This is a genomic window from Rhodococcus sp. NCIMB 12038 (assembly GCF_002165735.1).
GTDB lineage: Bacteria > Actinomycetota > Actinomycetes > Mycobacteriales > Mycobacteriaceae > Rhodococcus_F.
In genome coordinates this window covers 1-57671 of record NZ_NHML01000015.1, presented here as the reverse complement: position 1 = coordinate 57671, position 57671 = coordinate 1, and the positions used below count along the sequence as shown (strand labels likewise).

The 57671-nt window shown below is 68.4% G+C and carries 46 protein-coding genes, 1 pseudogene and 2 riboswitches (1 of these 49 running past the window's edge); of the genes and pseudogenes, 42 read left to right on the top strand and 5 right to left on the bottom strand.

Annotated elements, in window-relative coordinates; genetic code table 11:
* Both CA951_RS23095 and CA951_RS23090 read right to left on the bottom strand, forming a co-directional pair.
* Window positions 1-9 carry the 5' portion of a cupin domain-containing protein gene (locus CA951_RS23095; RefSeq protein ID WP_256974043.1) on the bottom strand. The gene continues 669 nt to the left of window position 1, outside the view, so only the first 9 of its 678 coding nucleotides appear in the window; its start codon is at window positions 7-9; its stop codon lies off the left edge, out of view.
* Between the two features lie 154 nt (window positions 10-163).
* Entirely contained in the window at window positions 164-583 is a 420-nt protein-coding gene (locus CA951_RS23090; RefSeq protein WP_179220285.1) for a cupin domain-containing protein, read from the bottom strand.
* A 465-nt stretch (window positions 584-1048) separates the two neighbouring features.
* On the opposite strand from CA951_RS23090, the gene CA951_RS23085 reads away from it, so the two are divergent.
* The 13 genes from CA951_RS23085 (at window position 1049) to CA951_RS23025 (ending at window position 14461) form a co-directional block, all read left to right on the top strand.
* A complete protein-coding gene (locus tag CA951_RS23085) occupies window positions 1049-1924 on the top strand; it encodes an intradiol ring-cleavage dioxygenase (RefSeq protein ID WP_087559038.1) in 876 nt (291 codons plus the stop codon).
* Window positions 1925-1941: 17 nt separating this feature from the next.
* The gene (locus CA951_RS23080; protein WP_087559037.1) at window positions 1942-3042 is read left to right on the top strand and encodes a maleylacetate reductase; all 1101 of its coding nucleotides are present in this window, start codon (window positions 1942-1944) and stop codon (window positions 3040-3042) included.
* A 26-nt stretch (window positions 3043-3068) separates the two neighbouring features.
* Window positions 3069-3533, top strand: coding sequence for a nuclear transport factor 2 family protein (locus CA951_RS23075; RefSeq protein ID WP_087559036.1), 465 nt, complete (start codon window positions 3069-3071; stop codon window positions 3531-3533).
* A gap of 3 nt (window positions 3534-3536) precedes the next feature.
* Entirely contained in the window at window positions 3537-4334 is a 798-nt protein-coding gene (locus tag CA951_RS23070) for an SDR family NAD(P)-dependent oxidoreductase (RefSeq protein ID WP_087559035.1), read from the top strand.
* Between the two features lie 109 nt (window positions 4335-4443).
* Entirely contained in the window at window positions 4444-5271 is an 828-nt protein-coding gene (locus tag CA951_RS23065; RefSeq protein ID WP_179220284.1) for an SDR family NAD(P)-dependent oxidoreductase, read from the top strand.
* A 25-nt stretch (window positions 5272-5296) separates the two neighbouring features.
* Complete coding sequence (locus CA951_RS23060; protein ID WP_087559033.1) at window positions 5297-6181, top strand: alpha/beta fold hydrolase; 885 nt, start codon at window positions 5297-5299, stop codon at window positions 6179-6181.
* Between the two features lie 62 nt (window positions 6182-6243).
* Window positions 6244-7041 (top strand): oxidoreductase, encoded by a 798-nt coding sequence (locus CA951_RS23055; RefSeq protein WP_087559032.1) that lies wholly within the window; start codon window positions 6244-6246, stop codon window positions 7039-7041.
* A gap of 231 nt (window positions 7042-7272) precedes the next feature.
* Window positions 7273-7875 carry a TetR/AcrR family transcriptional regulator gene (locus CA951_RS23050; RefSeq protein ID WP_218780511.1) on the top strand — a complete coding sequence of 201 codons (603 nt, stop codon included), beginning with the start codon at window positions 7273-7275 and terminating at the stop codon, window positions 7873-7875.
* A 347-nt stretch (window positions 7876-8222) separates the two neighbouring features.
* Complete coding sequence (locus CA951_RS23045; protein ID WP_218780510.1) at window positions 8223-9479, top strand: agarase; 1257 nt, start codon at window positions 8223-8225, stop codon at window positions 9477-9479.
* A complete protein-coding gene (locus CA951_RS23040; protein ID WP_179220283.1) occupies window positions 9472-10779 on the top strand; it encodes a sugar ABC transporter substrate-binding protein in 1308 nt (435 codons plus the stop codon). Before CA951_RS23045 ends, CA951_RS23040 begins: the two co-directional genes overlap by 8 nt.
* Before the next feature lie 9 nt (window positions 10780-10788).
* Window positions 10789-12357: a sugar ABC transporter ATP-binding protein gene (locus CA951_RS23035; RefSeq protein ID WP_087559030.1), complete on the top strand. Its 1569-nt coding sequence runs from the start codon at window positions 10789-10791 to the stop codon at window positions 12355-12357.
* 2 nt (window positions 12358-12359) lie between these two features.
* Window positions 12360-13343, top strand: a complete 984-nt coding sequence (locus CA951_RS23030) for an ABC transporter permease (RefSeq protein ID WP_087559029.1) — start codon at window positions 12360-12362, stop codon at window positions 13341-13343.
* An 80-nt stretch (window positions 13344-13423) separates the two neighbouring features.
* Entirely contained in the window at window positions 13424-14461 is a 1038-nt protein-coding gene (locus tag CA951_RS23025; protein WP_087559028.1) for an alpha/beta fold hydrolase, read from the top strand.
* Here the strand turns inward: CA951_RS23025 and CA951_RS23020 are convergent.
* Window positions 14458-14778, bottom strand: coding sequence for a type VII secretion target (locus CA951_RS23020; protein WP_087559027.1), 321 nt, complete (start codon window positions 14776-14778; stop codon window positions 14458-14460). The genes CA951_RS23025 and CA951_RS23020 overlap by 4 nt on opposite strands.
* Window positions 14779-14871: 93 nt before the next feature.
* Between CA951_RS23020 and CA951_RS23015 the strand changes: the two genes are divergently transcribed.
* Together CA951_RS23015 and CA951_RS23010 are read left to right on the top strand one after the other, a co-directional pair.
* Window positions 14872-16542, top strand: a complete 1671-nt coding sequence (locus CA951_RS23015; protein ID WP_087559026.1) for an alpha/beta hydrolase — start codon at window positions 14872-14874, stop codon at window positions 16540-16542.
* Between the two features lie 20 nt (window positions 16543-16562).
* Complete coding sequence (locus tag CA951_RS23010; RefSeq protein ID WP_256974049.1) at window positions 16563-17072, top strand: LppA family lipoprotein; 510 nt, start codon at window positions 16563-16565, stop codon at window positions 17070-17072.
* A 21-nt stretch (window positions 17073-17093) separates the two neighbouring features.
* Here the strand turns inward: CA951_RS23010 and CA951_RS23005 are convergent, their stop codons facing one another.
* Together CA951_RS23005 and CA951_RS23000 are read right to left on the bottom strand one after the other, a co-directional pair.
* Complete coding sequence (locus tag CA951_RS23005; protein ID WP_087559024.1) at window positions 17094-17885, bottom strand: HAD-IIA family hydrolase; 792 nt, start codon at window positions 17883-17885, stop codon at window positions 17094-17096.
* Window positions 17886-17961: 76 nt separating this feature from the next.
* On the bottom strand, window positions 17962-18729 hold the full coding sequence (locus CA951_RS23000; RefSeq protein ID WP_087559023.1) for a sulfite exporter TauE/SafE family protein: 768 nt from the start codon (window positions 18727-18729) through the stop codon (window positions 17962-17964).
* Between the two features lie 212 nt (window positions 18730-18941).
* A riboswitch (SAM riboswitch) is annotated at window positions 18942-19038 on the top strand.
* A gap of 7 nt (window positions 19039-19045) precedes the next feature.
* Between CA951_RS23000 and CA951_RS45165 the strand changes: the two genes are divergently transcribed.
* From CA951_RS45165 to CA951_RS22875, 27 genes and pseudogenes are all read left to right on the top strand, one after another.
* Complete coding sequence (locus CA951_RS45165) at window positions 19046-19120, top strand: putative leader peptide (protein WP_369426197.1); 75 nt, start codon at window positions 19046-19048, stop codon at window positions 19118-19120.
* Between the two features lie 146 nt (window positions 19121-19266).
* Window positions 19267-20259, top strand: coding sequence for an amino acid ABC transporter permease (locus tag CA951_RS22995; RefSeq protein ID WP_087559022.1), 993 nt, complete (start codon window positions 19267-19269; stop codon window positions 20257-20259).
* A complete protein-coding gene (locus CA951_RS22990; protein WP_087559021.1) occupies window positions 20256-21038 on the top strand; it encodes an amino acid ABC transporter ATP-binding protein in 783 nt (260 codons plus the stop codon). Before CA951_RS22995 ends, CA951_RS22990 begins: the two co-directional genes overlap by 4 nt.
* A 36-nt stretch (window positions 21039-21074) precedes the next feature.
* Window positions 21075-22046 carry an ABC transporter substrate-binding protein gene (locus tag CA951_RS22985; protein ID WP_087559020.1) on the top strand — a complete coding sequence of 324 codons (972 nt, stop codon included), beginning with the start codon at window positions 21075-21077 and terminating at the stop codon, window positions 22044-22046.
* A 12-nt stretch (window positions 22047-22058) separates the two neighbouring features.
* Complete coding sequence (locus CA951_RS22980) at window positions 22059-22595, top strand: GNAT family N-acetyltransferase (protein WP_087559019.1); 537 nt, start codon at window positions 22059-22061, stop codon at window positions 22593-22595.
* Complete coding sequence (locus tag CA951_RS22975; protein WP_087559018.1) at window positions 22592-23653, top strand: LLM class flavin-dependent oxidoreductase; 1062 nt, start codon at window positions 22592-22594, stop codon at window positions 23651-23653. Before CA951_RS22980 ends, CA951_RS22975 begins: the two co-directional genes overlap by 4 nt.
* Window positions 23650-24708, top strand: a complete 1059-nt coding sequence (locus CA951_RS22970; protein WP_087559017.1) for an LLM class flavin-dependent oxidoreductase — start codon at window positions 23650-23652, stop codon at window positions 24706-24708. Before CA951_RS22975 ends, CA951_RS22970 begins: the two co-directional genes overlap by 4 nt.
* A gap of 15 nt (window positions 24709-24723) precedes the next feature.
* Window positions 24724-26118 carry an NtaA/DmoA family FMN-dependent monooxygenase gene (locus tag CA951_RS22965; RefSeq protein WP_087559196.1) on the top strand — a complete coding sequence of 465 codons (1395 nt, stop codon included), beginning with the start codon at window positions 24724-24726 and terminating at the stop codon, window positions 26116-26118.
* Window positions 26119-26164: 46 nt separating this feature from the next.
* A riboswitch (SAM riboswitch) is annotated at window positions 26165-26258 on the top strand.
* 4 nt (window positions 26259-26262) lie between these two features.
* Window positions 26263-26346 carry a putative leader peptide gene (locus CA951_RS45160; protein ID WP_310794466.1) on the top strand — a complete coding sequence of 28 codons (84 nt, stop codon included), beginning with the start codon at window positions 26263-26265 and terminating at the stop codon, window positions 26344-26346.
* A 155-nt stretch (window positions 26347-26501) separates the two neighbouring features.
* Entirely contained in the window at window positions 26502-28133 is a 1632-nt protein-coding gene (locus CA951_RS22960) for an ABC transporter substrate-binding protein (protein WP_087559016.1), read from the top strand.
* 3 nt (window positions 28134-28136) lie between these two features.
* Window positions 28137-29129, top strand: coding sequence for an ABC transporter permease (locus CA951_RS22955; protein WP_087559015.1), 993 nt, complete (start codon window positions 28137-28139; stop codon window positions 29127-29129).
* On the top strand, window positions 29122-30042 hold the full coding sequence (locus tag CA951_RS22950) for an ABC transporter permease (protein WP_087559014.1): 921 nt from the start codon (window positions 29122-29124) through the stop codon (window positions 30040-30042). Before CA951_RS22955 ends, CA951_RS22950 begins: the two co-directional genes overlap by 8 nt.
* A pseudogene (locus tag CA951_RS22945) lies at window positions 30039-31678 on the top strand (dipeptide ABC transporter ATP-binding protein). The gene CA951_RS22950 and the pseudogene CA951_RS22945 overlap by 4 nt, the downstream one beginning before the upstream one ends.
* Entirely contained in the window at window positions 31671-32807 is a 1137-nt protein-coding gene (locus tag CA951_RS22940) for an LLM class flavin-dependent oxidoreductase (RefSeq protein WP_087559013.1), read from the top strand. The pseudogene CA951_RS22945 and the gene CA951_RS22940 overlap by 8 nt, the downstream one beginning before the upstream one ends.
* 4 nt (window positions 32808-32811) lie before the next feature.
* Complete coding sequence (locus tag CA951_RS22935; protein ID WP_087559012.1) at window positions 32812-34176, top strand: NtaA/DmoA family FMN-dependent monooxygenase; 1365 nt, start codon at window positions 32812-32814, stop codon at window positions 34174-34176.
* On the top strand, window positions 34173-34970 hold the full coding sequence (locus CA951_RS22930) for a DUF1684 domain-containing protein (RefSeq protein WP_087559011.1): 798 nt from the start codon (window positions 34173-34175) through the stop codon (window positions 34968-34970). The genes CA951_RS22935 and CA951_RS22930 overlap by 4 nt, the downstream gene beginning before the upstream one ends.
* A 2-nt stretch (window positions 34971-34972) precedes the next feature.
* A complete protein-coding gene (locus CA951_RS22925; RefSeq protein WP_087559010.1) occupies window positions 34973-35887 on the top strand; it encodes an LLM class flavin-dependent oxidoreductase in 915 nt (304 codons plus the stop codon).
* Complete coding sequence (locus tag CA951_RS22920; protein ID WP_087559009.1) at window positions 35884-37026, top strand: LLM class flavin-dependent oxidoreductase; 1143 nt, start codon at window positions 35884-35886, stop codon at window positions 37024-37026. Before CA951_RS22925 ends, CA951_RS22920 begins: the two co-directional genes overlap by 4 nt.
* 44 nt (window positions 37027-37070) lie before the next feature.
* A complete protein-coding gene (locus tag CA951_RS22915; protein WP_087559008.1) occupies window positions 37071-37370 on the top strand; it encodes an acyl carrier protein in 300 nt (99 codons plus the stop codon).
* Window positions 37367-38464 carry an acyl-CoA dehydrogenase family protein gene (locus CA951_RS22910; RefSeq protein WP_087559007.1) on the top strand — a complete coding sequence of 366 codons (1098 nt, stop codon included), beginning with the start codon at window positions 37367-37369 and terminating at the stop codon, window positions 38462-38464. The genes CA951_RS22915 and CA951_RS22910 overlap by 4 nt, the downstream gene beginning before the upstream one ends.
* Entirely contained in the window at window positions 38461-39471 is a 1011-nt protein-coding gene (locus CA951_RS22905) for a 3-oxoacyl-ACP synthase (protein WP_087559006.1), read from the top strand. The genes CA951_RS22910 and CA951_RS22905 overlap by 4 nt, the downstream gene beginning before the upstream one ends.
* Entirely contained in the window at window positions 39468-40520 is a 1053-nt protein-coding gene (locus CA951_RS22900) for an HAD family hydrolase (RefSeq protein WP_087559195.1), read from the top strand. The genes CA951_RS22905 and CA951_RS22900 overlap by 4 nt, the downstream gene beginning before the upstream one ends.
* Window positions 40517-42091: an amino acid adenylation domain-containing protein gene (locus CA951_RS22895; RefSeq protein ID WP_087559005.1), complete on the top strand. Its 1575-nt coding sequence runs from the start codon at window positions 40517-40519 to the stop codon at window positions 42089-42091. The genes CA951_RS22900 and CA951_RS22895 overlap by 4 nt, the downstream gene beginning before the upstream one ends.
* On the top strand, window positions 42084-51209 hold the full coding sequence (locus CA951_RS22890) for an amino acid adenylation domain-containing protein (RefSeq protein WP_373414184.1): 9126 nt from the start codon (window positions 42084-42086) through the stop codon (window positions 51207-51209). Before CA951_RS22895 ends, CA951_RS22890 begins: the two co-directional genes overlap by 8 nt.
* 20 nt (window positions 51210-51229) lie before the next feature.
* Entirely contained in the window at window positions 51230-55648 is a 4419-nt protein-coding gene (locus tag CA951_RS22885; RefSeq protein WP_087559004.1) for a condensation domain-containing protein, read from the top strand.
* Entirely contained in the window at window positions 55645-56487 is an 843-nt protein-coding gene (locus tag CA951_RS22880; RefSeq protein WP_087559003.1) for a 3-hydroxyacyl-CoA dehydrogenase family protein, read from the top strand. The genes CA951_RS22885 and CA951_RS22880 overlap by 4 nt, the downstream gene beginning before the upstream one ends.
* On the top strand, window positions 56474-57671 hold a 1198-nt coding region (locus CA951_RS22875; RefSeq protein ID WP_256974040.1), incomplete at its 3' end, for a condensation domain-containing protein. The genes CA951_RS22880 and CA951_RS22875, both read left to right, overlap by 14 nt.

The following is a 57671-nucleotide window of genomic DNA, read 5'->3' as shown; positions in this document are numbered from 1 at the left end:
TTCGTCCACTCCCGGCTCCTCACTGACGCCTTGTCCACCATTACTTCACGTCCCCGCGAAGAGAGGCTCCCGAAGGCCGAATCTCGACAATGAGACTACATGAATCATGCGCGGGTGGGTTGATGCTTCAGTGTCGATGAATCTCAGCCCTGTGGGGTCACTGTCAGGGCCGGGTGGGTTCGGCGGCGGGTTCGACCCGCGGCAATTCGCACGGGACGAATCGCTCACCGGGGGCCTGGAATGACGTCGAGAAGCAGAGTGCACGGATCTCTTCGTCGCCGGTCGGCCAGATGGTGTGCCGGGCATTCCGCGGGATCTTGACGAGGTCTCCCCGCTGAACATGGCTGGCCTCGTCCTCGATCTGCATGACCGCCCGGCCCGAAAGGATGTAGTAGAACTCGAAAGTGTCGTGGTAGTGCGGCTGCAGCTGGGCGCCGGGTTGCACGGTGAATTCGGAGACGAAGTCGAAGAACGAGGACCCTTCGGTCTCCTCGCGCATGGATCCCTCGGGGACGATCCAGTAGACAGCGCCGGTGTCGTGGACGATTTCCGGCTCGAGTTGGTCGGCACGCTTGATGAACATGATTCTCCTGTTGTGCGGGTCGTTGTGAAGCGGCTGTCGAAGTCCTGTGACGCCCGCGGCGGCGGGGCCGGCATGGATTTCACTCTGGCTTAATATTCTGAATCCGATCATGCACTCGGGCCGGCGAGGTTGTCAATCATCGGCCTGCTGCGCCGTCCCCGCGTCTCAGTAGAGTCGACGCAGTTCAACCACGTTTTCTTCGGCATTGTTCCTGGGTGTCCCCTGAGCGTCACTCTCGATCGGGATTCGTGCAGCGCGTGACTCCGGTGATTTCAGTGCAGTTGACAATCCCTTTTCAAATAGGCATGCTCCATGTCACAATATTTAGTGTGAGTGAAATTGATGCTCACCCCGTTCCCGTCGAAGGCAACGGACGGCGTGCGGTACCCCACGAGAGGTCGCCCGCACTGAACGGCATAGGAGCCGGTTGAAGTGTCGAGAACGTTGACGGAAGGACGGCCGAACATGAGCCGTAGAGGATTGTTCAGTGAGGAACGCTCCGCCGAAGTAGTCGTGGACAGCTTCGGCGACGGCACCGGTCCGCGGTTGCGCGAAATCCTGAGTTCGCTGGTGACGCACCTCCACGCATTCGTGAAGGAGGTCCAGCTCACTGACGAGGAGTGGAGAGTAGGGATCGACTTTCTGACCGCAACCGGGCAGAGCTGCAACGACGTGCGGCAGGAGTTCATTCTGCTGTCGGATGTGCTGGGTGTGTCGATGCTGGTGGAGACCATCAACCACCGGGCGCTCGACGACACGACCGAGCAGACGGTGCTGGGACCGTTTCACATGGTTGAATCTCCGGATCGCGAACTCGGCGCGAACATCGCGCTCGACGGCGGCGGGGAACAATGCCTCGTGACGGGACGGGTCACGGGGCCGGAGGGCACACCCGTCGCCGGTGCGACCGTCGACGTGTGGCAGGCCAATGCCGACGGCTTCTACGACGTCCAGCAGCCGGACATTCAACCGCATCGCAACCTCAGGGGATTGTTCCGGACCGACGAGGACGGACGATTCTGGTTCCGGACGATCGTCCCGCGGTTCTACCCGATTCCCGACGACGGGCCCGTGGGTGTGCTTCTCGAACGGACCGGCCGTCATCCGAACAGGCCCGCGCACATGCACTTCATCGCCGCCGCCGAGGGGTATCAGCCCGTCACCACTCATCTCTTCGTCGACGACAGCCCCTACCTGGACTCCGACGTCGTGTTCGGTGTAAAGGAAAGCCTCATCCGGCAGTTCGCCGTCGTCGACGATCCGGACCGGGCCGCGAAATTGGAGTTCGACAGTCCCTTCCGCGCAGTGCATTTCGATGTGACTCTGAGTGAAGACGGCTAACGGATGGTGGATTTGTCATGAGTTTCCAGTCCGAATTCGGATACACCGCCCTCCCGATGAGGGTTCGCTTCGGCACCGATGTACTCGGCCAACTTCGATCGCACATCGCAGAACTCGGAATCGAGCGGGCGATCGTCGTCTGCACCCCGGAGCAACGAACGGTGGCGGAATCGGTGCTCGCCCGTCTCGACGACCGTGGCGCCGGCATCTTCGACAGAGCCGAGATGCACGTACCGGTAGAAGTGGCCGACGATGCCGTCCGGTTCGCCCTCGACCGGGGTGCGGACGGGTGCGTCGTGGTCGGCGGCGGCTCATCGGTCGGACTGGGCAAGGCAATTGCGCTCCAGCACCGAATGCCCATCATTGCGATTCCGACCACGTACGCCGGATCGGAGATGACGCCGGTCTGGGGTTCGACCCGCGACGGTCACAAGCAGACCGGCTCGAGCCCGTCCGTGCTCCCCGCACTCGTCCTGTACGACCCGGGACTCACCACCACACTTCCTGCCGAATTGTCGGCGGCAAGTGGGATGAATGCAATGGCCCACGCGGTCGAAGCCCTGTATGCGCCGGATGCGTCGCCAATCATCTCACTGATGGCAGAGGAGGGAATTCGCGCCTTCGCCGAGGCACTCCCACGAGTGGTCACGGATCCACGGAACATCGACCACCGCACTAGGGCCCTGTACGGCGCGTGGCTGTGCGGCGCCAGTCTCGGTGCCACCACGATGTCCCTCCACCACAAGCTCTGCCACGCGATCGGCGGGACGCTGAACTTGCCTCACGCGCAAACACACGCAATCGTCCTGCCCTATTCGATGGCATACAACGAGTCGAGCGCTCCGGCGGCGCGGGCCGCAGTTCGGCGCGCCCTCCACGCCGACACTTCCGCGGCAGTAGCTCTGTGGGAACTCACGCAGGGCCTCCCCATTCCGCACGCTCTGACACAGATCGGCATGACCGGGAGCGACATCGACACCGTCGTCGAGCAGGCGCTGAGAAACCCGTACGCGAATCCGCGTGAGGTGACCGAGGAAGGCCTTCGGGGCCTCCTGCAGGATGCGCTCGCCGGCAGGCGGCCCACCGTTTCCGACCTTCGAACCGAATCGGCACGATAGTTCTGCCGTCGAGCCAGGAGCTTCACATGGCAAACGCCACAGACACACTCACGATCCGCGAACTCGAGGATGCACGATACGACGCGGTAGTCGGTCAGGATTTCGACACGTTCGCGAGATTGTGTCATCCCGATCTCGCCTATTCGCACTCCTCGGGCGACACCGACACCCTCGCGACGTATCTCGACAAGGTGCGCAGCGGATTCTACGTCTACCACAAGATCGAGCATCCCATCGATTTCGTCCGAATCGTGGGCGATGTCGCACTCGTCGTCGGAGAGATGAACGCCCACATCACAGCAGGCGGCAGACCGAAGCGGCTGCGCAACCGCTGCCTTGCCGTATGGAAGTACTCGGGCTCGGGATGGAAGTTGCTGGCGTACCAGCCGACTCCGCTCCGTGGAAGTGCTGCGGACGCGGAAGATCTTCACACCCCCGACGACCCGAACACAGCACTGCCCCCGTCACGCAGGACTCGAGAGAGGCGATAGACAATGGATACTGGCCTCAGCGGCAAGATCGTTCTGATCACCGGCGCCGCATCAGGTATCGGAGCGGCGGCCGCAAGAGCCTTTGCCGCCGAGGGGGCGCACCTGGCGCTGGTCGACCGCGACGAAGCCGGGTTGACGGCACTGTCGGATGAACTCGACCGGACCGTCACGCATTACGCCGTCGCCGACCTCGCGAGCGAGAGCGGCGTGGGGAGTGGCTTCGCCCAGGTGCTGCACCCGTTCGCAGACCGGGTCGACGTGCTGTTCAACAACGTGGGAGCCGGCAGCCTCGGCGTCTTCGACACCCTCTCCGACGCCGACTGGATGAACAGCATGGAACTGAACTTCATGAGCCAGGTACGTGCGATCTCCTATGTGCTTCCGCTGATGCGTGCCGCCGGGCGCGGAGCAATCGTCAACAACGCATCCGATCTCGGCAGGCAGCCCATCATCGGCGGTCCCGACTACGCGGCATCGAAAGCAGCGATCCTGTCGCTCACGACGTCGTTGGCGAAGGCCGAAGGCCCCGATATCAGGGTCAACGCGGTGGCGCCGGGCGCGATCATGTCACCGATGTGGGAGCGCGCAGGCGGCCTCGCAGACACCTTCGCCGCAGTGCACGGTGTCGACCGAACGGAATCGATCGAGGCGGAGATGAAGTCACGGCATCTCCCGTTGGCCAGGATCGGGACGCCCGCCGAGGTGGCCAACGTCGTGGTGTTCCTCGCCTCGGACCTGGCGTCCTACGTGACCTCGAGTGTGTACGGCGTCGACGGTGGCTCGATCGGCAGCATCCTCTGATGTGCCGATCGCGAGACCGCGCCGATCCGCCCACTCACCTCCACGCGCTCATCGAAAGATGCGCGAGAACACCTTCGAATACGCACATTCACAGCAGAGGAGTTCAACAATGTCGCTCGAAGCGGCTGCACACGAGTTGAAGCCGTCCGTCACGGCGCGCTTCAACGGTCACACTTCCATCGTCGTCGGTGGATCGAAAGGAATCGGGAAGTCCACCGCGGAGCGTCTCGCACAGGAGGGGTCGAACGTCGTCATAGCCGACATCGATCCGGCCGTCACCGAAACGGCGGCCAGACTGGCGGCCGAGTATCCGGCCGTCACCGTGGTCGGCACCGTTGCCGACATCACCTCGCTCGCGGACTGCGAACGTGTGGTATCCGAGACCACCGCCCAGTTCGGAGCATTCGACAACGTCGTCATCGCCGCAGGCGTCGTGAACAACCCCGCAGACGTCGTCGCCTTGCCGGAAGCCGAATGGAATCGCGTCTTCGCCATCAACGTGACAGGACCGTTCCTGTTCGCCAAGGCCGCGGTGCCGGTACTGAAGGGGCAGGGGCGCGGGCGAATCGTGCTGATCGCCTCGTTCTGGGGACGCGTCGGCCAGGCACTGTTCTCTGCTTACTGCGCGTCGAAGGCGGCAATCATCGTCCTGGCGCAATCCCTTGCTGCGGAGGTGGCAGGCGACGGCATCACCGTGAACACCGTAGCGCCGGGGATGACCAACACCGACCTGCACCGCCAGGCCCTGGTCGAGGAGGCCGCCAAGAGATCGATCACGTTCGAAGAGTTCCGCGATCAGGAGTACGCCCACATCCCGCTGGGGCGTTCGGCGGATCCCGTCGACATCGCCAACGCTGTTCTCTTCCTCACTTCGGACGAAGCACGTTATGTCACCGGGGCGTCCATCGACGTCAACGGTGGCGTCTTGTTCCGTTGACACACTCTCTCCCAAAGGAATCACCATGACATACGAACTGGACCCACGGTTCTCACATCACATGATCGACCTCGACGAGGTCCGGTTGCACTACGTTCGCGGAGGCGACGGGCCGCCGCTGGTGCTTCTGCACGGCTGGGGCTCGACCTGGTACATGTGGCGGAAGGTCATTTCCCAGCTGGCCGACCACTTCACGGTCATCGTGCCCGATCTTCGTGGCCTGGGCGACTCCGGCGTCCCGGAAAAGCCGCTGACGGGATACGACAAGAAGACGGTGGCTCAGGACATCCACCAGCTGGTGGAAAAGCTCGAGTTGGGGCCCGTGCACGTCGCAGGCCATGACCACGGCGCCGCTGTCGCATATGCATACGCGGCGACTCACCGCGACGAGGTCCGCAGCCTCGTCTTCTGCGAGATGGCACTCAAGGGCGTCGCGGGGGACAAGGGCATCGAGTACTTCATGGATCAGCGCGACGAGCTTCGTCTGTGGCACTTGTCGTTCCACGCAGCGAGTCATGTGGCCGAAATGCTGATCAGTGGTAAAGAGCGCGAGTACCTCCGGTGGTTCTACCGCATGCAGATGTACAACCTCGACGGCATCACGGACGAGGACATCGACGTCTATGTGCGGAGTTACTCGGGCCCGGGTGGTCTGCGACTCGAGCTGTACCGGGCCTTCTACCAGGACGGTATCGACAATGCCGAACTGTCGAAGACCAAGCTGACCATTCCCGTCCTCGCACTCGGGGGCGCCAACAGCATCCGGGATCTGTGTGTCAGCTCCATGGAGGCGGTGGCCGAGAACGTGCGCGGCGTCGTGGTACCGAATTGCGGTCACTGGCTCCCGGAAGAGCGCCCCGCCGAGTTCCTCGAGTCAGTCCAGGCATTCCTCAAAGAAGTTCCGGCGTAACCAGTACGGCCCGTGGTGCGCACGATCGCGCACCACAAGGCACAAAGTGAAATGGAGCAAACATGTCCGTATCGGACAACGGAGTTCGGGACACCGCGCCCGAGTCGAATCCGCACGGCGAATTCGACGGGAAGCGGGTCCTGGTTACCGGGGGCTCACGCGGTATCGGGGCCGCGATCTCCCACCATCTGCGCGAACGCGGTGCCCGAGTAGCGACCGTGGCCCGTTCGCGGCCCGCACAGAACCCATCGCTTCCGGACCTGATCACCGGTGACCTCACGCAGCCCGACGAGGCCCAGCGCGTGGCACACGCAGTGCTGGACCGGCTGGGTGGTATCGACATCGTCGTCCACTCGGCGGGCGCGGCGACCTTGTCGGACGACGGAGTTCTCTCGATGGGGGAGCACGACTGGGACGTCGCGCTGGAGACGAACCTCATGGCGGCGGTCCGTGTGGATCGAGAGCTCATTCCCGCGATGAAGAGCCAGGGGTCCGGTGCTGTCGTTCACATCAGCTCCATCCAACGTAGATTCGCCCTCGGTTCCTCCGTTCCCTACGCGACGAGCAAAGCGGCGCTGACCGCGTACAGCAAGGCGCTCGCCGTCGAGGTGGCACCATTCGGAGTTCGGGTCAACAGCATCGCCCCGGGAATCGTCGAGACGGAGATGTCGCAGGATTTCGCGGACTCTCTGGACGAGGGGAAGGCGGAGTTGATGGGCCTCTTCGGCGGAGTTCCCCTGGGTGACGTGGCCACGACCGCTGAAGTAGCGGAGCTGGTCGGCTTTCTGGTGTCCGACCGGTGCCGGTCCGTCATCGGCGCCGAATACGCAATCGACGGTGGAACGATGCGCAGCGTGTGACGGTGTGGAGTGACGTGCCGGTTGTTCCGGCGTCGGGGGCGTAGACCGCGTCGGCGGCGGATCAACTGACTGACCGTTGATCCGCCGCCGAACTCGGTTCTCCGGATCGAAATCGGCGTGACCTTGACCGAGCCCCGACGAGGAATCTAGTCTTTGCTACTAGAACGTACTAGTGTCGTTGTGGCGTACTTCGTGGGAGATGCCGATGTTCCTGCTGGGCAGTGAAACTGCATGTGTGGCGACGACCGGGTGTGGGTTCTGATGGGCGCTCCGCGCGGATACGACGAGGACCGTGCACTCGAGGGGGCTCTTCGTCTGTTCTGGCTTCGTGGATACGAAGGGGCGTCCCTGGCCGGGCTCCTCTGCGCGACCGGATTGAACCGGGCCAGCTTCTATCGCGTGTTCGACAGCAAGGAAGATCTGTTCGCGCGCGCGGTCGAACGCTACCGGCAGAAGTATCTGTCTTTTCGTGACGATGCGCTGGCCGAACACACTCCACGGAGAATCGTCGAGAAGCTGCTCCACGGCTTGGCCGACCTGCATACGGATCTGAACACACCTCCAGGGTGCCTCGAAACCAATGCCACACTCTCGTGTTCGGAGTCGGACGATGTTCGGCTCGAACTGATTCGAAGCCGCGACCGGACCCAGGCTGCGCTCGAAGCGCGATTCGCCGCGACGATGCGTCGTGAGCCACTACCGCCCGGGATGACGCCGGCCAAGGCTGCCTTCTTCGTGTCGACCGTCGTTCAGGGAATGGCGGTGCAGGTGAAGCATGGCACGAGCAGGCGTGAGTTGCGCGACCTGGTCGACTCGATTGTCGCCTCGTGGTGACCTGCGGATCATCCGTCCGTAGGTGAAATCGGCTGTTGCCGAGCATATTTCGGCCTTAAGGCTGCAAGTATTCGTGCGGCCGAATGAAATGTGGAATTCACGTGTGTTCAGACGTAGAACGGCAATTCTGATCACCGATTCTGAACAGGCCTTCTGAATGCGAATTCTGAATATCTCGTCTGATCGGCGAATTATTCTATTTATGCAGGTAGGGCTCCATATCGGTTGGTCGCGATCCTGGCTTTCGGGAAATTCTTCGCGCATTCCCGTTCGGCCGTTGACAATTCAGGTGTGACGTAGCACTCTTGCACGCATCGCAATGTGTTGGGGATCACCCAGCTTTCCCAGTGCGGGCCTCACCGAGAGTAATTGTCTCGGGTAATTCTGCGCCTCGTCGAGGGCGGACATCGGATCAGCAGAAAAGGAACAACATGAGTGCATGTGCGCCCAGGCGTCTCAACCCGTGGGGCGGGACCCCCGACGTCACCTCCAGGGCTACCGGCTTCTTCAGAGTCGAGAGGATCGACGGCCGATGGTGGTTCATCGACCCGGCAGGGAACGGATTCCTCTCGGCAGGTGTCAATCACGCGGAAGACACAGACCTCAAGCACCATTACAACGCGCATATCTGGCGGGAGAAGTACGGCAATCGCGAGACCTGGATCCGAGAAGGCGTCGTACGCGACCTGAGGGATTGGGGCTTCAACACTCTCGGCTGGACACAGCAGTGGGTCAGTGGTGGTGGGGAGCTGATCACCGACTGGAACAAGACCTTCGACTTGCAGCACTCACAGGGTTTCAGCAGCGCGGACTACGAGATCGCGGGCATGCCCTTCGTTCAGAACCTGCGCGTGGCGCAGATCGAGGACTGGAACGGCAACCCGATCCATCCGGACCTCTTCTCGTCCGACTGGGAAGACTTCGTCGAATATCAAGCGCGCCAAATCTGTTTCGACCAGGCCGACAACGAGAAGTTGCTCGGATACTTCCTCGTGGACATTCCGGCGTGGCTGCCGCATGCGTCCGGCGCCGACTTCCCCTCGTTGCAGGGGCTGAGTCCACAGGAGCGTGACGAACGGCTGTACGAGGTCGCGCACAAGTACTACGAGACGGTGACCCGGCACATCAAAGCGCAGGATCCGAATCACCTGATCCTGGGCGACAGATACAACGGAAACAAGGGTATTCCGCAGCCGGTCCTCGACGCCGCGCGGCCGTTCATCGACGTTCTGTCGATCCAGTACTTCACGGATGAGCGCCAGGACCGCGAAGTCATGCGCAACGATCTCGCGAAGTGGTCCGCCGGCATCGACAAGCCTGTCCTCATCGCCGACATCGGCAACTGCGCCCCCACCGTGCTGAACCCGGACCGCACTGCACTGCAGGATCACGCGGCCCGTGGTAACGACTACGTCCAGAGCATCGGCCGCGTCCTCGGCGAGCCGTGGCTGGTTGGTTGGCACTGGTGCGGCTACATCGAGAACGACGCCCGCGGTTGGGGACTGAAGGATCACGAGGACGAGCCTTACGGCGATCTCGTCGACCAGGTCCGCGCGTTCAACGGCGCAATCTATGACGACGCGGCAAGGATGTCCGATGCGTAGGGTTTCCGACGAACAGAAGCTCATCAACGCGGCGAACAGTCTCAGGGATCCTCTTGCGCGCCGATCGTTTCTGAAGCTCGCGACGTTGGCAGGCGCCGGCATAGCGGCTGCTCCGCTTGTCGCCGCCTGCAATCGAGAGTCGGCCGCCGCGAGCGGCACGGTCCGGTCGGCGACCGGTGTCGACCTTCAGACCGGGCGCATCTCGCAACAAATTTACGGCCTCACGAACGACTACTGGAACAGCTGGAACGCCGGATACGAGGCGGCCACGAAGGCGTTGGAATGCAGCGCCCGCCAGTTCTACCACGACAACGATCCGGCGAAGCAGGTCGGACAGTTGCAGACCGTGAAGGCGACCGGAAGCCGGATGCTGATCGGGGCACCCGCGACTGCCGGGATCGTTCCCGCGATGGCCCGGACCATTCAGGAGAATCAAACCTATTGGGTGCCGTCGTGGGAACTCCAGCCGTGGTTGACTCCGATCGACGTGGGGGACTACTTGGTCGCCCACGTCACGCCGCCCTCGGAGAAGATCGCGTACGAGGTGGCGACCGAGCTCTTTCGGCAGATCGGCAACACGGGCAAGGTCGTTCACATCGCTGGTCTGAGAGGTTCGACACCCGATCTCTACCGGAGCGCGGGGCTGGCTCGCGCCCTCGCGGAAAACCCTGGAATCGAACTCGTCGGCGGCCTGTTCGGAGAGTGGGATCGCGAGAAGTCGCGATCGGTGATGCTGAACATGGTCACTGCGTATCCGGACATGGTCGCGGTGTTCGCGCAGAGTGACGCGCAGGCCAACGGCGTCCTCAGCGTGCTCGAGGAACGAAACATGCGGCACGTCAAAGTCTCCGGCATCGACGGAAACAAGGAGAACCTGCAGAAGATCATGACCGGGCCCAACATGGCGGTCACGCACATGTCGGTGCCACCGCACCTGGCTGCCTACTCGGCGGTGGCGGCCTTCGATGCGCTCAACGGATGGAAGCCCACCCTGCCGGAGCGGATGATGTACCAGGAGTCCACGCTGATCACCCGCGAGAACGCGGAAGACGCGTACAACAAGGTCTACCGAAACGGACTGCCCTATGACGTCGCAAAAATGAGTCGCACCCTGAATCCGGGCGACTGGGATCCCCAGAACTTGATGATTCCCATCGACCCCGAACTGCACTGGCGCGGTCTCGACAAGTCCGGTCGTTCCCTCAACGGAGCGTACTCGGAGCCCGGTTTCACGGCCGAGTTCAGCCGAGTGACAGCGGACTACGCGGATCGTTACCGGTCCGGCCCCTTCAAGTCCTGAGGAGGAATCGTGGAAACCAATCTCAATCAGACCCTTTCCGACTCGCTCGATTCGGCTGTCGAGGCTCTCGCTCTCGAGATGACCGGAATCACCAAGAGGTACGGCTCGTTCACGGCTGTCGACGGTGTCGACCTCAGCGTCCGTCCCAACACGGTGCTGGGGCTCGTCGGCGAGAACGGCGCCGGAAAGTCGACGATTCTGTCGATCATCAACGGAACGAACCGACCCGACAGCGGCACGATGGAGATCGCAGGCTCGGTTGTCGGCTACGGGAATCCCCTCGAGGCCGCCGAGCACGGCGTGGCGACAGTCTTCCAAGAGCAAGGTCTCATCCCGTCGCTACCGGTGTACGAAAACATGTTCCTGGGCCGGGAGAAGCGATTTACCCATCGCGGGATTCTGCGTCGCCGTTCGATGATCGACGAGGCCGCGAAGGTGCTTCACGATCTCGGCGTGGAGATAGATCCCACCCGGGTAACCCAGAACCTGTCCTTCGGGCAAAGACAACTGGTGGAGATCGGCAAGGCCTTCGCGACGACGGCTGGGCACGATGCACATCCGATCATCCTCCTTGACGAGCCGACGAGCGCTCTGTCGGCCGTGGAAACGGAGCTCCTCTTCGACAACGTGCGGCGATGGCGAGAGCGTGCCACCTTCGTGCTCGTTTCGCATCGGCTCTCGGACCTTCAGGCACTCTGCGATGACGTCGCGGTACTCCGGGACGGTTCCCTGATCGCTCAACTGCCGATCGCAGACACCACGGACGATCAGTTGCACGAGTTGATGGTCGGGCGCAAACGAGATGTCGAGTACTACAAGGAGGCCGATCAACGCGACACCCTCGGTCCCGCGGTTCTCGACGTCGCCGGCTTGTCCAGTGCGGGACGATTCCGGGAGGTGAACTTCCAGCTTCACGAGGGGGAGATCGTCGGATTGGCCGGTGTGCTGGGCTCCGGGAAATCCGATCTCGCACGTGCCGTGGCGGGTATCCAGAAAACAGACCAGGGGTCCATCGAGATCGCCGGCGCGCCCCTACCCAACGGCTCGATCTCCCACGCGATCAGGCAGGGAATCCAGTACGTTCCGGCGGAGCGAACAGCCGAAGGCGTCATTCTCTCGCACAGCGTCGAAAAGAATCTCACACTTACGTTGCTCGACAAGCTCACCTACCGCAGCACCTCGATCCTGAACCTGCGGAGAGGTCGCGCGATGACACAGAGCTGGATCGCAAGGCTGCGAATCAAGGCACCGGGCCCGGATGCGCCGATCGGGCGGCTGTCCGGGGGTAACCAGCAAAAGGTGGTGTTCGCTCGCTGCCTCGAACGTGAGCCCTCCATCCTCGTGCTCGACGACCCCTGTCGCGGGCTGGATGTCGGAGCCAAAGAAGAGCTGTACGAACTGATCCGCTCGTTCACGGAATCAGGTGGAAGCGTAATCCTCGTGTCGGACAACCTGCCCGAGATCATCGGGTTGTCGAACACGATTCTGGTAATGCGATCGGGTGCAATCACTGCGTCGCTGAAGAGCCCGTCGAGCGCAAAGCCCGACGAGCGAGATATCGTCAAGGAGATGGTCTGATCATGACAAGCTCGACTCTCGAACGAACCACCCTCGACATATCGGAAACACTGCGAAAGAACAGTACGCTCGTATACCCGTTCGTCTCGGTGTTTGCGATCATCGCGTACTTCACGATCACCAGCCCTCAGTTCCTGACATTCGACAACGCGACGAACATCGGAAGGCAGGCAGCGGTCCTCCTTCTCGTCGCGTTGGCTGGAACGGTTGTCATCCTGATCGGATCGATCGATCTCTCGGTCGGTGCGAACGTCACCCTGTCGGGGCTCGTGACCGCGGCAGCGGTCGATCGGGTCGGGCTCCTCGGCGCCATCGTCGTGGGTGTCCTGGCAGGTGCCGCAATCGGGTTCACCAACGGCGTCATCTACACGGGACTGAAGGTGCCCTCGTTCCTCGTCACGCTCGGAACGATGTCGGTATGCGCCGGCGTTGCCGGCCACCTGTCCGGGGGCAGTGCGATCGTCTACTCCAGCACGACCCTTCCCGGATTCGTCAACTCGAAGTCGGTCTTCGGGATACCCAATGTCATCTTCATCGTGCTTGCCGTTGCGGCCCTCCTGACCGCTGTGTCGTTCCGAACCAAGTTCGGGCGGTATCTCTACGCGATCGGGGGCGGCGAACCGGTCGCCGTCCTGTCCGGAATCAACTTGCGCAGGTACAAGATCCTGGCCTTCGTGCTGGGCGGCGCACTGTGCGGATTGGGTGGGGTCATCCTCACCGGACAAGTCCAAGCCGGCTCGCCCAGCGCCGGTGACGCGCTCCTGCTCGATTCCATCGCCGCGGTCGTCATGGGCGGAACAGCCCTCTCCGGAGGACTGGGAGGAGCGCACCGGACAGTGCTGGGCGTCGTCGTCATCGCCCTGTTGTCGAACGGCATGGACCTCACCGGCGTGAACAACTTCACCCAGGAGATCGTGAAAGGGCTGGTAGTGGTCGCGTCGGTCGCATTGACGATAGACAGAAGCCGCTACAGCTTCATCAAATAGCGGGATCCCCGACTGCCGCATGCCCGACCCCTACATCCTCGACCCCTACATCCTCGACACAATGGAGGTAACACGCTGTCATGTCCGACAATGCCATCACATCGACCCCATCGGCGCGGTTCGGAACCGCGACCCCGCCCTATCCTGTGCCGACGCTCGGCGAGAGGAGTATTGGGAAGGATGATCTGAAGCACGGCCTCGTCCCCGTCGCGGAGGGAGTACGACTGCACTACGTCGTCGCGGGGGAGGGCGAACCCGTCCTGCTCATACCGGGATGGCCGCAGAGCTGGTACGCGTGGCGCTTCATCATTCCTCTCCTCGTGGAGGCCGGGCGCCGCGTCTACGCCATCGACCCGCGCGGATTCGGCGACAGCGATATGCCCAGTGAGGGATATGGCTTGGACAACGTCGCCGAGGACATCCACGTCTTCATCGAGCAACTCGGGCTCGCGGGTCCCGATGGCCTCGACATCGTCAGCCACGACACGGGAAGCTGGATCGCACACGCGCACGCCGCCGCCTATCCGGAGGACGTCCGAACCCTGGTGCTGTCGGATGCTCACATTCCGTGGGTGTCACCGCTGCCCGAGCGCGGCTACCCCGACGACAGTCTGAATGCCCGCCAGTGGCACTTCTACTTCAATCGAGTCGAAGGACTGCCGGAGGCTCTCATTCACGGCCGGGAACGAGAGTTCCTCAGCTGGTTCTTCGGCCCGTCCAAGCTCGCGCGCACCTGGGTCATCGATGCGGAAGCATTCGAAGAGTACCTACGGGTCTTCTCCAAACCCGGGGCGGTCCGGGCGGGCCTGAACTACTACCGCGAGGTGTTCAGCCCACGCGGTCGCGCGGCGAGCGAGGCGCGCAAACAGAAGCGGCTCGACATGCCCATTCTGACTCTCGGCGGGTCCTACGCCGACGCCGACAACCTCTTCCACACGATGCGTCAGTTCAGTACCGACGTCCGCGACCGCGTCTTCGAGGGAATCGGACATCACCTACCGGAGGAGTGTCCTGAAGAGATGGCTGCGGAGATCCTGGACTTCTGGGCGGCTCCGCCGCTCGTGCGCCTTTCTGGTCGTTCCAGCAACCACAACGGCGCACGAGCCCGGAGGGCCTAGAGATCGAGGCTCGTGGCCGGCGCGACCGCGTGGAGGCGCTCGGCGGTAGCCGCATCCTGGATGTCGTAGCGGCGGGCGCACTCGACGAGTGCCGCCGACATCTCGGCCAGGGTGCGCTGCAACGACTCCCGCCTGCCGTCGAGGTAGGACGTGAACCGGTCGAACCCGGCGCCGGCCGCCTCCGGCCACGCTGCCCCCGAGTCGGCGACGGCCGCGTCGATGGGGTTCAGCCGTGAGAGTGCATCGTCGAACAGGGCGTCGAGCTGACCGGCCGCTGCGCGCAGGGCACCGGTGTCGACGTGGGTGGAACCGCTCATTTTCGATCCTCCGTGTCGGTCGAGACGAGATCGGACTCCCGCGGACGCGATCGATCCGCTAGGGTACGGGCATTATGCATCCTGGGGGGGATCGTGAATCTGAGGGACATAGCCGAGTGGGACACCCGCGCGCTGCAGGCCGTGCAACGGTCGCTGTCCGAGCGGGCGGCGACCATCGCGTTCGTGCAGGACGGTCTCACCGACATCGGCCGGCTACCGGCGTGGCAGGACGAGGCCGCGGACGCCGCACGCCGGCGGTTCCGGATCGCCGCGGATGAACTGAGTGGCGAGGCGGCTGCGGTCGCCGTCGTCGAATCGTTGGCCCGCGAGTTGTTCGACGCGGTCACGCACCTGCAGACGGAACTCGACGGCGTCCGGGACACTGCTGTCGCCCACGGCATGGCCCTGTCGGACAACGGGGACGTCGCCGACGCACTGGGACCGCCGGGCGACATCTCGGACGCGGCACGGCGCGAAAAACTCCGCGCCGAACTGCGTGCCGTGGCCCGGGCGTTGATCCTGCAGGCAGAAGACCTCGTCGCCGACGCGGCGGCCGTCCTGAACCGGGCCGCCGACGGCGGAGTCGAACCCGGTGAGGTGGGTCGCGGACTGTCCGCCCCGCCCCCACCATCGGACGGCTCCCCGCTCGCCAACCGCGAGTACTGGGACGCCCTGCCCGCAGCACAGCGGCGCGAGGTGATCGAATTGCATCCCGAATGGGTGGGGAACCGTGACGGCATCCCCTCCGCGGTGCGGCACAAGGCGAACGTGAGCCGATTCGCCGACGAGCGGTCGCGGTGGGAGCTGGAACGGGACCACCTCCGGGAAACGCTGGACCACAATCTATTCGGTGGCGCATTCACCGACGACGACGCGAGGCTGTGGTACGCCGAGCAGAAGCTACAGGACCTCGACGACCTCGAGACCCTGGTCCGTGACCACCCGGACGGCAGGCTGATGCTGCTCGACCTGCAGTCGGGTGAACGGACGATGGCCGCGTTCGCGCTCGGCGACCCGGACACCGCCGATCACATCTCCGTCACCACCCCGGGTATCGACACCACCGTCGGCTCCCTCGCCGGAATGACCGACGAGGCGTCGGCGCTGAAGGCGGAAATCGAACGGCAGCTGGACCTTTCCGGCCGAACCGACGACACGGTGTCGACGATCGCGTGGCTCGGGTATCAGCCGCCGACCACCACCGGTCCGGGCAATTACGACGTGCCGTTCATCGATCAGAACGTCGGGCGTGGATGGCTCCTCGACGCGTGGCAGTCCGACCGCGCGACCGCGGGAGCCCCGAAGCTTGCCTCGTTCTACGAGGGCCTCGACGTCGCCTCGCAGACGCCCGACCCGCACATCACCGCCCTCGGACATTCGTACGGTTCGTACACCCAGGGCCTGGCCCTGCAGGACGTGGGACCACGTCAACCAGTGGACGACGCCGTGTTCTACGGTTCGCCCGGCTTCGATGCGAACGACGAATCGGACCTCGGGCTGGCACCCGGCCACGGGTTCGTGATGCGCGCGCACGACGACCCGATCACCGTGGCGGACGGGTTCGGCCGGCTCGGACCGGATCCGGTGCAGACCGACCTCGAGCAACTGTCGGTGCGGGAGGCGACGACCTCCGACGGCGTGCGGCGGGAAGATGCCAACGGGCACAGCGAGTACCCACGGCCGAGCGACAACGGTGAACTACGGGCGTCCGGCTACAACATGGCCGTGATCGCGGCGGGTCTGCCGGAACTGGCGCTCCGGTGACGATCCGGTGGGTGACGAGAATGGTCGCCGTGATCGGCGCGGCGATCCTGACGAGCGGATGTGGTGGCGTGACGGGCAACCCGTACAACTTCAGCGACGAGGAGATCGCGGCGGCGGCCGAGAGCCTGAGCGCCAAGCCGACGCTCGCCGTCACCGAGAGACACGTCGCCGATGCGCTGGTGCGGATCAGCGAAGCCGTCGGTGCGATCGCTCCGGACGTCCGGTGGCGGTGGCATCGCGAACGGAGCCAGGGCGGCGGCTGCCCCGGGCCGTACGCGTACACGGAGGGGCAGTCCGTCACCACGCGAGCGCTACTGTCCGACACCCCGATCCGCGACGCCGACTGGCCCGCGGTGCTGGCGGCGGCCCACGCGGTCGCCACCGACGCCGGGATGGATCGCCTCGACATTCACGTCGACGAACCCGGACGGCACGATGTGACGTTCGCCGGCGAAGACGGGAACCGGATCACGTTCGGGACGTACAAGGCAGCCGCTCTCCGGGGCATCACTGGCTGCCGCCACCCGTGAGTACTTGTTAACGTCCCGCGGTTAATAAGTACTCACGGGCGGCGAAGCCGCATCGCCGAACGGATCCGACGTACGGCCGACCAGGTCGGCGACCGATTTGAGCACCGCGGTGGGGCGGTAGGGGAACAGTTCCACCGAATCGCGCGTCGAGATTCCGGTAAGGACGAGGATGGTCTGCAGCCCGGCCTCGAGTCCGCAGACGATGTCGGTGTCCATGCGGTCACCGATCATCAGTGTGTTCGCGGAGTGCGCGCCGATGGCCCGCAGCGCCGAGCGCATCATCAGCGCGTTCGGCTTGCCCACGTAGTACGGGTCGCGACCGGTGGCCCGGCTGATCAGTGCCGCAACGGATCCGGTGGCCGGAAGCGAACCCTCGCGCGACGGTCCGGTGGGGTCGGGGTTGGTGGCGATGAAGCGAGCACCCCTCTCCACCAAACGAATTGCGGTGGTGATGGCCTCGAACGAGTAGGTGCGGGTCTCGCCGAGGACCACGTAGTCGGGATCGTTCTCGGTGAGGACGTATCCGATGTCGTGCAGCGCGGTGGTGAGCCCGGATTCGCCGACGACGTAGGCGCTGCCGCCGGGGCGCTGGTTCGCCAGGAACGTCGCGGTGGCGAGGGCGGACGTCCAGATCGATTCCTCGGGAATGTCCAGCCCGGTGCGGAGCAGCCGGGCGCGGAGATCGCGCGGAGTCCTGATGGAATTGTTGGTCAGGACGATGAACGGGGTACCGGACTCCCGGAGTTCGGCCAGGAACAGGTCGGCCCCGGGGACCAGATGCTCTTCGTGGACGAGAACGCCGTCCATGTCCATGAGATAGGTCCAGCCCGGGTGCTCTACTTCGTTGCTCACCAACTCAGTATGGGGGAGCGGGAGGGTGCATGCGCGACTATGCGAGCAGCCGGAACAGGCCGACGAGGCCGACGACGACGATGGTTCCCCGCAGTGCGGTGGGGGACAGGCGGCGGCCGTAGCGGGACCCGAGGACGCCTCCGATCAGCGAGCCCACCGCGATGAGGCCGGCGGCTGCCCAGCTGATCCGGTCGAAGGCCACGAGGGTGTACGCGGTCGCCGCGACGACGTTGACGATGAGCGACAGCAGATTCTTCGCGCCGTTCATCCGTTGCAGGCTCTCGGGCAGGATCGCGCCCATCACACCCATCAGCAGAATGCCCTGAGCAGCGGTGAAGTATCCGCCGTACACGCCGACGGCGAACGTGCCGACGGTGAGCAGGGTGAGCCGCGTGGTGCTCAGGCCCGCCTCGTGGCTGCCGCGCTGCTTCGCCCAGGCCTGGATCTTCGGCTGCAGCACCACCAGGATCAGGGCGAGGATCAGCAGCACCGGGACGACGAGTTCGAACACCGTTTCGGGGAGGTGCAGCAACAGCCACGAGCCGAGTACCGCACCGCACAGAGACGCCGGGATCTGCCACCGCAGCCGCGGTCCCTGCCCGGCAAGCTCCCGCCGGTACCCCCACGTGCCGGACACGCCACCGGCGACCAGGCCGATCGCGTTCGACATCGTGGCGGTCACCGGAGGGAACCCGAATGCCACCAGAGTGGGGAAGGTGATGAGCGTGCCGCTGCCGACGATGGCGTTGATCGCGCCCGCGCCGACGCCGGCTACCAGGATCGCGATGACTTCGAGTGGTGTCACCGAGGCGACGTTACAAGGGGCGCGGACGGCCCGGCAGCCGGGTCGCGCGACGGTGGCGATACGTGACTGCGCGTCCCATCCAACCGCATCCCCGGCCACTTGTCAGCACTTCTGCGCACGGTGATTCTTGCGTTCGCTCGGCACCATTTCCCCTGTGTTGCAGGGAAATACCCCGTGTTGACGACGTCCGGGAATGCAGCTAGTGTTCGCTTCAACCATCCAGAGCGACCGAGAGACCTGGCTCGTTGACGTCGCAGCAACCCTTCCGAATAATTCGGGTGCGGGTGCTACCGCCAGGATCGATGGAAGGCAGCACATGAATTACCCCGCGCGCCCCGCGTGGCGCAGACGGCACATCGACCTGTGCCGGACCACTTCCTGCCACTGTTGACGAGGTCTCACAGCACGCTCACCGGGTAAAACGCCAGGTGAGCGCCTGACGCGCGCCCGCATCCCGCGGAAGACGCGCCCGCCTCCCCGTCCCGTTTCCAGGTGAAAGGCCGCCTCAGTGATGTCTGTTCCCAGTGGTGAGCGAGTGTGAGCGCCCCCACCCGGGCGCGTTCGGTCGCGCCCCTCGATTCCGAACCCTCCGGCGCCGGTGACCGGCCGGCGGACGCCGCCCTGCAGGTCGCGCGGCGGTGGCACCCGTGGCGCTGGGTGATCAGCGCCGCCGTGCTGGTGCTACTCGCCCAGTTCGTCCACGGCCTCGCCACCAACCCGGGATGGGACTGGGCGACGTTCGCCAAGTACTTCACCGCCGGGTCCGTGCTGCAGGCCCTGTGGATGACGGTGAAGCTGACACTCTGGGGGACGGTCCTCGGATTCGCGCTCGGTGTGGTGCTGGCGGTCAGCAGACTGTCGCACAACCCGGTGCTGCAGGTGATCGCCTGGGTGTACATCTGGGCGTTCCGGTCGATCCCGCTGATCGTGCAACTCCTGTTCTGGTTCAACATCACGTACCTGTATCAGACTCTGTCGCTGGGCATTCCGTTCGGACCGGACTTCTTCACGTTCGAGGTCAACGGCGTCATCAGCGGCTTCACCGCCGCCGTCATCGGTCTGGCGCTGCACCAGGCCGCGTACTCCGCCGAGATCATCCGCTCCGGCATCATCTCGGTGGACCACGGGCAGATCGAGGCGGCGCAGTCGCTGGGCATTCCGCGTCGTCGCCAGTTCTTCAAGATCGTTCTGCCCCAGGCGATGCGCGGCATCCTGCCGAACGCCGCGAACGAGGTGATCAGCCTGTTCAAGGGCACGTCGATCGTGTCGACCATGGCTATCGCGGAACTGTTCTACCAGGTTCAGGTGATCTTCGGCCGCAACGGTCGCGTCGTGCCGCTGCTGATGGTCGCGACCATCTGGTACATCATCCTGACCACGCTGCTGTCGATCGGCCAGTACTACGTCGAGCGGCACTACGCGCGCGGATCGGCTCGGGCGCTGCCCCCGACTCCGTGGCAGAAGGTCACCCGGAAATTCGCCGAGATCCGCGACGCCGGTGTCTCCGTACCGAGAGGTGCCACGAAATGACCACCGACACCCAGCAGGCGGAGTTCGCGGTGGAGGTTCGCGGAGTCCACAAGTCCTTCGGCGCACTCGAAGTCCTCCAGGGTGTGGACCTGCTGGTCCGCAAGGGTGAGGTGACGGTGATCCTGGGCCCGTCGGGTTCCGGCAAGTCCACGCTGCTGCGCACGCTCAACCACCTGGAGAAGGTCGACCGGGGCACCATCCGGATCGACGGCGACCTCATCGGCTACCGGCGCAAGGGGAACAAACTCCACGAACTGCGGGAACGCGACATCCTGAGGCAGCGGTCCCGGATCGGATTCGTGTTCCAGAACTTCAACCTTTTCCCCCACCTCACTGTGCTGGAGAACGTGGTCGAGGCACCGGTGTCGGCGCAGGGCCGCGACCGGACCGAGGTCGAGGCCGAGGCGATCGCCCTGCTGGAACGGGTCGGCGTGGGTGACAAAGCCCACGAGTACCCGCGGCAACTGTCCGGCGGCCAGCAGCAACGGGTCGCGATCGCCCGAGCCCTCGCGTTGCGTCCGGCCGTGATCCTGTTCGACGAGCCCACGTCGGCCCTCGACCCCGAACTGGTCGGTGAGGTCCTCGCCGTGATCAAACAACTGGCACGCGACGGCGCCACCCTTGTCATCGTCACCCACGAGGTGGGTTTCGCGCGGGAGGTTGCCGACACGGCCGTCTTCATGGACGCCGGTGTCGTCGTGGAGCAGGGCCCGCCCGCGCAGGTCATCGACGACCCGCAGCACGACCGCACCAAAGCATTCCTCTCCCGAGTTCTCTGACCTCCACACCTCGGTGTGGATCCCCGAAAGGCGCACATGTCCACCGCACGGTTCCGTAAGAAGATTCTGGCCTCGGCCCTCACCACCGTCGCGCTGCTCGCCGCCGCGTGCGGTGGCGGCGACGTCGAGGACGAGGGGGCGGGGCCGACCTCCGCCACCGGATACAACCTCACCGCAGATCAGAATCGCATCACCACCGACGAGGTCGAGTCGATCGCCGCGAAGGTTCCCCCGCAGATCCGCGACCGCGGCACGCTCATCGTGACGGGCAGTGCCGGTTCCGCCCCGCCGCTGCGCTTCTACGCCGACGACGACAAGACGCTCATCGGCTCGGAGACCGACTTCGCGTACCTGATCGGCGACGTTCTCGGCCTGAAGGTGGACCTTCAGGCGGCGGACTGGGCGCAGAACTTCGTCCGGATCGATTCGGGGGAGGCCGATGCCTTCATCTCCAACGTCACCGTCACCGAGGAGCGGAAGGAGAAGTACGACTTCTCGACGTACCGCCTCGACACGGTCGCGTTCGAGACGAAGAAGGACAGCGGAATCCAGATCAAGGAACCCAAGGACGTCGCGGGACTGAAGATCGCGGTCTCCTCCGGAACCAATCAGGAAGCGCTGCTGGTGAAGTGGAGCGAGCAGAACGTCGCGGCCGGCCTCGAACCCACCGACATCACCTACTACCAGAACGCCACCGACTACTACCTGCCCCTCGCGTCGGGCCGCATCGACGCCTACTTCGGGCCCAACCCGTCGTCGTCGTTCCACGTGGCACAGGCCGGGGAGACCGAGATCGCTGGAACGTTCTCGGGCGCGGGCGACGCACTCCAGGGTGAGATCGCCGTGCTCACCAAGAAGGACAACGGGCTGATCACCGCAGTCAACGAGGCCATCAACCACGTCATCGAGAACGGCACGTACGCACAGGTTCTCGACCGCTGGAACATCGCGAACGAGGCCGTGAACACATCGGTCGTCAACCCGCCCGGGCTCCCGAAGACCAGCTGACAAGGAGGAACTGTGAGCGAGAGGACCGACCCCGTGCAGACCGTCTTCGTCGATCAGACCGATCCACTGGCCGCGCCGCTGCTCGAAGAACTGGCGACCGAATACAGCGCTCGGTACGGGCGCTCCCGCGACCAGATGTACGAGGACCTCAGCACGTATCCGGCCGAGGAGTTCGCCGCACCGGGTGGCGCGCTGCTCGTCGTGGTCGAGGACGGGACGTCGGTGGCGGGCGGGGCCTTCCGCCGCTACGACGACACGACCGCGGAACTCAAGCGGATCTGGACCTCGTCCTCGCACCGCAGACGCGGACTCGGGCGCATCGTGCTGCGGGAACTCGAGGCCGAGATCGTCCGGGCCGGTTACTCGCGCATCTTCCTCACCACCGGGCCGCGGCAGCCCGAGGCGGTGGCCCTGTACCTGGCCGCGGGGTACACGGCGCTGTTCGATCGCTCCCTCCCACCGCAGGACGTCGGGATCCACGGATTCGAGAAGGTCCTGCACTCCGCCCTGCCGTCCGACTGCGCCGCAAAGGAGTACGAGTCCGTATGAAGTTTCTGCTGATGAGTCTGATCACTCACCAACCGGATCCGGTGACCGGGGAGATGATCGGCACCGCGGCCAGGCTGCGGGAGGTCGTGGACTCCGCCGTCCTCGCGGAGCAACTGGGGTACGACGGTTTCGCGGTGGGCGAGCGCCACGAACATCCCTTCCTCTCCTCGTCGCCGCCCGTGGTGCTCAGCGCCATCGCGGCGCGGACCACCACCCTGCAGTTGTGGACCGCGGTGACCACGCTGAGCCTGCTCGACCCGGTCCGTGCGTTCGAGGACTACTCGACGCTCGACAACCTGTCGGGTGGCCGGCTGCAGCTCATCATCGGCAAGGGAAACGGCACCGCGCAGGCACAGCTGTTCCACGTCACACCGGACGACCAGTGGGACCGCAACCGCGAAGGGTACGAGCTGTTCCGGAAGTTGTGGGAGAGCGAGGACGTCACCTGGGAGGGCACGTTCCGCCCGTCACTCGAGCACGCCGTCGCCCTGCCCCGGCCGCTACAGCCGCGGATCCGGATCTGGCACGGCAGCGCGACGAGCAAGGAGTCGGTGGATCTCGCGGCCCGCTACGGGGATCCGATCTTCTCCGCGAACGTGACATACCCCATCGACTCGTACGCCGAACTCGTCCGGCACTACCGGGAACGGTGGACCCATTACGGCCACGATCCCGCCGACGCCCTCGTCGGCGCCGGGACCGCCGGGTTCTCCGTCACACCGAACTCGCAGGACGCACTCGACGTGTGGCGTCCGATTCACGCCGCCCGGCTCGACTTCGCCCGCAGGGTAGGCCTTCCGGTGGTGTTCGAGACCCTCGAGGACTTCGTCGAACGCAGCTCCGCGCTGATCGGCAGCCCACAGCAGGTGATCGACAAGGTGCAGCGCTACCACGAGCAGTTCGGCCACGAGGTGATCCACCTGAGCGCCGACCGCGTCGGCAACGACAAGCAGCACCGCGAGAGCCTCGAGCTGTTCCAGGCCGAGGTGGCGCCCGCGCTGCGCGAGACCATTCCGAGCCGCCCCCTCGCGGCCGACACAGAGGAGCGACAGGCATGAGCCTGCATCTGGGCATCGAACTCGACGGTGAGGGAACGCATCCCGAGGCCTGGCGGCGCGCCGCGCACACACCCGACCGGTTGCTGACCGGGCGAACGGTGGCGGACAGGGTGGCGGCGGCGGAGAACGCGGGTTTCACGTTCGCCTCCTTCGACGATTCGCTGCTGCCGCCTGGCGCCGACGGGGGACCCGCCGGCCGGATCGACGCGGTGAACCGCGCCGCGTTCGTGGCCGCGACCACCAGCACGATCGGCCTCGTACCGGTGGTCGGCACCACCTACGCCGAGCCGTTTCACACGTCCTCCCAACTCGCGACGCTCGACTATGCGTCGCGGGGCCGCGGCGGCTGGATCGCAGCTCGCGACACCGACCCGCGGGTCGCGGGGGCACTGGGCCGGACCGAGATCACCGCACCCGCCGACCTCGCGCGGGAGGAGCGGGACGCGATCGCCGTGGTCCGGGACCTGTGGGATTCCTGGGAGGACGACGCGGTGATCCGCGACTACGCCGCCGGCCGCTTCGTCGACCGCGACCGGTTGCACTACATCGACTTCCAGGGTGAGACGTACACGGTGAAGGGTCCGGCGATCGTGCCGCGACCGCCGCAGGGGCAACTGGTGGTGTTCGGATTCGACGGGCAGACCGATCCGTCCCAGGTCGACGTGGTGCTGGTGTCCGGAGCGACACCCGGTGACATCGCCGACGCGGCAGGACGGGCGAAGGACGGCGGGGCGACGCTCGTGTTCGCCGAACTCGACGTGGCGCTCGGCGCAGCCACTCCCGCCCCGCCGAGCGGGCGGCTCTCGTTCGCGGGCGAGGCCACCGGACTGGTGGATTTGCTGCGCGCACTGGATTCGCACGTCGACGGTGTGCGGCTGCATCCCGCCGTCGTCGACGAGGACCTCCTGGTGCTGGCGCGGTACGTGATCCCGGCACTCCTGCGCGCCGGTGTCGCCCACCGTCCCGTTCCCGGTTCGACCCTGCGCAGCACGCTCGGCCTCGACCGTCCCGTCAACCGATTCCGGGCCGAGCGCCTCGAAGAATCCTCTCGCTGAAAGGTTGTGGAGATCATGACCGACAACTCGTATGCACGACCCGGTGCCCAGGTGCATTTCGGTGTCTTCTTCCACGGTGTCAACCACACGACGATCTGGTCCGATCCGACCAGCGGATCGCAGATCGACTTCGAAACGTTCCGACGGGTGGCGCAGACCGCCGAGCGGGGCCTGTTCGACGCCTTCTTCCTGGGTGAGGGCCTGCGCCTGCGGGAACAGGAAGGCAAGATCCTCGATCTCGACATCGTGGGCCGGCCGGATGCGATCACCCAACTCGCGGCGCTGGCAGGCATCACCCGGAACATCGGGCTGGTGGCCACCCAGAACACCACCTACAACGAACCGGCCGACCTCGTCCGGCGGCTGTCCGGGCTGGACCTGCTGTCCGGCGGCCGCGCCGGCTGGAACGCCGTCACCACGGACAACGCGTGGACCGGTGAGAACTTCCGGCGCGGCGGCTTCCTCGATCACGCCGACAGGTACGAGCGGGCCGGGCAGTTCCTCGACACGGCCCGGGCGATCTGGGACGGGTGGGCCGACGGCGTCGTCGCGACGAGCACCGACGCGCCGTCCTGGGCAACCACGGGTGGTGTGCAGGAGGTGCCGCGGCGCACGTCGCAGTTCGACGTCACGATCACCCCCACCCTGCCGCGCAGCGCGCAGGGCCATCCCGTCATCTTCCAGGCAGGCGACTCACCGGCAGGCCGGGACTTCGCGGCCGCGCACGCCGATGTGATCTTCTCCCGGCACGGAACTCATTTCGACGAGGCCTTCGCCTTCGCCGAGGACATCCGGGCCAGGCTGCGCCGCGCAGGACGCCCCGAGGACGACATCAAGATTCTGCCGGGCACCCAGATCGTGCTCGCGGAGAACGCGTCCGAGGTGGAGGACAAGGTCCGCTGGGTCCTCGAAGGCCAGTACACCGGGCAGACGGCGTTGTCGCTGGTCGGGCAGGTATGGGGTCGTGATCTGTCCGATCGCGACCCGGACGGTCCACTGCCCGAATTCGATCCGGTGCCCGCGCCGATCTCCGTCACCCGCGGGGCCGCGCGCGACGGAAAGGATCCGCTCGCCATCGCCCGCGAGTGGCGGGCCCTGGCGGAGGCACAGAACCTGTCGCTGCGGCAGGTCGCGATCGCGACGACCCAACGGTCGGGATTCGCGGGCACCCCCGGGCAGGTCGCCGACGAACTCACCCGGTGGGTTCGCAGCGGCGCCACCGACGGATTCAATATTTCTCCGTATCTGGTGCCCACCGGACTCGACGAGATCGTCGACCTGCTCGTGCCCGAACTGCAGGAGCGCGGTTCGTACCGAACGGAATACGAAGGCTCGACCCTGCGTGAGCATCTCGGTCTCCGCCCGCCGCTGTCGCGACGGGAACTCCCGCCCCGGCAGGCCGTCGGGTAGCGGGGGCCGTGTGGCGCGACGACCGGCGATCTCTTACACTCGGTAACGACCATCCAGAGCGACCGAGAGACCTGGCTCGTTGACGTCGCAGCAACCCCCCGCCCTGCGGGTGCGGGTGCTACCGCCGGGATCGATGGAGGAACGATGTTGACCGAAGGCTTCGTGAGCGCCTGGGGGCGTCTGCACGTCGATCTCTGCCGGCTGTCCACCTCGATCTGTCACAGCTGACCTGACACCCCGGCACCTACCCGGGGTTCCTGCTCTACACACCGCATCCGCGTCGGATCCGGTGTCCCTCACCTTTCTGTGTGCGTGAGCGCTGCCCACTCGACGGGCAGCGCGCACGGCACGTCTTCGAGATCACGGAGTTCTCGGTGCCATCAGTGCCTTTGTCCTCGTTCCACCGCGGCCGCATCGCGGCAGGTATCGTCGCCGCCGCCGTGCTGGCCACGACGCTCACCGCGTGCGGTGGCGGTTCCAGCAGTTCCTCCGCGGACGCGGGCCCGCCGCAGCCCGGCGGCACCCTCCGCTACGGCCTGTCCCAGGCACCCACGTGCGCCGACCCCGCGCAGTCGGGCACCAACCAGACGATCTACGTGGCCCGCCAGGTGGTGGACTCGCTCACCGACCAGGACCCGGAGACGGGCGAACTGAAACCGTGGCTGGCCGAGAGCTGGGACACCGACGCCGACGCGTCGTCCTTCACGTTCCACCTGAAGGAGGGTGTGACGTTCAGCGACGGAACACCTTTCACCGCGGAGTCGGTGAAGAAGAACCTCGACGCCATCGTGAACACCCTCACCGGAGCCAAGGCCGCACTGGGTGCCAGCTACCTCACCGGGTACACCGGCACCACCGTGATCGACCCGCAGACCGCACAGGTCGACTTCGCCGCACCCAACGCGCAGTTCCTCCAGGCGTCGTCCACCCCGCAGCTCGGCATCCTGTCCGACGCGTCCGTCGCGAAGTCCGCCGAAGAGCGGTGCACCGGCAGCATCTCGGGTACCGGGCCGTTCACGTACGCCGACTACCAGCAGGACAAGTCGGTCACCCTCGCCAAGCGCGCCGGATACAACTGGGGTTCCGACGTGTTCGGCCACGACGGTGAGGCCTACCTCGACACCATCGAGTTCACCGTCGTCCCCGAATCCGGTGTCCGCACCGGCAGCCTGTCCTCGGGACAGCTGGACGCGATCAGCGACGCGCTGCCGCAGGACGCCCCGCAGATCGAAGGTGCGGGCGGGCAGGTGCTCACCACGTCGAATCCCGGAACCCCGTTCGGCTTCCAGCCCAACGTGACCCGCGGACCGCTGGTCGACCCCGCCGTGCGCAGCGCGCTGGTCCCGGCGATCAACCGGCCGGAACTGGTCGACACCGTGCTCGGCCCCAACTTCAAGCCGGCCACCAGCACCCTGGCCAGCCGCACCCCGGGCTACGTGGCACTGCCGGACGTGACGTACGACCCGGAGAAGGCGAAGTCGATCCTGGATCAGGCGGGCTGGGTGCCCGGCGCCGACGGCATCCGCGAGAAGGGTGGTCAGAAGCTCGCCTTCCCCGTGCTGTTCAGCTCCGTGTTCGCCGGCAACCAGGCCATCCTGGAATTGGTGCAGCAGCAGCTCAGAGCGGTGGGAGTGGACCTGCAGCTGGACCTCGTGTCGACCCCGGAAGCGACCGCCCGCCAGAATTCCAAGGACTTCGACGCCACCTACTACAACAGCACCCGCGCCGACGGTGACATCCTGCGCACCCAGTTCGGACTCGAAGGCCGCAACCTGAACAGCCGCGGCCCGATTCCCGCGCTCGACGACGTGCTGGCGAAGCAGCTCGCCACCACCGATCCCGCCGCGCGGAGCACGCTCGTCGCCGACGCCCAGCAGCAGGTGCTCGACAACGGCCTGTGGATCCCCACGGTGGAGTTGTCGCAGGCGATCGGCGCGGGCCCGAACGTGCAGGACCTGAAGTTCGAGGCCTCGGCCCGGCTCCAGTTCTTCGACACCTGGATCAGCGGACGCTGACCCATGATTCGCTACCTCGGACTCCGCGTGCTGCAGGCGATCGCCGTCCTGTGGGCGACGTTCACCGTGTCGTTCGCCGTGCTGTTCCTCCTGCCGTCCGATCCGGTGAGCATCGCCGTCGACTCGGCGTCCACCGGAACGACGGTCGACGCGGCCGCCGTCGCGGAACTGCAGGCGCGGTACGGGCTCGACCAGCCGGTGTGGGTGCAGTACTGGAATTCGCTGAGTCACGCCGTCCGTGGTGACTTCGGGTGCTCGATCGCCACCGGGCAGTCGGTCACCGAGGCCATCGGCAACGCGGTGCCCAGCACACTCGCGCTGGCGTCCACGGCGCTGGTCCTCGCCGTCGTGTTCGGGGCGGGGGTCGCGTTCCTCGCCACCTACACGCGGATCCACTGGGTGCGGAACCTGCTGTTCTCTCTGCCCCCGCTCGGTGTAGCGGTACCGACGTTCTGGGTGGGCCTGATCCTGCTGCAACTGTTCTCGTTCCGGCTGAAGGCGTTCCCCGCGTTCGGCGACCAGGGCGTCGCGACGCTGGTGCTGCCCGCCGTGACACTCGCGCTCCCGACCGGGGCCGTGATCGCCCAGGTGCTCGCGGCGAGTCTGCAGACCACGTGGCGGCAGCCGTTCATCGAAGCCGCGCGGGCGAAGGGGGCCTCCCGCTGGCAGATCCAGACCCGGCACGCGCTGCGCCTGTCGAGCATTCCCGCGTTCACCATCGCCGGCGTGCTCGTGGGCAATCTGCTGGCCGGATCGGTCGTCGTCGAGACGGTGTTCTCCCGCGCCGGGGTGGGTCGCCTCACCCAGACTTCCGTGATGGCCCAGGACATTCCGGTGGTCCAGGGAATCGTGGTACTGAGCTCCCTCGTCTACGTCCTCGTCAATCTCGCCGTGGATCTGCTCTACCCGCTGATCGACCCCAGGATCGTCGAGGGCAGGCGGAGTTCCGAGCGCACCGACACCGTCGCGCAGGAAGAGGAGAAGGTTCATGTCTGACATCCTCACCAGGGAACTGATCGAGGAGGCCGAGGGTTTCGGCCCTCCGCCGGTCGAAGCGCCTCCCGCGACCGCGCCCCGTCCGCACGGTCGCGGACGCCGCGTGGTGGCGTGGTGGCGTCGCAACCTCGTGCTCGTCGCCTCGGCGGCGGTGCTCCTCGGAGCGGTCGGATTCGCGGTGGCGCCGTCGGTGTTCGCGAGCGGTGACCCCCTGGTCGGGGTGCCCGCGCAGAAACTGCAGGCGCCGAGTGCCGCGCATTGGTTCGGCACCGACAACATCGGCCGCGACGTCTACACCCGGGTGGTGCACGGCGCCGGATTGTCGCTGACCGCAACGCTGCTGGCGGTGGGCATCGCGCTGGTGGCCGGCTCGGTGATCGGACTGCTGTCCGGTGCTCTCGGCGGCACACTGGACGCCGTCCTGATGCGGATCGTCGACGTCCTCCTGTCCATCCCCGCGCTGCTGCTGTCGCTGGCACTGGTGACCGCACTGGGATTCGGCACGGTCAACGTCGCGATCGCGGTGGGAGTGTCGCTGATCGCGAACTTCGCACGCGTGATGCGGTCGGAGGTGCTGCGGGTGCGGAGGTCGTTGTACGTCGAGGCCGCGTTCGCCTCGGGTGTCCGCTGGCACACGGTGCTGCGCCGCCACGTGCTGCGGAACTCGTACGCCCCCGTCGTCGCCCTGGCGGCGGTCGAGTTCGGGATGGCGGTCCTCGCGGTGTCTTCACTGAGCTTCCTCGGATTCGGCGCGGTGCCGCCCACCCCGGAATGGGGCTCGCTGATCTCCGAGGGGCGGAACTACCTCGCCACTGCGTGGTGGATGACAACGCTGCCCGGACTGGTGATCGTGGCCGTCGTGCTGTCGGCGCACCGGCTCGGGCATGCACTGGAACAGAGGGAAGTGCGATGAGCGCCAACGACACTCCGCTACTGCAGGTCTCCGGACTGCGGGTGGCGTACGGGAGCGCGAGCGAACCCGTCGTGGCCGTCAAGGGCGTCGACCTCACGGTCTCGCGCGGGGAAGTGGTGGCGGTGGTCGGCGAGTCCGGCTCCGGAAAATCCACCACGGCGCACGCCATCCTCGGACTGCTCAGCGGATCCGGGCGGGCCGTCGCCGGCACCGTCACGTTCGACGGTGAGCGTCTCGACACCAAGTCGGAACGCGCACTCGAACGCGTCCGCGGCGCCCGGATCGGCCTCGTTCCGCAGGACCCGACGACGTCGCTCAACCCCGTCCTGCGGGTCGGCGCCCAGGTGGCGGAGGTGCTCCGGATCCACGGTCTCGCCGACCGGAGGCCCGCGGGCATCGAGGCGGTACGCATTCTGGCCGAGGCCGGGATCGACGAACCCGAGGTGCGGGCGCGGCAGTACCCGCAGGACCTGTCCGGCGGGCAACGGCAACGTGTCCTGATCGGGATCGCGCTGGCGTGCAGTCCCGAACTCGTGATCGCGGACGAGCCGACCAGCGCCCTCGACGTCACGGTGCAGCGCCGGATCCTCGATCATCTCGACGCGCGGATCGCCGAATCCGGCACCGCGGTCCTGTTGATCACGCACGATCTGGGTGTCGCGGCCGACCGGGCCGACCGGATCGTGGTGATGAGCCAGGGCGAGGTGGTGGAGGCAGGCCCCACCCGTCAGATCCTCGAGAACCCGCAGCACGAGTACACCCGCACCCTGCTGGCCGCGGCACCGAGCCTGTCGGTGGGGCAGGAACGCACCCGCGACGAGGAGGCGGGCGGCGCCGGCCCCGACGTCCTGCTGCGCGTGTCGGGGGTGTCCAGGACGTTCCGGATCGACCGGCGCACGTCCATCGACGCCGTCCGGGACGTGTCGTTCGAGGTTCCCCGCGGGCGCACCCTGTCGCTGGTGGGGGAGTCCGGGTCGGGCAAGTCCACGGTGGCCCGGATCGCGATCCGGTTGGAGTCTCCCACCGCGGGCCGCGTCGAGTTCGACGGCCGGGACATCACCGCCCTGCGCGGCGGCGCGCTGCGGGCCCTGCGCCGGCGAACCCGTACGCCTCCCTCGATCCCAAACTGGCGATTTCGGACATCGTCGCGGAACCGCTCGGTGCGTTCGGCGTCGGAACCCGGGCGGAGCGGGTGGCGCGGGTGGCCGAACTGCTCGAACAGGTCGCGTTGCCGCGCACCTACCTCGAACGTCGGCCGGCCGAGCTGTCCGGCGGGCAACGACAGCGGGTCGCCATCGCCCGTGCGCTCGCTCTGCGCCCCGAACTCGTGGTGCTGGACGAACCGGTGTCGGCCCTGGACGTCTCGGTGCAGGCGCAGATCCTCGGACTGCTCGAGAACCTGCAGCGGGAACTCGGGCTGAGCTATCTCTTCATCTCGCACGACCTCGCCGTGGTCCGGCAGATCAGCGACACGGTCGCGGTGATGCGGTCCGGCCGCATCGTCGAATCGGGGACCGCGGCCGACATATTCGACAACCCGCGCCACGACTACACCCGGCAGTTGCTCGACGCCATCCCGGGCCGGTCCGTCGGGCGCCCACGTTCTGCACAGCTGGAGGAATCGATTCATGCCTGAGCCACGCCGTCCCCTCGTCGCCGTCGATCTGTACGGCACGGGGATTCATCCGCAGTCCTGGCGTCGCCAGGACTCACGCGCCGAAAACCTTTTCACCGCCGCCTACTGGACCGGCCTGATCGGGCAGGCCGACTCGGCCGGAGTCGACCTCGCGTTCGTCGGCGATTCCTTCGCGATCGCCACCACCGGACATGCCGATCAGCGTGGGCAACTGGACGCCGTGGCGATCACCGCCCGTGCCGTCGCGTCCACCGAACGCATCGGCCTCGTCCCCACGGTGACCGTCACGCACACCGAACCGTTCCACGTGTCCAAGGCCATCGCCAGCCTCGACCACGCGTCCGGCGGCCGCGCCGGGTGGCAGGTGGACGTGTCCTCCGGTCAGGTCCAGGCGGATCTTTTCGGGCGCAAGGACGCACAGGACGCCGAGAGCCTGTGGGCGGAGGCGGCCGACGCGATCGAGGTGGTCGGCCTGCTGTGGGACAGCTGGGAGGACGACGCCGAGATCCGCGACGCGGCCACCGGCCGCTTCATCGACCGGGACAAGCTGCACTACATCGATTTCGAGGGAGACCACTTCTCCGTGAAGGGCCCCTCGATCACGCCGCGGTCCCCGCAGGGGCAGTCGCTGATCGTGATCGCTGCGCAGGACGAGCACTCCACCCGGGTCGCCACCGCCCGCGCCGACGTGATCCGCGTCGACGCGCCCACCGTCGACGCCGCACGCGACGTCGCGGCCCGGGTGCGACGTGCTGCGGCCGAGGCAGGTCGCGACCCCGCGTCGCTGCGGATCCTGCTCGACGTCGAGGTGGTGATCGCGGAGACCGCCGACGCCGCCGAACGTGACCTCGCGCAACTAGAGAACTGGTCCGGCGCCCGGCACGAGCCGGCGTCGGTTCTCTACCGCGGCGACGCGCCGGGGCTGGCCCGGCTGATCACGGACGTGGCGGCCACCGGGGACGTCGACGGCGTCACGCTCCGGCCGCTCGCGCTGCCGTCCGGTCTGGACGCCATCACCGGGGACGTCCTGCCCCTGCTGCGCCCGGACGACCCGGCCCCGGGCGGCGGACTGCTCCGGGAACGGCTCGGCTTCACCCGTCCCGCCAACCGCTTCGCCGGACAGGACTGACATCATGAGCAACCAGCGCAAGCAGATTCACCTCGCCGCACACTTTCCCGGCGTCAACAACACCACCGTGTGGAGCGACCCCGAATCGAGGAGCCAGGTCGACTTCGCGTCGTTCGTCCACCTCGCGGAGACGGCCGAACGCGGCCTGTTCGACTTCTTCTTCCTCGCCGAAGGCCTGCGCCTGCGCGAGCACCGGGGCCGGATCCACGACCTCGACGTGGTGGGCCGCCCCGACACGTTGACGGTGCTCGGCGCGCTCGCCGGCGCGACCACCCACCTGGGCCTGGCCGGGACGATCAACACCACGTTCAACGAACCGTACGAACTGGCACGGCAATTCGCCTCACTCGATCACCTGTCCGGCGGCCGGGCCGCCTGGAACATGGTGACGTCTTCGGATGCGTTCACGGGGGAGAACTTCCGGCGCGGCGGATATCTCGACAAGGCCGACCGCTACGTCCGCGCCGGCGAAGTGATCCAGGGCGCCCGAAAGTTCTGGGACAGCTGGGATCAGGACGCACTGCACATCGACCGCACCCGGGGAGTGTTCGCCCCGGACCAGTCGATCCGCGAGGTCACGCACTCCGGTGCGCAGTTCGACATCCGGGGACGCTTCAACATTCCCCGGAGCCCGCAGGGACACCCCGTGCTGCTGCAGGCCGGCGATTCCGACGAGGGCCGGGAATTCGGCGCTGCGCAGGCCGACGCGATCTTCACCATCCACGGATCGCTCGAGGACGGCCAGGCGTTCTACGCGGACGTCAAGGGCAGGCTCGCGAAGTACGGGCGCGGCCACGACGATCTCAAGGTGCTGCCCGCCGCGACGTTCGTGCTGGGCGACTCGGCGGCGGACGCGGCCGAACGCGCCGACCACATCCGGCACCAGCAGGTCGGACCGCAGACCGCGATCGCGTTCCTCGAACAGGTCTGGGGGCGTGACCTTTCCGGGTACGACCCGGACGGTCCGCTACCGGACGTCGAACCGGCGGAAGATTCGACCATCACCCGGGGCCGGGTCCGGCACGCGAAGGACCCCCGCGAGATCGCCGGCCAGTGGCGGGCGAAGGCGGAGGCCGAGAAACTCAGCATCCGCGAACTGATCATTGCCGTCACCACCCGCCAGCAGTTCGTGGGAACCCCCACCCAGGTGGCCGAGGAGATCGACCGCTACGTCCAGGCCGACGCGTGCGACGGCTTCATCCTGGTACCGCACCTCACCCCGGCCGGGCTGGACGAGTTCGTCGAGAAGGTGGTCCCGGAGTTGCAGAACCGCGGCAGTTTCCGCTCCGAGTACTCGGGGACGACCCTGCGCAGCCATCTCGGACTGCGCCATCCGCATCATCAGACAGAAGGAGTTCGGGCATCATGACCGCAGTCACCGAAGACGCGACATTCGAGCAGGGCTGGCAGGACTGGCACTCGGCGCGCGAGGACTACTTCCGCGAACCGCTGGGCTGGCTGAGTCTCACGGCGCTGCACTGGCTCGTCGAGACCGACACCACGTTCCCCGACCTTCCCGGAAAATGGCGGGCCGACGCGGACGGCCTGATCGTCACGGCCCCGGCCGACGCCGGTCTCGAGATCGACGGCGAGACGGTCGACGGCACGGCGACCCTGGCACCGCAGGAAGGCGCACCCGGTCTGCTCGTGCGCCACGGGAACCGCACGATCGAGGTGATCCGCCGGACCGGTGACGTCGCCCTGCGGATCCACGACCCCGAGGCCGCCACCCTCGCCGCGTTCACCGGCATCCCGGCGTTCCTCCCGGCGCGGCAGTGGGAGGTGCCGGCAACGTTCACCCCGTTTCCGCAGTCCCGTGTCGTGACGACGGGTGCCGTCGTCGAAGGGCTCGAGCACCACCACACGGCGCTGGGGTCGCTCGCCTTCGAGTACGACGGCGCCGCACACGAACTCGTCGCGTTCGCAGGCAAGGACGGTGGGCTGCAGGTGCTGTTCACCGACGCCACCAGCGGGGTCAGCACGTACCCCGCGGCACGGTCGCTGGCAGTCGACGCCCCCGCCGCGGACGGCCGGGTGATCCTCGACTTCAACCGGGCGTCCAACCTGCCGTGCGCGTTCACCGACTACGCCACCTGCCCGGTCGCGCCAGCCGAGAACCGGCTGACGCTCGCGGTCGAGGCCGGCGAGAAGAACCCGCGGTAGGCATGACTGACAAGAAGGTCGTGCTCGGGGCGGCGGCGCCCGCGGGCCGGACGGATTTCGCCGTCCTCGCGGACGCCGCCCGCACCGCGGAGCGGGGACGGTTCGACTTCTTCCTCGCCGACGGCGTCACCGCGGCGAACGCGCTGGCCGGATTCACCGACGCGGTGGGGCTCGCGGCGACGCTGGACACGACCTCCGCCGAACCGTTCGACGTGGCCCGCCGGTTCGCCTCGCTCGATCACCTGTCCGGTGGCCGGGCGGCGTGGAACACCGCGTCCCCCGCCGACGGGCGGTCCGGCGAGTTCGTCGACACCGCCCGCACCCTGTGGGATTCCTGGGCCGAGGGCGTCGTGACCGTCGACCGCGGCGCGGGGCGGTTCGTGTCGGATCCCACCGCGGGCGCGTTCTATCACCGGGGCAGGCACTTCGACATCGGCGGACGCTTCACCGTCCCCCGCAGCCCGCAGGCGCAACCGGTGGTGATCGTGTCCGGTGACGGGCCGGAATCCCGGGATCTCGCCGCCCGGCACGGCGACGTCATCATCGCTCCGCTCGGCACGTTCGAGTCCGCTCGCGCCTTCCACACCGACCTCGCGCGCCGGACCGTCGACGCAGGCAGACCCGCCGGTGCGGTGAAGGTCCTGTTCACCGCGACGTTCGCCGGCACCGCCGCGTCCGTGGCGGACCGGATCGTCCGGTGGGTCCGCGAGGACGCCGCGGACGGGTTCGTCCTGCCCTCCCTTCCCACCCCGGACGGCCTCGATCCGTTCGTCGACACGGTGGTGCCGTTGCTCCAGGACCGTGGCGTTCTGCGCACCGACTACACCACCGACACCCTGCGACAGCACCTCGGACTCGGTGCACCGCGCAGCCATCGTGCCGTCAATCCCCGCTCTCTCCAGAAAGTGCCGTCATGACCACTCCGTTGTCCGTTCTCGATCTGTCGCCCGTCAGCGAGGGCACCACCGCCCGCACGGCGCTGCGGAACACCGTCGACCTCGCCCGGCACGCCGAGGCGTGGGGATACAAGCGGTACTGGGTGGCCGAGCACCACTTCGTCGGTGTCGCCAGTTCCTCGCCCGCCGTGCTCGTCGGGATCCTCGCCGCGGCGACCAGCACGCTGCGGGTCGGCGCCGCCGCCGTGCAGCTGGGCCACACCACCGCGGCCGCCGTCGTCGAGTCGTTCGGCACCGTCGACGCGCTGTACCCGGGTCGCCTGGACCTCGGGCTCGGACGGTCGGGTCAGCGGCGGGCCGAGGCGTTGAAAGCCGTTGCCGAACGCAACAACCAGCCGGCCCCGCCCCGCCGGGAGACCGAGATCCGCGACGGCGTGGTGATCCCGGCGCCGTTCGACCCGTCCGGGCTGCTGCTGTCCCCGCGGCTCGCGGCGGCGCAGTCGGTCCTGCAGCAACCCGGTGCACTGTCGCCCGCCTTCGACCAGCAGGTCGACGACATCCTGGCACTGCTCGGCGGCACGTACCGCACCCCGGACGGGATCGAGCTCCACGCGAGTCCCGGTGAGGGCGCGGACGTCGAGGTGTGGGTGTTCGGCAGCAGCGCGGGGCCGAGCGCCGAACTGGCAGGCCGGCTGGGTCTGCCGTTCGGTGCGAACTATCACGTGAGCCCGTCGACGACCATCGAAGCGGTCGAGGCCTACCGCGCCGCGTTCCGCCCGTCGCCGGGCCTGCCGAAGCCGTACGTCGTCGTCTCCGCCGACACGGTGGTGGCGGAGGACGATGCGACCGCGCAGGAACTGGCGTCGACGTTCGGGCACTGGACGCACAGCATCCGCAGCGGGCACGGCGCGATCCCGTACCCCGACCCCGCACACACCGCACCGCTGGGCGAGACGGAACGCGCGCTCGTCGAGGACCGGCTGATCACCCAGTTCGTGGGGGCACCGGCCACCGTCGCGGACAAACTCGACAGTCTGCGAAGGCTCACCGACGCCGACGAACTGGTGATCACCAGCGTCACCCACGATCACTCCGACCGGTTGCGCTCCTACGAACTGCTCGCGTCGGAGTGGGGACTACCGGGGTTGCTCGCCGCCTGAGAGCACGATGATTGAACGCTGGTCCAATTGGGAATCCCAGGCCCATGGACACAGCAAATGCACCTGTGCCCGAGTCCCATGACGAGCTGGTCGAGCAGCTACGGCAGTACCTGAGCTCGATCACGTCGACGGAACTCGGTCCCGAAGACGACTACTTCACCCTGGGACTGGTGAGTTCGTTGCGGGCACTGGAGATCGTCACGTACATCGAAGGCTCCCACGACGTCGTGGTCGAGGTGGAGGACCTCGACCTCGACAACTTCCGCACCGCGACCCGGGTTGCGGGGTTCATACGGAGGAAGCGGGGCGAGCAGCTTCGTGCGACGGACGGGGCGTCGCCGTGATCGGAATCGACACACTGGTCGCCTCCGCCGAGACCGACGCCGGCACCTGGGACGAGACCGGGCTGCCGGTCGAGGTCATCGAGGCCGCCGCGAAGGCGGGTGTCCTCGGGCTGGACCGCACGACGGACTGCAAGGGGCTGGGCCTGAACGCCGCCGAACTCGGCTCGGTCGCAGAGAGACTGGGGGCGGTCTGCACGTCGCTGCGGTCGCTGCTGACCGTGCAGGGGATGGTGAACGCCGCCCTCGATCGGTGGGGCACCGCCGAACAGCGGGCACGGTGGGTTCCCGCCCTGGCGACCGGCGAGCTCCTCGCCGGATTCGCCGCCACCGAAACCGGGGCCGGCAGCGACCTCGCCTCTGTGACTACCAGTTTCGAGGAGCAGGGCACGGACCACCGGATCACCGGACGGAAACTGTGGGTCACGTTCGGCGAGGTGGCGGACGTACTGCTCGTCCTCGGCCGGTCGCAGGCCGGGCTCACCACCGCGCTGGTCGAAACGGACGCGCCGGGGGTGACCGTCGAACCGGTCCACGGTCAGCTGGGCATGCGCGGCGCCCGGATCGCGCACATTGCGCTGGACGGCGTCGTCGTCCCCGCCGACCACCTGATCGCACCGCCGGGATTCGGACTGTCCCACGTGGTCGGAACGGCCCTGGACCACGGCCGGTACACCGTGGCGTGGGGGTGCGCCGGGATGGCGCGCGGCTGCCTCGCCGACGCCGTCGCGCACGCGTCCACCCGCGTGCAGGGCAGTGCCGTGTTGTCCGAGCACGACTCGGTCCGCGCGATCCTCGGGCGCAGCTGGGTCGACGCGGCCGGCGCCCGCGCGCTGTGCGAGCGGGCCGCCGAACAACGCGATGCGCACGAGCCGAGCGCGCTGTTCACGACGATCGCCGCGAAGTACGCCGCGGCCCGCGTCGCCGCGTCGGTGAGCCAGCAGGCGGTCCAGGTGCTCGGCGCCGCCGGTTGTGCCTCCGACAGCAGGGTGGGGCGCTTCTTCCGTGACGCGAAGGTCATGCAGATCATCGAGGGCTCGACGGAGGTCGCCGAACTCCAGATCGGTGACTACGTGCTCGGGGGAGGTGTGCGATGACGGCAGACCCGCCGGTCACGATCGAGTCCGTCGCGCTGTGGTTCCCCGACGACGAGGTGACCGTGGCGGGACTGCCGGAACTCGACGAACTGCCCATCGCGCAGCGCGAGCACGCGCTGGCACTGGGCATCGACACGGTGCGGATCGGAATCGGGTTGTCCGAGGTGGATCTGGCGCAGGCCGCGGCGGAGGAGGCGCTGCGCACGTCTGGTCTCGACGCCACCCAGCTCGACGCGCTGCTGCTCGTGCAGGGCCGGGTTCCGCAGTATCTGCTCGCGTCCGAGGCGACGCGGCTGCAGCATCGCCTCGGCGCGAACCAGGCGTTCACGACCGGGGTGGGGGACCTCGGGTGCGTGTCCGTGTCGGCGGCCTTCACGCTCGCGTCGGCAATGCTCCGCGGTGACCCCCGTTGCCAGAACGTGCTCGTCGTCGCGGCGGCGAAGACACCCACCAGGTCGCGGTACCGGTCGCCGATGACGCTCCTCGGCGACGGCGCCGCCGCGGTCCTGCTGACGACGTCGGGGACGGGGCGGTACGAACTCGTCGACCAGATGATCCGGAGCGACGGAAAATACGCCGACCTGTTCCACATCGATTACCGCGACGTCCGCGAAGCCGAGTGGGTGGAGGAATGCGCCGACGAACCCACGTACTCGTTTCGACTGGCGGTCGAGAGCCGGAAGCGGTTCACGGAGATCAACGCGGAGCTGCTGGCCCGGAACGGGCTGCAGCAGGACGGGATCGGCGTGTTCCTCATGCAGAACCTGTCGCTCGGGGCGTTCGCGTTCTGGCAGGAGGCGCTCGACGTCGCGATCGATCCCGTCTGCCGCGACAACCTCGCCCGGTACGGCCACCTCGGTTCCGTCGACGTGGTGGCGAACCTCGAGCGCGTGGCGTCCGCGCAGGCGCCCGGGGACTACTGCGTGATCATGAACAGCAGCCCGGTCGCGGCGTGGAGCAGTGCGCTGCTCCGGCGCCTGCCGGACCGGCCCGGGCGCGGGACGTGATCGCGATGGCACAGACGGTCAAGTGCATGGTCTGGGATCTCGACGACACCATCTGGGACGGCGTCGTCCTCGAACAGGATGCTCCCGTGCCGACCGCGGACGCCCTCCGCGCCCTGGACGTGCTCGATCGGCGCGGAATCCTGCACGCCGTGGCGAGCCGCGGCGAATTCGAACCCGCCGCGGCGCACCTGCGGATGCACGGCATCGAGGAACTGTTCTGCGCCATCGACGTGGGGTGGGGCCCGAAGTCGGAGGCCGTGCGCCGCATCGCGGAGACCCTGAACCTGGGTCTCGACACCATCGCCTTCGTCGACAACGATCCCGTCGAGCGCGCCGAGGTGTCCGAGGCGCTGCCCCCGGTGCGGTGTTATCCCGCCGAGCAGATCGCGTCGTTCCCCGACCTTCCCGAGTTGACGCCGCCCGCCGTCACCGCGGAGGCGAGTCAGCGGAGGTCGTTGTACCGGGCGGAACGGATCCGGCAGGTGAGCGAACAGGAGTTCCGCGGCTCGAACACCGAGTTCCTGGCCTCGCTCGACCTGGTGATGACGGTCCGCCGAGCAAACGAGGACGACCTCGAGCGCGCGCACGAACTGACCGTGCGGTCCCATCAACTCAACACGACGGGACGCACTTTCGGCATCGATGAACTGCGCCGGCTCTGCGCGTCCGACGATCACGAGGTGCTCGTCGCGTCGCTCGCCGACCGGTTCGGTGGGTACGGCACGATCGGTCTCGCGGTCTCGGAGACCCGCGGCGAAAATTCCGTTCTGCAACTGCTGCTGATGTCGTGCCGGGTGATGTCACGTGGCGTCGGGACGGCGCTGATCCGGCACGTCGTGGAGCGGGCCCGCGCACGCGGCAGGCGGGCGCTCGCCGAGTTCGTGCCGACCGACGTCAACCGGGTCATGCTGGTGACGCTGCGGTTCGCCGGGTTCGACGTCGTCGACTCGACTCCAGAGCGGATGCTGCTGCTGTGCAACGACGTCCGCAGTGCTGCGGCACCGAACGCCGATCACGTCACGGTCGTCTCGGGAGGCGTGACGCCATGACGGACGTGGTCTCGAGCGGCGGCGTGACGTCCGGGATCCTCCGCCAGTGCCGACGGGTTCCCGGCCGGATCGCGATCGTGGTCGGCGACCGTGCGCTGACGTACCGCGAACTGGACTCGGCGAGCGAGACACTGGCGCGCCGGCTCGCGGCCCTCGGCGTGCGGCCGGGCCAGGTGGTGCTGATCCATCAGCGGCAGAGCGTCGAGACGGTGGTGGGGATGATCGCGGCGCTGCGGCTGGGCGTGGCGTGGTGCGTGATCGAGCCCGGACATCCGGTGGGGCAGCTGCGCGCACTCCTCGGCGACATCGACTGCGGTGCCATCGTCTTCGGGTCCGCGGATCCGAAGACGTCACCGGAGACGGTCCGGGCACTGGCCCGCAGTGCGGGCGGACGTGTTCCGGCACTTCATGACCGGGACGCAGGCCCCGCGCCCGAAGCCGAACCGGCGGCCGCACTTCCCGGGGACGTCCCCTCCGCCACCCCCGCCTACGTGATCACGACGTCCGGTTCCACCGGCATACCCAAGGCCGTCGTCGCGAGCCGCGCCAACCTCGCGAGCATGGTCGACGGCCGCAACTACGACTACGACGAGGACGACCTGGTCACGTTCTCCGCGTTCCGCCTGACGTGGGACGGCTCCCTGCTGAAGACCCTCTGGGCGCTGTGTACCGGCGGCACCAGCGTGCTCCCGGCCGCGCACGAACTGATGGACGCCGAGGCTGTCGCCGCGCTCGCCCGGACGTGGCGGGCCACCCATCTGGTGGCGACCCCGTCGTTCTACCGGCTGCTGCTACCGCACCTCGCCCCGCTGCGCGAACGCCTGCGGCTGGTGACGCTTGCGGGAGAAGCCCTTCCGGGTGTGCTCGTGGCCCAGCACCGGGCGGTGCTGCCCGGGGTTCCGCTGAGCAACGAGTACGGTCCGACCGAGACGACCGTCAGCTGCCTCGCCCATCCGGTGCGCGACGTCCCGGCCTCGATCGCGCCGATCGGCAGACCGCTGGGGGCGAGCACGGCGTACGTCCTCGACGCGAAACTGGTCGAGGTGCCGTTCGGGGCGGTCGGGGACCTGTACGTCGGCGGTCCGCAGATCTCCGAGGGCTACGCATCCCGACCGGCCGCCACCGCGGCCCGGTTCGTCGCCGACCCCTTCGCAGAGCGGCCGGGCGCCCGGATGTACCACACGGGCGACCTCGCGCGCGTCGACCCGCACGGCGACATCGAATTCTGCGGCCGGTTCGACGGGCAGGTGAAGGTGCGGGGCGCCCGCGTCGAGCGGCACGCGGTGGAGGCCGCGCTGGAGAGTCACCCCGCGATCCATCAGGCCGTGGTCCTCGCGACGGCCGACGAACACGGGGAGACCGCGCTGACCGCGTTCTGGGTGCCCGCGGCCACGGCGACCATGCTGCCCACACCCCGCGACCTCATCGCGCACTGCGCCGAACGACTCGTCGCGCAGGCCGTGCCCGACCGCTTCCTCGCGCTCGGCGCGCTACCCCTCGCCCCGAGCAGCAAGGTGGACGAGGCGGCGTTGCGCCGGTTGCTCCCCGGCGGAGGTGGTGGCGTTGCCTGAGCACCGTCCCGACACCGCGGGCAACGCCGAGATACCGTTCCCGCTGTCCTCCGCGCAGTACGAGGCGTGGCTGGCGCAGCAACTGGCCCCCGACGTGCCGCTGTGCATCGCCCAGTACGTCGAGGTCCACGGCGACCTGAATGTCGACGTCCTGCGCGCGGCCACCGTCGCGACCGCGGACGAGTTCGGATCGCCGTTCCTCCGCTTGATCGACAGGGACGGTCAGCCGTTCCAGATGGTCGACCCCGCCGCGGACCGGTCGATCGGGTTCCTGGACTTCCGGGGGGACGCCGAACCGGTGGACGCCGCCCGCCGGTGGATGCGCGCCGACTGTGAGACCCCGCTCGATCCGACCCGCGACCGGCTCGTCGCATCGTCGATCCTCCGGGTCGGTGACGAGCACTACCTGTGGTACAGCAAGATTCACCACGTCGCGCTGGACGGCTACGGTGCGATGACGATGCTCAACCGCATCGCGGCCCGGTACTCGGCGGACGTGCTCGGCCGGCAGCCGGCAGCCGGCGAGGCCGCGGACCCCCGCCATCTGTACGACGCCGACCAGCAGTACCGGTCGTCGAACCGCTTCGCCGCGGACCGGCAGTACTGGGCCGATCGGATCAGCGGACTCGGACCCGGATCGACCCTGGCGCGGCGGACTGGGCCCGCGGTCGCCACGAGCACCGACGCCGCCGGGCCCCTCCCGGACGCCGCGGAGCGCGCGCTCGGCGAAGCAGGCACCCGCGGAACCGCCGCGATCGTCGCCGCGTTCGCCTGCTACCTGTCGAGGACGACGGGCCGCCGCGACGTGCTCGTGAAGATCCCGGTGTCGGCGCGCACCACCGCGATCCTGCGACGGTCCGGCGGAATGGTCGCCGGGGTCGTGCCGCTTCCCGTGCGGATCGCCCCCGAGGACACCGTGGGACAACTGGTCGAGCGGGTCCAACTGGACCTGATGGGTGCGCTGCGGCACCAGCGGTTCGGGCTCGGCGACATCCGGCGCGACGCGGGCGTCGCCGCGGCGGAGTCGCTGGCGGGACCGATGGTCAATGTGATGCTCTTCCACCAGGAACTCGCCCTCGGGCCGCTCGTCGGCGAGTACCACATCGTCACGTCCGGACCGGTCGAGGACCTGCTCGTCAACGTGTACCAGAGCGGCTCCCCGGTCCGGACCGTCGTCCACTTCCTGGCCAACCCCCACCGGTACGACGCCGGAGAGGTCGGCGCCCACCACCGGCGGTTCGTGGAACTGCTCGGCGACTTCCTCGCGGCAGGCCCGGACGCCGCCGTCGGCACCGTCCACGAGGAGACGGCCCGGCTCGACTTCTGGACGCGCACCCTCGCGGGTGCGCCGCCACTGCTGGATCTGCCCACCGACCGTCCGCGCCCCGCCCGGCCGTCCCGGCGCAGCGCCGCCGTCGACGTCGCACTGGACCCGGAACTGCGGCGCGCGCTGGCAGCGTGCGCCGAGGCGCACCGCACGGACACCGCCACCGTCACGCACGCCGCGCTGGCGCTGGTGCTGGCACGATCGGCCCGCACCGGCGACGTCGTCCTCGGCGCGCGGACGGACACCGGCGTGGTGGTGTCGCGGATCCGGGTGCGCGGCGCCGACCGGTTCGGCGAGTTCGTCGACACGGTCCGGGACGCCGCCGCGCAGGCGAACGCCCACCGCGCACCGGTGGAGGACGTCGTCGAGGCGCTCGACCTGCCGCGGTCCGCGTCCCACGCACCGCTCTTCCAAGTGCTGCTCGAATTTTCGGACTCCGGTGAGGAACTCGGCGACCTCGATCTGCGGGTCACGGTGTCCGACACGACGGCCCGCTTCACGTACGCAACGGACCTGTTCGACGCTGCCACCGTGGACGGGCTCGCCCAGCGGTTCGTGCGGACCACCGCCGCGGGTGTCGCCGATCCATCCGTCGTGGTCGGCGACATCGACCCGGCCGATCCGGCCGAACACGCCCTGCTGCGGGACTGGTCGACCCGGCCGGCGGACGCAGCCGGCGAGACGACGCTCGGCGCGCTGTTCGCCGACCGGGCCGCGCGGAACCCCGGCGCCACCGCCGTCGTGTCGGGCGGCGAGCGCATCACGTACGGCGACCTCGACGCCCGGTCGAACCGCCTTGCCCGGCACCTCCTCTCGCTGGGGGTGGGCCCGGAGTCGACGGTCGCCGTCGCGATGCCGCGGACGGCAGCGCTCGTCGTCGCACTCGTGGCGGTCGTCAAGACCGGGGCCGCCTACGTGCCCGTCGACGCGGATCACCCCGGTGAGCGTTCGGCGCTCGTCGTCGCCGACGCAGATCCGGTGGGCGTGCTCGCGACCCGAGACACCGCGGCCGCGCTACCCGCGTCCGACGTTCCCGTCCTGCTTCTCGATTCGGCGGACCCCGAACTCGAAGGGCGATCCGCGGACCCGCTGACCGGCACCGAACGGGCACCGGCCGATCCGGATTCACTGGCCTACGTCATCTACACGTCGGGGTCGACGGGACGGCCGAAAGGCGTTGCGGTGTCGCATCGCAACGTGGTCTCCCTCTTCACCGGCACTCGTGACCTGTTCCGGTTCGGCGACACCGACGTGTGGACGATGTTCCACTCCCCGGCGTTCGACTTCTCGGTGTGGGAGTTGTGGGGCGCGCTGCTGCACGGCGGCACCCTCGTCGTCGTCGACCTCGACACGGCCCGGACACCCGCCGCGTTCCTCGCGCTGCTGCGCCGCGAGCGGGTGACGGTACTGAGCCAGACGCCGACCGCGTTCTCCCAGCTGATCGAGGCCACCGAAACGGACGGCGACGCAGGCCCGACCTCGCTGCGCTACGTCGTGCTCGGCGGCGAGGCACTCGACTTCGGGCAGCTGGAACGCTGGTACTCCCGCCGCGGCGAGGACGCGCCCGTGCTCGTGAACATGTACGGCATCACCGAGACGACGGTGCACGTCACCCACCTCCCGCTCGGACGCGGGCTCGCCGCCGCCGCGTGGACGAGCGTGATCGGGCGCGCGATTCCCGGGCTCCGGGTGTCGGTGCTGGACGCGCGGCTGCATCCGGTGCCGGTCGGTGTGGCCGGCGAACTGTACGTGGCGGGACCACAGGTTGCGCGCGGCTACCTCGGCCGCGCCGGGCTCACCGCGTCCCGCTTCGTCGCGGATGCGTCGGGGGACCGGATGTACCGGACCGGGGACGTGGTGCGGTGGCGGCGGGACGGCAGTCTCGACTACCTCGGGCGCGACGACCTACAGGTCGAGATCCGCGGCTTCCGGGTGGAACTCGGCGAAATCGAGTGGGTACTGGGCCGGTGCGACGGTGTCGCGCAGGCCGTGGTGACCCTGCACGAGGATCCGGTGACCGGCCCGGCGCCGGCCGCGTACGTGGTGCCCGAGGCGGGTGCGGTCGTCGACCCGGGGGCCGTGCTGGAATTCGCGGCAACCGCACTGCCGTCGTACATGGTCCCGGCGTCGGTGACGATCCTCGCGCGGCTGCCGCTCACCGTCAACGGGAAACTGGACCGGGCGGCACTTCCGGTGCCCGCCACCGACTCCGGTGCCGCATTCGTGGCACCGCGCACCCCCGCCGAGGAGTCGATCGCGGTCGTGTTCGCCGCACTGCTCGGCGTGCCCGCGGTCGGCGTCGACGACGACTTCTTCGCGCTCGGCGGCAACTCGCTGGTCGCGGCGAAGGTCGTGGCGCGGATCCAGGGTGTGCTCGGTGCGGCCGTGGGAGTGCGCGACGTCTTCGAGGCGCGGACGGTGCGCTCGCTCGCCGCCCGTGTGGCCCGGGCAGACTCGGCGAGCAGGCCGCCGCTGGTGGCCACCGACCGGTCCACGGCGGCCCCGGTGTCGCTGGCGCAGACGCGGATGTGGTTCCTCGACCAGTTCGACACGACGTCGCCCGCCTACAACATCGCGGCGGCCTTCCGGTTGCGCGGCCCCCTCGACGTCGACGCACTGCACGCGGCCCTGACGGACGTCGTGGACCGGCACGAGGCGTTGCGGACGATCTTCCCGATGCGCGGCGACACGCCCGTGCAGTCGGTGATTCCGGCGGCGGACGCGCTGCGCCGCCTCCGCGCGGTCCCGGTGTCGGGGGAGAGCGAACTCCGGGACCGGCTCGCCGCGGCACTGTCCGCGGGCTTCGAGGTGACCGCGCAGGTTCCGTTGCGGGCGCACCTGTTCGAGCTCGGTCCGCGCGATCACGCCCTGGCCCTGGTGGTCCACCACATCGCGGCGGACGCGCTGTCGCTGGGACCGCTCGCCCGGGACGTCACGTCCGCGTACACCGCGCGGGTGCGGGGGCACGCGCCGGACTGGGTGCCGCTCCCGGTGCAGTACTCCGATTACAGCGTCTGGCAGCGGACGCTGCTTGGAGCGGAGGACGATCCCGACTCGTTGATGTCCCGCCAGCTCGGGTACTGGCGTTCCGCGCTCGCCGACGCGCCGATCGTGACGGACCTGCCGATGGATCGCCCGCGTCCCGAACACCGGACGCTCGCCGGCGCGCGGGAGTCGTTCGACATCGGGGACCGCCTGCACCGGAAGGTGATCGCCCTGGCGCGGGAACACGATGCGACGGTGTTCATGGTGACCCACGCGGCGTTCGCGGTCCTGGTGTCCCGCCTGGGGAGCACCGCCGACGTGATGATCGGATCGGCGGTGGCGGGGCGCGGCGAGGCAGTCCTCGACGACGTGGTCGGGATGTTCGTCAACACCCTGGCGCTGCGCACCCCGGTCCACGGCGCCGACTCGTTCGCCGCGGTGCTCGCCACCGTGCGGGACCGTGACCTGGAGGCGTTCGCGCACGCGGAGGTGCCGTTCGAACGGGTCGTCGAGGCGCTCGCGCTGCCGCGCACCACCGCCCACGCGCCGCTGTTCCAGGTGCTGTTCGAATTCCAGGACGTCGAGCGGCCCACCCCGAGCCTGCCGGAACTGGACGTGGACGAGATCGACCTCGGTGTGTCCGTCTCCACGTTCGACCTGCAGCTGACCCTGGCCGAGCGGTTCGGGGAAGACGGGGCGCCCGCCGGGATCAGCGCCGGATTCACCTATGCCACCGACATCTTCGACGCCGCGACCGTCCGGAAGTTCGCCGAACGCTACGTGCGGCTCCTCGACACGGTGGTCGCCGACCCGGACGTTCCGCTGGCCCGGTTCGATCTGCTGTCCGCCGGCGAACGCGAGGCACTCGTGCCGGTGCGGGGGCGGCCCACCGGCACCGTGCGGCTGCTGCCGGAGATCCTCTCCGCCGCGGCCGCCCGGGACCCGCACGCCGTCGCGCTGTCGTACGGCAACGCGGTGATGTCGTACCGCGAACTCGACGACTGGTCGAACCGCCTGGCGTGGGTGCTGATCCGCCGCGGAATCGGGCCCGAGGACCACGTCGCGATCGGGCTCGTCCGATCCGTGGAACTGGTGGTGGCGGTGTGGGCGGTGGCGAAATCGGGTGCGTCGTTCGTGCCGGTGGATCCGAGCCTGCCGTCCGCGAGGATCACCGACATCCTCGCCGACTGCGGGGCCGTGGTGGGACTCACCGTCGCCGAACAGCGCGACCGGATGCCGGACGGCGTGGAATGGCTGCTCCTCGACTACCCGGGTCCGACGCGGAGGTGGGAGTCCCGGTCGATCACCGACAACGACCGGGTCGTGCCGCTGCGACCGGACCACCCCGCGTATCTGATGTACACGTCCGGGTCGACGGGCGCCCCGAAGGGCGTCGTGATCCCCCATGCGGGGTTGCAGAACTTCACCATCGATCAGCGCACCCGGTATGCGACGACGAACGCGTCGCGTGTCTTGAATCTCGCGTCGCCCGGGTTCGACGCGACGATGCTCGAATACCTCATGGCGTTCGGCGCGGGCGCGCGACTGGTGATCGCGGCTCCGCACGTGTACGGCGGCGCCGCGCTGACGGAACTGCTGGCGGCAGAACGGATCACGCACGCCTTCGCCACCCCGGCGGTCCTCGCCACGATCGACCCGCGCGGTCTGCGGCTGCTACGCGCCCTCGTCGTCGGCGGCGAACGCTGCCCGCCGGAGTTGCTGGCCCGCTGGGCGTCCGGGCGCACCCTGCTCGTCGGCTACGGCCCGACGGAGACGACGGTGATGTCGAACATCGGCGACCCGATGGCCCCCGGCGACCCCGTGCGGATCGGCCACCCGATGCGCGGCGTCCGCGAACTCGTCCTCGACGAGTGGTTGCGCCCGGTGCCCGTCGGCGTGGTCGGTGAGCTGTACGTGCTGGGGGACGGTCTGGCACGCGGCTACCACCGGCGGGCCGGAGCGACCGCCGCCGCCTTCGTGGCGAACCCGTTCGACCACCCCGGCTCGCGGATGTACCGCACCGGGGATCTGATGCGGTGGACGAAGGATGGTCGGCTGGAGTATCTGGGCCGCAACGATTTCCAGGTCAAGCTGCGCGGCCAGCGGGTCGAGCCCGGGGAGGTGGAGGCGGCGCTCACCCGCTGCCCCGGTGTCGCGCAGGCGGTGGTCGTGGTGCGCCGCACACCCGCCGCCGAGGCGGTCCTCGCCGGATACGTCACGGCCGAGGACGGGGCGGATCTCGACACGACGGAGGTGCTGCAGTTCGCCGGATCGGTGCTCGCCCCGTTCATGGTGCCCGCCTCGGTGACCGTCCTCGACCGGCTTCCGCTCGGCGCCAACGGCAAGGTCGACCGGCACGCACTGCCCGAACCCGAATTCGCGCCCCGCATCTTCCGTGCGCCCGGCACCCCGTTCGAGTCCGCGGTGGCCGACGTGTTCGCCGAGGTCCTAGGGACCGGCGTCGTCGGAGCCGACGACGACTTCTTCGCATCCGGGGGCAACTCCCTGACCGCGACGCAGGTGGTCGCGCGGATCAACACCGCGCTCGGTGCCGACGTCGGTGTGCGGGACGTGTTCGAGGCCCCGACCGTGCGGGCGCTCGCGGCGCGGATCGCCCGCGAGACCGCGGGCGGCGAGGCCCGGCCCGCGGTGGCGGTGCCCCGGCGCCCGGACCCGGTGCCGCTGTCGTGGGCGCAGCACCGGATGTGGCTCCTCAATCAGTTCGATCCGTCCTCGCCCGCGTACAACGTCGCGATGATCGTCCGCCTGTCGGGCGACCTCGACGTCGACGCGCTGACCGCCGCCCTCGCCGACGTCGTGGAGCGGCACGAATCGCTCCGCACCCGGTACCCGTACGGCGACACCGGACCCACTCAGGTGATCGTCGGCGCGGGGCACGTCGCGCAACTCACCGTGTCGACGTCCGAAGACCCGGTACCCGGCCAGATCTCGGAACTCGTGTCCGCGGGATTCGACGTCGCGGCCGAAGTCCCGATGCGGGCCCGGCTGTTCGCTCTCGGCGGCCGGGAGCACGTCCTCGTCGTCGTCGTGCACCACATTGCGGCCGACGGTTTCTCGATGGTTCCGCTCGCCCGCGACGTGCTGACGGCCTATACCGCGCGGTCCGAGGGTTGCGCGCCGGGATGGGAGCCGTTGCCGGTGCAGTACCCCGACTACACCGTGTGGCAGCGGGAACTCCTCGGCTCGCAGGACGACCCGCACTCCCTGCTCTCCCGGCAACTCGACTACTGGCGGTCCGCGCTCGCCGGTGCGCCGGCCGTGACCGACTTGCCCACGGACCGCGACCGCCCGCCCCGCCGATCGGCCGCCGGCGACCGGGTGACATTCACGATCGGCGCCGACCTGCACCGCGAGGCGGTGGCGTTGGCGCGGACCCGGCGGTGCACCGTGTTCATGATCGTGCACACCGCCCTCGCCGTGTTGCTGTCCCGCTCGGGTGGTTCCGGCGACGTGGTGATCGGGTCGCCGGTCGCCGGTCGCGGCGAGGCCGTCCTCGACGACGTGGTGGGCATGTTCGTCAACACGCTCGTGCTGCGAACCCACGTGTCGGGGACGTTCGACGATCTGCTCGCACGGGTCCGCGACACCGACCTCGCGGCCTACGCCCACGCCGACGTGCCGTTCGAGCGGGTGGTGGAGGCGCTGAACCCACCCCGCTCCCAGTCTCATTCACCGCTGTTCCAGGTGTTGCTCGAGTTCCGGAACACCGAGCACCCCGATCTCGCCCTCCCGCACCTCGAAGCGGAGGTCCTCGAACCCGAAATCACGGTCTCCCTGTTCGACCTGCACCTGACGGTGCGTGAGCGGTACGACGAGTGCGGAACACCGGAAGGGATGACGGCCGGATTCACCTACACCACCGACCTCTTTGACGAGGTGACCGTGCGGGCCCTTGCCGAGCGGTTCACCAGGATCCTCGCCGCGTTCGTCGCGGATCCGAGTTTCCCCGTCGGCGACGTCGACTTGCTGACCCCGGACGAGCACACCCGGATTCGCGAATGGAGCGCGGCGGCCGGGACGTTCGTGCTCGATCCCCGGCTGCAACTCACCCCCGAGGGTGTGAGCGGCGAGGTGTATGTCGCCGACACGCGGGAGCACCACACCTCGGCGCGCGCGGCGGCCACCACGTTCGTGGCGAATCCGTTCGGGTCCCCGGGCTCCCGGATGGTCCGGACGGGCGCGTTCGCCCGGTGGAACCGGTCCGGGCGACTGCTGACGGTCGACGCCGCCGGATCCCCGGCACGGTCGGTCGCGGACGTCGTCGAGAGTCACCCGGCGGTCCGTGAGGCCGTGGTCCTCACCACCGCGGCCGGGGTCACCGCCTTCTGGGTGCCTGCGGCCGCGGCGGCCGTGCTGCCGATGGCGGAGGACCTGCGGGAGTTCAGTGCCGGACGGCTCGACGCCCGCTCGGTGCCGACCCGGTTCGTCGCACTCGGCGCCGTCCCGCGAACGGCGGGCGGCGAGGTGGACGAGAACGCGCTGCGCGCACTCGTCGCCGACGCGGAGCCAGCGGTGCGGCCACGCTGGACGACGCTGCAACGGTCGGTGGCCGAACACTGGGCGGCCGTGCTGGGGCACGACGACTTCGGCCCCGAAGACGGATTCTTCGACGTCGGCGGCAACTCCCACCGCGTCGTGGAACTGCAGCGGCGTCTCGACGAACAGTGGCCCGGAGCCCTGCGGGTGGGCCAGTTGTTCGACCTCGTCACCGTGGCGGCGCAGGCCGAGGCGCTCTCGCATTCCACCGACAGCGAGGCGTCCGCGCCCGCCACCTACGAGTTCTGACCAGTAGGGAGGAGACAACCGTGACCGTGCGACATCCCACACCGGACGACGACGACATCGCGGTGGTCGGTATCGCCGCGCGCTACCCCGAGGCCGCGAACCTGGCGGAATTCCGCGCCAACCTCGCGGCGGGCCGGGATTCGGTGCGTCCGCTGTCGCGGTCACGGGCCGAGGCGACCGGGCTGGGGCCGCCGTCCCACTACCACCCGATGGGCTTCGTCGAGGACATCTCCACATTCGACTACTCGTACTTCACCCTGTCGAAACGGGAAGCGTCGCTGATCGATCCGCAGCAGCGGCTCGCGCTGGTCCTCGCGTATCAGGCGGTCGAGGACGCCGGCTACTCGGTGACCGATTTCCGGGACAGCGCCACGGCGGTGGTCTTCAGCGCCGCCGCGTCGACGTATCCGGCGATGTGGGCGGAACCGGGGGTGCTGAGCACACTGGGCAACGTTCCGTTCGCCGTCCCTGCCCGGATCGCATACCACCTCGGACTCACCGGACCGTGCTACGCCGTCGACTCGGGATGCAACGGATCGCTCATCGCGGTGCACCACGGCTGCCGGGAGCTGCGCTCGGGTGACGCCGATTTTGCCATCGCCGGCGGAGTGAGCCTGCGCGTGAACGGTATCCGCGAGGACATGGCGGAGGGGTCCGCGGAACTGATGTCACCCGGAGCGCGCTGCCGTGCCTTCGACGCGAACGCGGACGGCACCGCCGTCGGGGAGGGCGGGGCGGCGCTCCTCCTCACCACGATGGCGCGTGCCCGCGCCGACCGCCTCCCGATCCACGCCGTGATCCGCGGCACCGCAACGGTGTCCAGCGGCCATTCGTCCGCGACCATCAGCTCCCCGAGCGCCCGCGCGCAGGTGGCCGTCATCTCCCGCGCCTGGCGGAACGCGGGCCTCACCCCGGACGACGCCGGCTACCTGGAGGCGCACGGTTCGGGAACCCCGCTGGGCGACGCCGTCGAACTCGAAGGGATCGCGGCCGCGTTCCGGGACCGGCCGGGCGTCCTGTCGATCGGGTCGGTGAAGACCAACATCGGGCACCTCGACCACGCGGCCGGGGTGTCCGGCCTCGTGAAGGCGATCATGGCCGTCGAGCACGGCGAGCTGTACCCCTCGCTGCACTTCGAGCACCCCACCGGTGGAGTCGATCTGGCCGGCATCGGCATCGAGGTGGTCACCGGGGCCCGGACGTGGAGCGACGACACCGGGCCGCGGCGGGCGGGGGTGAGTTCGTTCAGCCTCGGCGGCATCAACGCACACTGCGTGGTGGAGCAGCCGCCGGAGCGTGCCGCCGCCGTCCGATCCCACACCGCCACCCCCCGACTGGTCGCGGTGTCGGCGAAGAGCGTGGGCGCGCTGGCCACGCTGTGCGCCGAACTGGCGACGGCCGTGCGTGCGTACGACCTCGACGACGTCGTGTTCACCCTCAACCGCGGCCGGCCGCACCACGACCACCGGGTGGCGGTGCAGGCACACAGCATTGCCGAACTCTCGCGGTCGCTCGCCGTGCGTGCCGCCGAACTCGGCGCCCGCGGCGAGGACTCCGCACCGGCCACCCGGCCGCGCCCGGCCGTGGCGTTGCTGCTGTCACCCGACCGGATGCCCGCCGCGCTGCGCGGCCGCGACCTGCCGCCGGAGCTTCCCGCCACCGGCGACGAGGCGGACCTCCTCGCCGGGCAGATCGCCGTCCACCGGGAACTCCGCGCCGCCGGCGTCACCGTCGACGCCGTCCTCAGCGGCGGAGTGTCCCGCTACGCCGCCCGATATCTGCGGGACCCACTGTCGGTGGTGGACGCCGCCGACCTCGCCGCCGCGGCCGCGAACCCCGCGATCGACACGGACAGGCTCGTCGCCGTCGCGAAGGGGATTCTCGCGGACGGACCCGTCGTCTTCGTCGAGCCGAGCCCGGCGGGGCGCCTCGGCGCACTGCTCGCGGACGCGCTCGGAGACGCCGACATACTTCGCGCGCCGGACACGCCCGAGGCGGTCACGGACCTCCTCGCCGGGCTGTACGAGCGCGGCGTCGACCTCGACTGGGCCGCCGACCACGTCGGCGACGACTCCGCCTGGCGGGTGCGCCTGCCCGGCCACCCACTACGCGGTTCGCGGTGCTGGTACGACCTTCCCGGCAGGCCCGACTGGACCGGAACACCGGAAGTCCCTTCGGCGGAACCGAACCCGCAGCCGGTGACAGCCCCGGAGGACAGCCTCGACTGGCTGCAGACGACACTGCGCGAACTGCTCCACACCGAGCGGGACGTCGACGCCGAGGACGACTACTTCGACCTCGGCGGAAACTCGCTCATCGGCATGCAACTCGTCGACCGGGTGTCGGACCGCTACGGGGTCCGGCCCAAACTCATCGACCTCTACGAGCGGCCGAAAGTGGCGGACTTCGCCGCGCTCCTCGCGGACGGCACATCCGCGGCCGGCGGGCTGCCGCCGATCACACCGCGGGGGCGGCACGTGATGTCGTTCGGTCAGATACGCATGTGGTTCCACCACCAGCTCGACGCCGCCACCACCATCTACAACCTCCCGATGGTCAGCGACCTGCACGGTCCGATCGACGAATCCGCCGTCCGCGGAATGTGGGACGACCTCGCCGCCCGGCACCGCGTGCTGCTGTCCAATTACGTCGAGATCGACGGGGAGCCGGAATTGCGGATCCGCGACTCCCTCGGCGACTTCTTCCGCACCGCCGACGTGTCGGGGGAACCGGATCCGGTGGCCGCGGCCCGGGCACTCGTACACGAGGCCGCGGCGGCGCCGTTCGACCTGGCCACCGACCCGCTCGTGCGGGCACTGCTCATCAGGCTCGGCCCGGACGAGCACGTCCTGCAGGTCACCACCCACCACTCCGTCAACGACGGGGGTTCGCCGAGGATCTTCGAGCAGGAACTGCCCGCCCTGTACGCGGCCCGCCGCGCCGGTCGCCCCGCCGACCTCACACCGCTCCCCGTCCAGTACTGGGACTACGCCCTCTGGCAACGGGAACTGATCGCGAGCGCCGCGCTCGACCCCGAACTCGACTACTGGGAAACAGTTCTCGACGACGTTCCGCTGCTGCGGCTGCCCACCGATTTCCCGCGCCCGGAGCGGAAGAACTTCACCGGGGCGTTCCACACGTTCACCGTCTCCGAAGAACTGACCCGGAGCCTGCGGAACGTGGCGCGCCGAGAGTCCGTGTCGCTGTTCGTAGTACTGCTCTCCGCGTTCTACCTCCTCATGGCGAGCCGCAGCCACCAGCGCGACCTCGTGGTCGGGACACCGACGACCGGACGCAACCGGCCGGAACTGTCCGGCATGATCGGGTACTTCAACAGCACGGTCGCCCTGCGCGCCGACCTGTCCGGGGACCCGAGCGTCTCGGAACTGTGCGCACGGGTCCGGGACGTCGTGCTCGGCGCCCTCGAACACCAGGAGATCCCGTTCGACCGCGTCGTCACCGCCCTCACCGGCGACCGCGACCTCAGCCGGACACCACTGTTCGACGTCTGCCACGTCCACCAGGAACTGCCGGCGCTGCAGTCGCAGCACGGTCTCACCGAGACACTGTTCGACCAGGAGGATCCCGCCGCCATCGCGTTCGGCGGGGTGCCGTCCGGCACGGCCAAATTCGATCTCACCCTCGTCACCACGGAACGGGGCGGCGAGGACGACATGGCCGCGGGACTCGAATTCAGCACGGAACTGTTCACCGAACAGACCGCCGCCGCGTTGTGCGACGAGTACGTCCGCATCCTGGAAGGCATTGTGGGATCACCGCGCACGCAGACGATTTCCGTCCTCCTCACCGGCTCGTCACCCACGCCGGTACCTGTATCGCCCGCGATCGCGCCGCCGCTGGTTCCGGCCGACCGGCCCCGGCAGCCCTCCGACGCCGCCGGGCCGCCGAACTATTCCGTGGCCCGGGTGACGACGACGCTCGACGGACACCCGGACCTCCCGGAACTGCTCGCCGCCTGGCTCACGCTGCTCGCCTGGTACACCGCGCAGGACGAGGTGGCGGTGGCCGCGCCGAAGATCGTGGCCGTGGACCTGTCCGCAGAACCGACCTACCCGGAACTGGTCGAGACCGTGCGGCGGGAGCTGTCCTCGGACCGCCGCGTGGCCGACCCGGCGGCGCTGCACTTCCCGGTGCGCTGCGACGGGGAAGGCGAAGGCGGCGACGAGCCCCGAGGCCCATCACCCGTCGAACTCGGGCTGTCGTGGACCCGCGGCCCGACGGCGTTCACCCTCCAACTCGACTACGCCACCGACCTGTTCGACGCAAGCACCGCCGGGGCGATGCTCACCGACCTACGCCGGCTACACGCCGGACTGGAGGCCCACCCCGACCTGCCCACCCAGGAGGTGGCGATGGAATACGTGCATCAGGACGACACCGGTTTCACCACCGGCTTCACCTCGGGGGCAGGGCGATGAGGATCGGCGTGGTGGGGGCGGGCACCATGGGCGCCGGGGTGGCCGAAAGTGTGGCGCGGGCCGGCCACGACGTGACCGTCGTCGAACCCGATCAGCAGGCCGTCGACCAGGCCCGGTCCCGGATGCGCGACTCACTGCGGCTCGCGATACTCCTCGGCAGGACCGACGGTCCGAAACCCGCCGAGGTCACCGCGCGGGTGCACTGGACCGGGCAGATCACCGATCTGCGCGCCGCCGACGTCGTCGTCGAATGCGTCCCCGAGCGGATCGAACTCAAGGAGAAGGTCTTCGCCGAACTCGACCGGGTCTGCGCACGCGGCACCCTCCTCGCGTCGTGCACGTCGGGCATCCCCGTCGACCGGCTCGCGGCGAGCACCACCAGGCCGGAACAGGTGGTCGGGCTGCACTTCATGAACCCCGCACCGCTCAAGGACACCGTCGAGGTAGTGCGGGGCCCGCGGACGTCGCAGCAGTCGCTGGACCGCGCGCTGGCACTGCTCACCTCGTTGGGCAAGACCGGCATCGTCGTCGGCGACGGACCCGGATTCCTGCTGAACCGGGTCCTCATGCTCTGCATCGCCGAGGCGGCGGCCGCCGTCGGCGACGGAATCGCCGACGCCGAGACCACCGATTCGTTGTTCGAGGGCTGCCTCGGCCACCCGATGGGACCGCTGCGGACCGCCGACCTCATCGGCCTGGACAACGTCCACGACACGATGACCGCGCTGCGCGAGTTGACCGGCGACGACCACTACCGCCCGCCCGCGACGCTCGTCGCCCTCGTCGAGGCCGGCCACCTGGGGCGCAAGACCGGACGGGGATTCCATGAGTACCGGTGAGGTGCTGCCCCTCACCTACGACCAGACCGCGGTACTCCGCGCCCACCAACCCGACAACACGTTCGGCCAGTACCTCGAACTCGAGGGACCGCTCGACGAAGACCGGTTCTGCCGCGCACTGCACCGGACACTGTCCGAATGCCGCAGCCTGCACAGCACTTTCGTCCTCGACGGCCCCGAGCCCGGACAGGTCACCGGAACCGCGGTCACCGGTCCCGACGTCCTCGACGTCACCGCCCCCGGCCTGCACGCGGCGACATGGATCGACCGGGAACTGACCCGGCCGATGGACCCCGCCACCGGACCGCTGTACGTGCACGTCCTGTTCCGGCTGCCGGACGGCCGATACGGCTGGTTCCAGCGCTACCACCGTCTGGTCAACGACGAACCGGGCATGGCGGCGATCGTCCGCCGCACCGTCGAGGCCTACGAGTCGGGGGAGGCGGCCCCGACCGCGCCGCCCGAGACCCGGCCGTTCGCGTCGCCCACCGTCCCGCTGACATCGGACGCCCGCTATCGCGAGAGCGACGCGTGGGCGGACGACCGCCGTTACTGGGAGCAATTGCTGGCCGGAGCGCCGCGACAGGAGATCCCACCCGGTCCGGTCTCCGAAGACGAGGACCAGCGCCACGTCACCGTTCCCTCCGACGGCGCCCTCGCGCGGCTCGCGCGCCGCAGCGGCGGCGGCCCGGCAGCCGTCCTGCTCGCCGCGCTGGCGCCCTACGCGCACAGCCACACCGGCATCGACGACGTGGTGGTCGGACACCGGTCGCACGGCTCCACCACACCCGTGCGACTCACCCTCACACCGCATCTCACGTTCGAGACCCTGACCCGGCACGTGGGCCTGCAGCTCCGCAGATCCCGCAGGCACCGGTTCCTCGTCACCGAAGACGTTGCGGCGGAACCGTGGTCGGTGACCGGCGGAATGCGCGAATCCCTCGGCGTCGAGCGCATCGGTGAGGGTGCCGTCGCCGTCGTGCAGTGGTGGCACTGCGACAGCGTGCGCGTGGACGTGGAGGACCGGGACGGCACCTGGGTGGTCGACGTCCACGGCTCGGTCGACGCCCAGGAATTCTCTCGAATCCTCACCGCCGCAGCCGCGGATCCGGGTGTTCGGTTGGGTGGGGTGGGTGTGTGGGGGTCGGGTGTGGGGTTGGTGCGGGGTGTGGCTGGGGTGGGGG

Excerpts from the sequence above, each read along its gene's own strand:
- CA951_RS22895 (WP_087559005.1), top strand. The coding sequence starts at position 40,517 with ATGACGGACGTGGTCTCGAGCGGCGGCGTGACGTCCGGGATCCTCCGC.
- CA951_RS22905 (WP_087559006.1), top strand. The coding sequence starts at position 38,461 with ATGACGGCAGACCCGCCGGTCACGATCGAGTCCGTCGCGCTGTGGTTC.
- CA951_RS23085 (WP_087559038.1), top strand. The coding sequence starts at position 1,049 with ATGAGCCGTAGAGGATTGTTCAGTGAGGAACGCTCCGCCGAAGTAGTC.
- CA951_RS23090 (WP_179220285.1), bottom strand. The coding sequence starts at position 583 with ATGTTCATCAAGCGTGCCGACCAACTCGAGCCGGAAATCGTCCACGAC.
- CA951_RS23025 (WP_087559028.1), top strand. The coding sequence starts at position 13,424 with ATGTCCGACAATGCCATCACATCGACCCCATCGGCGCGGTTCGGAACC.
- CA951_RS23055 (WP_087559032.1), top strand. The coding sequence starts at position 6,244 with ATGTCCGTATCGGACAACGGAGTTCGGGACACCGCGCCCGAGTCGAAT.
- CA951_RS22920 (WP_087559009.1), top strand. The coding sequence starts at position 35,884 with ATGACCACTCCGTTGTCCGTTCTCGATCTGTCGCCCGTCAGCGAGGGC.
- CA951_RS22985 (WP_087559020.1), top strand. The coding sequence starts at position 21,075 with ATGTCCACCGCACGGTTCCGTAAGAAGATTCTGGCCTCGGCCCTCACC.
- CA951_RS22880 (WP_087559003.1), top strand. The coding sequence starts at position 55,645 with ATGAGGATCGGCGTGGTGGGGGCGGGCACCATGGGCGCCGGGGTGGCC.
- CA951_RS23070 (WP_087559035.1), top strand. The coding sequence starts at position 3,537 with ATGGATACTGGCCTCAGCGGCAAGATCGTTCTGATCACCGGCGCCGCA.
- CA951_RS23060 (WP_087559033.1), top strand. The coding sequence starts at position 5,297 with ATGACATACGAACTGGACCCACGGTTCTCACATCACATGATCGACCTC.
- CA951_RS23020 (WP_087559027.1), bottom strand. The coding sequence starts at position 14,778 with ATGAGCGGTTCCACCCACGTCGACACCGGTGCCCTGCGCGCAGCGGCC.
- CA951_RS23010 (WP_256974049.1), top strand. The coding sequence starts at position 16,563 with ATGGTCGCCGTGATCGGCGCGGCGATCCTGACGAGCGGATGTGGTGGC.
- CA951_RS23080 (WP_087559037.1), top strand. The coding sequence starts at position 1,942 with ATGAGTTTCCAGTCCGAATTCGGATACACCGCCCTCCCGATGAGGGTT.
- CA951_RS22950 (WP_087559014.1), top strand. The coding sequence starts at position 29,122 with ATGTCTGACATCCTCACCAGGGAACTGATCGAGGAGGCCGAGGGTTTC.
- CA951_RS22975 (WP_087559018.1), top strand. The coding sequence starts at position 22,592 with ATGAAGTTTCTGCTGATGAGTCTGATCACTCACCAACCGGATCCGGTG.
- CA951_RS23005 (WP_087559024.1), bottom strand. The coding sequence starts at position 17,885 with ATGGACATGGACGGCGTTCTCGTCCACGAAGAGCATCTGGTCCCCGGG.
- CA951_RS22970 (WP_087559017.1), top strand. The coding sequence starts at position 23,650 with ATGAGCCTGCATCTGGGCATCGAACTCGACGGTGAGGGAACGCATCCC.
- CA951_RS23065 (WP_179220284.1), top strand. The coding sequence starts at position 4,444 with ATGTCGCTCGAAGCGGCTGCACACGAGTTGAAGCCGTCCGTCACGGCG.
- CA951_RS22965 (WP_087559196.1), top strand. The coding sequence starts at position 24,724 with ATGACCGACAACTCGTATGCACGACCCGGTGCCCAGGTGCATTTCGGT.
- CA951_RS23050 (WP_218780511.1), top strand. The coding sequence starts at position 7,273 with ATGTGTGGCGACGACCGGGTGTGGGTTCTGATGGGCGCTCCGCGCGGA.
- CA951_RS22940 (WP_087559013.1), top strand. The coding sequence starts at position 31,671 with ATGCCTGAGCCACGCCGTCCCCTCGTCGCCGTCGATCTGTACGGCACG.
- CA951_RS22935 (WP_087559012.1), top strand. The coding sequence starts at position 32,812 with ATGAGCAACCAGCGCAAGCAGATTCACCTCGCCGCACACTTTCCCGGC.
- CA951_RS22955 (WP_087559015.1), top strand. The coding sequence starts at position 28,137 with ATGATTCGCTACCTCGGACTCCGCGTGCTGCAGGCGATCGCCGTCCTG.
- CA951_RS22930 (WP_087559011.1), top strand. The coding sequence starts at position 34,173 with ATGACCGCAGTCACCGAAGACGCGACATTCGAGCAGGGCTGGCAGGAC.
- CA951_RS45160 (WP_310794466.1), top strand. The coding sequence starts at position 26,263 with ATGTTGACCGAAGGCTTCGTGAGCGCCTGGGGGCGTCTGCACGTCGAT.
- CA951_RS23030 (WP_087559029.1), top strand. The coding sequence starts at position 12,360 with ATGACAAGCTCGACTCTCGAACGAACCACCCTCGACATATCGGAAACA.
- CA951_RS22990 (WP_087559021.1), top strand. The coding sequence starts at position 20,256 with ATGACCACCGACACCCAGCAGGCGGAGTTCGCGGTGGAGGTTCGCGGA.
- CA951_RS22925 (WP_087559010.1), top strand. The coding sequence starts at position 34,973 with ATGACTGACAAGAAGGTCGTGCTCGGGGCGGCGGCGCCCGCGGGCCGG.
- CA951_RS22915 (WP_087559008.1), top strand. The coding sequence starts at position 37,071 with ATGGACACAGCAAATGCACCTGTGCCCGAGTCCCATGACGAGCTGGTC.
- CA951_RS23075 (WP_087559036.1), top strand. The coding sequence starts at position 3,069 with ATGGCAAACGCCACAGACACACTCACGATCCGCGAACTCGAGGATGCA.
- CA951_RS23040 (WP_179220283.1), top strand. The coding sequence starts at position 9,472 with ATGCGTAGGGTTTCCGACGAACAGAAGCTCATCAACGCGGCGAACAGT.